Origin of the sequence: Azospirillum oleiclasticum, assembly GCF_013423485.1 — a bacterium.
GTDB classification, from domain to species: domain Bacteria; phylum Pseudomonadota; class Alphaproteobacteria; order Azospirillales; family Azospirillaceae; genus Azospirillum; species Azospirillum oleiclasticum.
Genome location: NZ_JABFFR010000032.1, coordinates 1 through 55,939, shown reverse-complemented (window position 1 = coordinate 55,939; position 55,939 = coordinate 1). Strand labels below are relative to the sequence as shown.

The following is a 55,939-nucleotide window of genomic DNA, read 5'->3' as shown; positions in this document are numbered from 1 at the left end:
GTCCGATCCGCCCGAGCAGGTGCGCGACCTGATCCTCATGTGTGACGTCGGCGACGGCCGTGGTCAGTTGCTCCCCCACGGACGAGAGGCTCACCCGCGCCGCCTCCAGGCGGGTCTCGGACCGGCCGGCGATGGTCACCTGGGTACCCTCGGTCAGGAGAAGCCGTGCCAGCTCCAATCCCATACCTGAGCTGCCCCCTACGATGAGGACCCGTTCACTCTTCGTCTCGATCCCGGTGTTCATGATGTACCTGCGGTATTCTTCAGAATGGAAGACGAGTTATTCTCTTCGGCGTCATTATTGTTTTTCTGGCCTGTTGCGAGAAACGGGAATATACGATTATCATCATCGGCATTTCCGATGATTGAATACGGGCGGATCGGACCCGCTATTGGTCCGTGCATGACGCAGGCTTGGCAGGTCGCTCGTACAGCGCCGCGACGCCGACCAGTGCGGCATTCTTCTCACGGCAAAACCAACCCATATCCGGCAGCAGGACGACCGGCGTCACCACCGTCACCGGATCGGAGCCTGGGGCGGTTCAGTCAGCCGGGGATGTCGAATACCGGGAATGCATGCCAGCGAACGCGCGTTTCCCCGGCAGGTTGTCAGCGGAGCCGGCCCGGCCGTCACTGCCGGCGCAGGCTCATGCTGTAGCGGAAGGCCGCACCGGGAAAGCTGTTCACCGCCACCTCCACCAGGGCGCCGGCGTCGGTGAAGTAGCGCCGGGTGATCACCAGCGTCGGCGAGCCGCGCGCCACATGCAGGCGCGAGGCGACGTTGGCGCTGGCCGGGGCCGCCTCCACATCCTGCATCACCTCGGCGATGCGCAGGCCGTAGCGCTGCTCCAGCGTCGCATAGAAGGCGTAGCGCACCTCGTCCAGGTCGCGGACCACCTCGGGGAAGGCGCCGTCGATGTAGACCTCGACGTAGCAGAAGGGGGATTCCGTCTCCAGCGCCCGGCGCAGCGCGGCGATGCGGAACCACTGGGTGTCGGCGCGGCAGCCGAGCCGGGCGGCGAGATCGCCCTCCACCACGATGCGGTCGACCGACAGGATCTCCAGCCGGGTGGTGGTGGCGTATTGCAGCAGCTCGTCCAGCGAGCTGATGGAGTTGACGAAGCGCCCGTCCGCCCGTTTCGCCGCCAGCACGGAGCCGGAGCCCTGGCGGCGCAGGATGATGCCCATCTCCTGCAGCCGTCGCAGTGCCTCGCGCACCGTGTGGCGGCTGACGCCGAAGCGGGCGCACAGCTCGTGCTCGGTGGGCAGCCGGTCGCCGATCTCGTAGGCGTCGCCGTCGATCTCGGCGAGCAGCGCCCGCACCACTTCTTCGTAGCGCGTCGGCTCCCGGTCCGTCTCAGTCTTGTCCGCTGGCCTGTCCATGGGCTTGTCCATGGGGCGGACGATGGCCGATGCGGGCTCGCCGTGCAACTACAGCAGCGCCAGCGACAGGGCCGGGAAGGCGTTGAGAATGACGAGCGCCAGCAGCCGCGCGCCGTAGAAGGGCAGCACGCCGCGCACCATCTCGTGCAGCGGCAGCTTGGTGATGCGGCTCATCACGAACAGGTTCAGCCCGACCGGCGGGGTCAGGGTGGCGACCTCGACCAGCGCCGTCATGATGACCGCGAAGTGGATGGGGTTGACGCCCACCGCCGACGCCATCGGGAACAGGATGGGGGCCAGCAGCACGATCATCGAAACGCCGTCCAGGAACATGCCGATGACGATCAGGCAGAGGTTGACCACCAGCAGGAACTCGAAGGGGGAGACCTGCGCCGCCGTCAGCATGCCGGTCAGCTCCGCCGCGATGCCCAGCCGGGTCAGCACCGCGGTCAGCAGGCCGGAGCCCAGCAGCACGCCGTAGATCATCACCGTCTGCATCACCGATTCGCGCGCCGTGTCCCACACGGCGGCGAGGTTGGCGGTGCGGTAGACCAGCAGCACCAGCACCATGGCGTAGGCGGCGGCGAGTGCCGACACCTCGGTCGGGGTGAACCAGCCCATGTAGATGGTGCCGATGATCAGCACCGGCATCAGCAGCGCGCCGGCGGCCCCCGGCAGCTTCTGCCCAAAGCCCTTCCAGTCCGGCCGGTGGCCGATGCCGCCGTAGCCGTTGATGCGGCTGACCACCAGCGTGGTGACGCCGAGCAGCGCCGCCTCGAACAGGCCGGGCACGATGCCGGCGATGAACAGGTCGGTGATCGGCAGCCCGACGATGGAGCCGATCAGGATGAAGGTCAGCGACGGCGGGATCATCAGCCCCAGCGTGCCGCACACCGCCACCACCGAGGCGGCGAAGCGCGTGCTGTAGCCCTCGGCCGGCAGCAGCTTCACCGCCGCCGGCCCGAGCGCCACCGCGCAGGCCACCGAGGAGCCGTTGACCGCCGCGAAGAACACGCTGGAGATGGCGAGCGCCAGCGCGATGCCGCCACGGAACCAGCGGATCACCGTGCCGACCAGCTCCAGGATGACCAGCGCCAGATTGCCCCGCGACATCAGGTTGCCGGCGAAGATGAAGAAGGGGATGCAGACCAGCGCGTACTTGTCGATGCTGTCCCATGCCATCTGCGCGATGAGCACGACCGGGATGCTGTAGTTGAAGTTCAGCAGCCCCACCGCGATGATCCCCAGCGCCAGCGCGATGTGCACGCCGGACGCGACGAGGATGAGCAGGGCCGCGACGGCGACGATGGTGGTCATGGGGCGTCCTCCCGGTTCTTCTTCTGAGCGCGCGTCAGAGCTGTTCGCCGCCGGCCGGCTGGTCGGGATCGACCCCGCGCAGCAGCATCACCGCGTTGCCGAGGAAGGCCAGGCCATAGAGCACGCCGCCCAGCGGCAGGATCAGCCGCACCAGCCACAGCGGTAGGTCGAGGTTGCTGTCGGTCAGCATGCCGATGTGGTGGAGGTGGCTCACCTCCTGCACCCCGGCGACCACCAGAAGGCCGCAGAAGAACAGGCCGATGACGCAGTTCAGCCAAGCCAGCGCCATGCGGGCGCGGCGCGGCAGCATGTCGTAGAGCAGGTCCATGCGGATGAAGTGGCCGTGCCGGGTGCCGACCCCGATCGCCAGCAGCACGCTCCACACCACCAGGAAGCGCACCAGTTCCTCCGCCCACCAGTGGCTTTCGGAGAGCAGCGAGCGGCTCGACGCCTCGTAGAACATCACCCCGATGGCGCCAACCATCAGGATCGTCGCCACGTTGAGGATGATGTGGTTCTCGATGAAGGCCCACCAGCGCGGCAGGCCATCCCGGCGCCCCGGGACCGCCGCGGCGGGGGCCGGGGCGGGGCGGGGCGGGGCCGCGTCCATCGCGTCGGTCCGTTGCATCCTGGTGTCTCCTTCCCTCTACCCCTCCGGCCTCAATCCGCCCGGTGCAGGGTGATCTCGTAGCGGTAGCGGCCGGCCGGGTGGCTGTTGACCGCCACTTCGATGACGCGGCCGTCCGGATCCAGATAATGGCGCGTGACGGTGAGGATGGTCGCCCCCGGCTCCACCGACAGGCGGGACGCGAGGTTGGCGTCCGCCGTCGTCGCCTCGATCGACTGCACCACCTCCTCCACCCGCACGCCGTAGCGGCTCTCCACCACCGCGTAGACGGCGGTGGGGAAGGTGCCGATGGCGCGGGCCACGTCGGCGTAGGCGGCGGGCAGGAAGATCTCGGTGTAGCAGAAGGGCGTGCGTTCCGGCGGCTGGCGGCGCAGCGCGCTGACCCGCACCCAGGGCACGTCGGGCGGGCTGTGCAGCAGGTCGGCTGTGCGGCCGGTGATCAGGATCGTCTCCACCGCCAGCACCTCCAGCTTGGTGTCGGCGGCGTACTGCACCAGCTCGGCGAGGCTGGAGATGGAGTTGTGGAAGCGCCCGTCCACCTTGCTCGCCGCCACCACCGAGCCGGACCCCTGGCGGCGCACGATCAGCCCCATGTCCTGGAGCCGGCGCAGCGCCTCGCGCACCGTGTAGCGGCTGGCGCGGAAGCGCAGGCACAGCTCCTGCTCGGTCGGCAGCCGCTCGCCCACCGCCAGCCGGCCACCGACGATGTCGGCGCGCAACGCCTCCAGGATCTCCTGGAAGCGCGGGCCGTCGCTGGTGGGGCTGGTGGACGGTCCGGGCACTCCCATCAGACCGCCCCCCGCTCCCGCAGCTCGGCCAGCCGCTCCGGCCCGATGCCGATGCGCTCCAGCACCGCCTCGGTGTCGGCGCCCATCAGCGGCGCGGCGCGGGTGGGAAGCGTCTCGCCGCCGATGCGCACGGGGCCGGTCAGCATGCGCACCACCGTCTCCCCGTCGGGGCCGGTGAAGTCGGCGACGCGGTCGCTGTCGCGCACGAAGGGGTTCTCCAGCGCTTGGGCGATGTCGAGGACGGGGGCCGCAGGCACCGCGCCGGCGAACAGCTCCAGCCACTCCGCGGTGGTCCGCTCCATCAGCACGCCGTCCAACAGCTCCGTCATCTCCGCGCGGTTGGCGAGGCGGGCCTTGAAGCTGGCGAAGCGCGGGTCGCTGCCCCACTCCGGCCGGCCGATGCGCTCGCACAGCACCGGCCAGAACTTCTCCTTGTTGCACATGATGAACATCCAGCCGTCCGCGGTGCGGAAAAGCTGCGAGGGCGTCAGCGACGGGTGGGCCGAGCGCGGCTCCCGCCCCTGGCGGTGGCCGGCGTTCAGGTACCAGGCGGCCAGATAGTTCAGGTTGTGGAGTGCCGTGTCGAACAGGCTGACGTCCACGTCCGAGCCCTTGCCCGATGAGCGGGCACCCACCACCGCGGAGACCAGCCCGAAGGCGGTCATCAGACCGGTCATCATGTCCACCACCGACAGGCCGAAGCGGGCGGGGGGGCCGTCCGGCTCGCCGGTCACCGACAGGTAGCCGGCCTCCGCCTGCATCAGATAGTCGTAGCCGGGCCACGCCTTGCGCGGCCCCTCCCGCCCGTAGGCGGACAGGTGGGCGCAGACGATGCGCGGGTTGACCGCCTTCAGATGCTCGTAGGTCAGCCCCAGCTTCTCCGGCAGGTCGCCGCGCAGGTTGTCCAGCACCGCGTCGGCGTTGCGGACCAGATCGTGCAGGACCGCCTTGCCTTCCGGGTGCTTCAGGTTGAGGGTGATGCTGCGCTTGTTGCGGTTGAAGGCCTGGTAGAACTGGCTGTTGCCGGGGCCGAGGTAATAGGGGCCGACATGGCGGCCGATCTCGCCGCCGTCGGCCGGGTTCTCGATCTTGATGACCTCGGCCCCGAGGTCGGCGAGCAGCATGGTCCCGAAGGGACCGGCGCCGTACTGCTCCACGGCGACGATGGTGACTCCCGCAAGGGGCAGCATGGCGTGGATCCCCTAAATCGGATTCCGTTCGATCAGCCGCTTGGCGATGACGAGGCGCTGGATCTCGTTGGTGCCCTCGCCGATGCACAGCAGGGGGGCGTCGCGGTAGAGCCGCTCGACCACGAACTCCTTGGAGTAGCCGTAGCCGCCGTGGATGCGCAGCGATTCCGTGGCGTTCTCCAGCGCCGCCTCGGTGGCGAACAGCTTGGCCATGCCGGCCTCGAAGTCGCAGCGCTCGCCGCGGTCGAGTGCCGCCGCGGCCTTCTCGACCAGCAGCCGGGCGGCCTCCGTGCGGGTGACCATGTCGGCGAGCTTGAGGGCGACCGCCTGGTGCTGGTGGATGGGCTTGCCGAAGGTGTGGCGCTGCTGGCTGTATTTGACCGCCTCGTCGAGTGCCGCCTGGGCCACGCCGACGCCGCGGGCGGCGACGTTCAGGCGGCCCAGCTCCAAGCCGGAGATGGCGCAGGCCATGCCCTGGCCCTCCGCCCCGATGCGGTTCGCGGCGGGGATGCGGTAGTCCTCGAAGACCAGCTCGGCCGAATCGATGCCCTTGTAGCCCAGCTTCTCCAGCTTGCGGCTGACCGTGAAGCCCGGCCCCTTCTCGGCCAGGAACATGGTCATCCCCTTGTGGCGGGGCTGGGCGGTGAGGTCGGTCTTCACCAGCAGCGCGAAGCAGCTTCCGTGGATGCCGTTGGAGATCCAGGTCTTGGAGCCGTTGATGACGTAGTCGTCGCCGTCGCGCTTGGCCAGCGTCCGGATGGCCTGGAGGTCGGTGCCGCAGTCGGGTTCGGTGAGCGCCAGCCCGCCGCGCAGCTCGCCGGTGGCGAAGCGCGGCAGGAAGGCCTGCTTCTGCGCCTCCGTCCCGTTCTTGGTCAGGATGAAGGCCATGATCAGGTGGGAGTTGATGATCCCGCTGATCGACATCCACACACCGGCGATGCGCTCGATCACCTTGGCGTAGGTGGAGGGGCGCAGCCCCAGCCCGCCATACTCCTCCGGGATGGTGGCACCGAACAGCCCCAGCTCCTTCATCCGCTCGACGATCTCGGCGGGGTATTCGTCGTCATGCTCCAGCTTCAGCGCGACGGGGCGGACGTGGCGCTCCAGGAAACGCTCGACGCTGTCGAGGACCAGCCGCTCCTGCTCGGCCCGGTCGGCGTCGGTCATGGTGGTGTCGGTCATGGTGCTTTCCCTCGCGTCTCGTCAGCGTCCGGTGCCGGACAGAACGGCCAGAGCGTCGGCCGCGCGGCCGGCGCCGTCCAGCCCCAACACCGCGTCCTGGATGCGGTCGGCGGCGCGGTCGTGCAGGGTCATGGCGGCGTTGCCGCGGTACTTCTCCACGATGTCGGCGTTGCTCAGCGGCCGGTCGGCGGCACCGCGGTTGATGTGCTCGCGGTGGCGCAGGGTGCGGCCGTCCTCCGTCGTCACGATCAGCTCGCCCGAATAGGCGTGCGGGAAGGCCGAATCCGGGTCGGCGCGGTAGGAGACCTTGGCGGCCAGCGCCAGGATCGCCGGGTCGCCCAGCGCCTCGGTCTCCAGCTCCGCCAGCGTCACCCGGCCGCGGATCAGCCCGGCCGCCACCAGGAAGGGCACGCTGAACTGCGCGTCGTAGCTGTTGGCGGGCCGCTTCTTGTTGGCCTCCGGCTCGCAGACGGTCTTGATCACCTGCTCCGGCACCAGCGCGGTGATGGAGCGGATGCGCGCCGGGTCCAGCCCGTCGCGGCGCAGAGCCAGCCCGGCGTCGATGCAGGCGTGGGTGAAATGGCAGGCGGGGTAGGGCTTGATCGCGGTCGCCATCAGCTCCCACGCCTCGCCCAGCCCGGCGGTGGCGAGCGCGGTTTCCGCGCGTCCCGCCTCGACGCCGAGATAGGCGCGGTAGAGACCGAAGCGCCCGTCATACGGGTTGGTGATGCCGACGAAGCCCTCCCGCGCCAGCGCCGCCGCGGTGATGCCGGCGGCGGCCGCCCAGCCCGGATGCAGCCGCTTGTTCCAGGCGCCGTCCTCCAGGAACTCCAGGCTGCCGGACGCCATGGACAGCGCAACACCCTGCGCGTGGCCCATCTGTCGCGGCGTCAGCCCGAACAGCCGGCCGGCGGCGAGCGCGCAGGCGAAGACGCCGATCATGCCGGTGGGGTGGAAGCCCACCTGATGGAAGCCGCCATGCGCCACCGCGCCCAGCCGCGCCGCCACCTCGACGCCCAGGATATAGGCGCTGACCAGCTCCCGGCCCGAGGCGCCGGTCATCCAGCCCGCCGACATCACCGCCGGCAGCACCGCCGCGGTCGGGTGGATGACGCCGGGGATGTGGGTGTCGTCGAAATCCAGCCCGTGGCAGAGCAGCCCGTTGACGGTCGCCGCGTCGCGCGCCGGCAGCGCCGCCGGCATGCCGATCACCGGCACCGGCCCCTCGCCCGCCAGCCCGCGCAGCGCCGTCAGCGTCTTGTGCGCGAAGTCGTAGCGGGTGGAGGCCAGCGCGATGCCGACCGCGTCCAGCATGTGATGGGGGGCGCGGGTGCGCACCGTCTCCGGGATGGCGTCGTCGGGGGTGTCGGCGACGAAGCGGGACAACGCCTCGGCGATGGACGGGGCCTCGGCGATGGACGGGCTGCCGGCGGTCATGGGGTCTCTCCTCCCGATTTCGTTCAGTCTTCCAGCCCGTGGCCGCGCTTGGGCACCAGGCTGTTGCGCACGAAGGTCATGAAGACCGTGCCGTCGGCCTTGTAGCCCTCGGTCCGGGTGGTCACGATCCCCTGGGTCGGGCGCGACTTGGACGGACGGATCTCCAGCACTTCGGTGCGGGCGTAGATGGTGTCGCCGGGGTGCACGGGTGCCGTCAGCTTGATGTCGGACCAGCCGAGGTTGGCGATGGCCTTGGCGCTGACGTCGTCCACCGTCATGCCCACCACCATGGCCAGCGTCAGGCCGCTGTTGACCAGCGGCTTGCCGAACTCCGACCGCGCGGCCAGGGCATGGTCGCAATGCATCGGGTGGCGGTTCATGGTGAGCAGGCTGAACTGTATGTTGTCCGCCTCGGTGATGGTGCGGCCGGGACGGTGTTCGTACACGTCGCCGACCACGAAATCCTCGAGGTAGCGGCCGTAGCTGGCGATGATCGTCCGCGGCTCCGGTGAGGGGGGCATGGGGGCTCCCTGATGCGCGTTGGTGCGGGGTCCGGCACTGGGCCAGGATTTTGGATGAACATGCTCCGCGCTTGCGCTAGCATGTTGTACGGACAAATAACACGACCAACCCGGCGAGGGAAGCGCTTTGATACCAAACAATCCGATTGCCCAGCCGAATGGCGCCCCGACCGACGGCGTCCGCCCGCTGCGCCGCTCCTACCTGTTCGTCCCCGGCAGCCGCCCCGACCGTTTCGCCAAGGCGATGGAGGCGGGCTCCGACGCGGTGATCATCGACCTGGAGGACGCGGTCGCCCCCGGCGAGAAGGACCGTGCGCGGACGGCCGTGCGCGATTTCCTGCGCCAGCGCGCGCCCGGCGGGCCGGAGCTGTTCGTGCGCGTCAACGCCGTGCGCAGCCGCACCGGGCTGGCCGATCTGCTGGCGCTGACCGAGGGGGCGGCGAGCCTGGGCTGCGCCGGCTTCCTGCTGCCCAAGGCCGACGCCGCGTCGGACCTCCGGCTCGCCGCGGGTCTGCTGGACGAGCAGGGCCTGGCGGGCGAACTCGGCGCCCTGATCGAGAGCGCGGAGGGGCTGGAGAATGTGATGGAGATCGCCGCCGGCTCCGGCCCGCGCCTGTCCTTCCTGATGTTCGGCGGGGCCGACCTGTCGGCGGAGCTGCGGGTCAATCTGGCGTGGGAGCCGCTGGTGCACGCCCGCGCCCGCATCGTCCACGCCGCCGCCCGCTTCGCGCTGGACGCCGTGGACATGCCCTGGATCTTCCTGGACGACGAGGAGGGCTACCGGCAGGAGCTGGTGCGCAGCGTGGCGCTGGGCTTCACCGCGCGCGCCGCGATCCATCCCAAGCAGGTGGCCGCCATCCACGAATCCCTGATGCCGCCGGCCGAGGCGGTGGCGCGGGCCGAGCGGGTGCTGGCGGCCTTCGAGGCGGCCGGCGGCGGCGTCTGCACGCTGGACGGCAAGCTGGTGGAGAAGCCGGTGGTGCTGACCTGCCGCCGCATCCTCGCCATCGCCCGGCGCTCGCAAGGCGGGGAGGGGCGGCGGTGACCACACAGCCGGCCGGCGCGCCCACCGGAGGCCACGTGCCCTTCGGGCTGCTGCTGGCGGAGGTGACGGTCGTCCAGATCCTCGCCACGCTGGCGGTGCTGACGCTCGCCACCATCGCCCCCGCCGCGGCCCGCTCGCTGGGCATCGGGGCGGAGGCGGTGGGCTACCAGATCAGCCTGATCTACGCGGCGGCGGCCACCATGTCCGGCATCGCCGGCCCGGCGGTGCGGCGCTGGGGGGCGGGGACGGTGGGCATGGCGGCCATGGTCTGCGGGCTGGCCGGCAGCCTGGGCCTCGCCCTGGGCTCGCTGTGGACGGTGGTGCTGGCCTCGCTCGCCTTCGGCATCGGCTACGGGCTGGTCAACCCGGCCTCCTCCCACCTGCTGAACCGCTTCACCCCGCCGGCGCGGCGCAACCTCGTCTTCTCCGCCAAGCAGACGGGGGTGCCGCTGGGTGGCATGGTGGCGGGCATGCTGCTGCCGGTGGTCAGCGACGCCTTCGGCTGGCGGGCCGCGGCGCTGGCCGTGGCCCTGCTGTTCGTGCTGACCCTGGCCGTCTTCGGCCCGCACCGGCGGCGCTGGGACGACGACCGCGTGCCGGGGCTGCCGCTGCGCGGCACGCTGTTCGACGGGCTGCGGCTGATGTGGGGCGTGCCAGCGCTGCGCGGGGTGGCGGTGATGGCCTTCTGCTTCGCCGGGCTGCAACTCTGCCTGATGACCTTCACCGTCACCATGCTGGTGCACGACCTGCACTGGACGCTGGTGCAGGCGGGCGGCGCCATCGCCATGGTGCAGGCGTCGGGGGCGGTGGCGCGCCTCGGCTGGGGCGTGCTGGCCGACCGCATCGGCGGTGGTGCGCCGGTGCTGGCCGGGCTCGGCGTGCTGGCGGCGGTCTGCGCCGTCGCCACTGCGTGGCTGGGGCCGGGCTGGCCGCCGGCGCTGGTGATCGCGCTGCTGTCGGTGTTCGGCGCCGCCTCCATCGGCTGGAACGGCGTGTTCCTGGCGGAGGTGGCGCGGGTGGCGCCGCCGGGCGCGGTCAGCGCCGCCACCGGCGGGGTGATGATGGTGACCTTCGCCGGGGTGGTGGTGGGGCCGGCGCTCTTCGCGCTCGCCTTCGACCAGATCGGCGGCTACGGCGCCACCTTCGCCGCGCTGGCGGTGTTTCCGCTGATCGGCGGCCTGGCGATCCTCCGGACGCTCCGCACCAAGCCGGTGTAGAGTTGTCCGTACAATAAAGCTGGCATGACGAACCATTCCCGCGTATGTTCGGCCGGATCAGTTTGCTCGCCAAGCAAACCACCACCGACAAAGGGGGGAGGAGGATGTTCAAGAGCTTCACGCGCTGCGCGGTGGCGCTGGGTCTCGCGGCCGGTGTGGCGCTGTCCGGGGCGGCGCCCGCCCAGGCGCAGGGGGCGGCCCAGGCGCCCATCGAGATGGTGCTGACCAACGAGATCGCCACCAGCCACTGGGGCACCAAGCTGATGGAGGAGTATGCCGGCCTCATCAACCAGCGCACCCAGGGCCGCATCAAGGCGCGGGTCTTCCCCTCCGGCACGCTCTACAAGGACAAGGACGCGGTGGCCGCGCTCGGCTCCGGCTCGGTGCACATGGTGTGGCCGGTCAGCGTCCAGCTCGAGAGCATCGCGCCCGCCTATGGTGTGGTGAACCTGCCCTTCGCCGTTACCGACGAGGCGATGCAGCGCGGCGACACCTCGGAGAAGCTGGCCGCCATGCTGTCCGCCCTGGTGCAGGACAAGGGCATCCGCATCATGGGGCTGATGCGCACCGCCGACCTGATGTTCCTGTTCAAGGACAAGGAGATCGACGCCGTCAACGACCTGAAGGGCGCGAAGGTGCGGCTGACCGGCGGGCGGGTGCTGCAATCGCTGATGCGCGATCTCGGCGCCAACCCGATCTCCATGCCGGCCTCGGAAATGGCGGCGGCGCTGATGCAGGGTGCGATCGACGGCATCTACACGTCCGCCGGCGGCTGGGAGATGGTCGGCACCAACGCCGCCAGGACCGCGTCCATCGTGCCGGGCATGAACCTGCTGACCTATTCCGTCTGCGTGGACGACAAGTGGCTGAAGGGGCTGCCCGCCGACCTGCGCAAGGTCGTCGAGGACACCACCGCCGAGGTCATCGCCAGCCAGTGGAAGCGCGCCATCACCAGCGACCAGGAGACCATGGACCGGCTGATCGCCACCGGCGGCAAGCTGGTGGTCGTGCCGCAGGACCAGCGCGCGAAATTCCTGGAGATCGGCGCCAAGGTCAGCGAGGAGTACACCCGCCGCTTCCCCGAGGTGTGGAAGCAGTTCCAGTCCATCGTCCAGACCAAGGGCTGACATCATGACCACTGCCGCGCCGACCGCCGTTCCGCGCACGCTGACCCTCAAGCAAGCCCTGGCCGAGGTGGTGGAGGTCGGCGGCCGTGTGGTCGTGGATGTCGGCTGCGGCGACGGGGCGCTGGTCCGCCATCTCGCCGGCCTCGGCGCCACCGTCACCGGCATCGAGATCAGCGACGGCCAGCTGGCCCGCGCCCGCGCGGCCGAGCCGGTGGACGGCGCCGGCTACGCGGTCGGCAGCGGCGAGGCGCTGCCCATGGCCGACGGCTCGACGGATGTGGTCGTCTACTCCAACAGCTTCCATCACCTGCCGCTTGCGGTGATGGCCCCGTCCCTGGCCGAGGCCGCGCGGGTGCTGAAGCCCGGCGGCCGGCTGGTGGTGGTGGAGCCGGTCGCCGACGGCGCCTATTTCGCCGTCACCCGTCGGCTGGACGACGAGACCGTGGTGCGCGCCGCCGCCCACGACACGCTGCGCCGCCCGCCACCGGAGCTGGAGCCGGTGGACGAGACCGTCTACCACACGGTCATGCGCTACCGCGACGCCGACCATCTGCTGACCCACATGGTCGCCGTGGACCCCGACCGTCGCGCCCGCCTGCCCGCCGTGGAAGCGGAGATGCGGGACGGCTTCGCCGCCGCCGCGCGCTGGACGGACGGCATGGCGGAGTTCGACCAGCCCATGCGGCGGATGGTGTTCGTCCGGCGCTGAGCGCGCGATCGTACCGGCCTACCGCCGCCGGCACAGGATGTTGAAGACGATGTTGGACTCGATGGTCTCGGGGAAGCGGTAGGGGCGTCGCGTGCGGCCCTGGCACCAGTCCTCGCTCAGCGGATTGATCAGCTCGATCTCGTAGCCGAGGGCTTCGAACGCCCGCCGGACCTGCGCCTGGTCAGAGCCATGGAGCTTGAGATCCTCGTTGTTCATCTCGCAGATGACATACTCCACGCGTCCGCTCGTCAGCAGTGACTTGGCACCCAGCATGACGTAGGGCTCGAACCCCTCGACGTCGATCTTGAGGAGCCTGATACTGTCGATCCCGTGCTGGTCGGCGACCTCGTCGAGCGACACCACCGGCACGCTGCTGTGCTCCACCCCCTCGCTCGGTGCGAGCTTGCCGTCGCTGTGCAGCAGCCGCGACTTGCTGTGGTCGGGGCGCGGCATGAGGATCGACGTCCCCGACCGGTCGGAGACGCCGACGTTGAAACAGGTGATGTTGTGCGGTGTGTTGGCCGCGACGTTGGCGGTCAGGATGTCGAAGGCGACCGGGTTCGGCTCGAACGCGAAAACGCGGCAGGCCCCCGGCGCGATCGCGTTGCTGAGCACCGAGAAATACCCGACATTGGCCCCCACGTCGAACACGGTGTCACCCGGCCGCAGGATCTCCATGACGGTCATCGACGTCGCCGGCTCGTACAGAAGCCCCTGCTGCAGCGTCCCATGAACGGGCTCGTGCAGGCTGAAGCTGTAGATCTTCCCGTCGTGGGGAAACTTGAAGTTACGGAGCATCCGGGCGGTTTCCGGTCGATGGGCAGGGCCGCGATCATAGCCATGACGGGCAGCCCCGGAAAGCCGACGAACGGCCGGCCCCCGATTTTTCCCCAGGCGCGGCGCACCGGCCTCAATAATTCCACTCGAACTTCAGCCCCACCCGTGGCGAGGCGTTCGAGCCGACGTCGGCTTCGGCCTGGATGTTGTCGGTGATGTCCACCTCGACCTTGGCGCGGCTCTGGGCAGTGCCGCCGATGCCCTGCTCGACGCCGACATAGACGTTGTCGGAGACGTAGCGCCCGGCCTCCACAGCACCGCCGCGGCCGTTCTCGCCCTGGTTGAACTCGAGACGGTCCACACCGAGCCCGCGGCGTACGCGTTCCAGCAAGCCGCCGCCGTTGCCGCCGAGCCCGGCCAGCTGCGCCGCGGACTGGGCAAGCTGCACCGCCTCGCCGGCCCCCAGCTTGTTGGCCGACTTGCCGAACAGCACGCGGGCGAGCACCTCGTCCTGCGGCAGTCCTTGCGGCGAGGCCAGCTCCAGCTTCGGGTTGGTGGCGGTGCCGGTGACCAGCACCTGCGCGGTCACGCCGTTGGCGCTGGCCTCCGCCACCACGTCCAGCCGCGGGTCGGGCGGGATGGTGCCGTCGAAATCGACGTTCACGCGGGTGAAGGTGAAGGTCTGCCCAATCAGGCTCAGCTCGCCCTCCAGGCTGCGCAGCCGTCCGGAAATACGCGGCGCCGCCGCGGTGCCGCCGACCTTGAGCTGCCCGCCCAGCTCGAGGTCGAGCCCGCGGCCCCGGACGAAGATCTGGTTCGGCGCGTTGATGGTGATGTCCAGCGCGATGTTCGGGCCGGCGGCGGGCGGCGGGGTGGGTGCTGCCGCTGCGGCCGGTGTCGCGCCGGGCTTGCGCGGCGGCACCGGGGTGGGGGTGCCACGGCCGCGGCGGTTGCCGCCGACCTCCACCACGTCCAGGGCGACGACATTGGGCGGCAAGCGGTTGGGGACCTGCACCTCCGCCCGCTCCACCTTCACCGGTCCGGAAAGGCGCGAGTCGTCGAGGGCGCCGGTCAGTGCCAGGTCGGCGTCGAACAGCGCGGTGACGATGTCGGTCTGCAGCAGCCGGGCGTCGTTGGCGGTGACGCGCAGATCGAGCGCGCGGCCGTCGGTCGCCGCCGGGCGGATGCTGCCGCTGGCGCGCAGCGTGCCGCCGTTGGGCGTGCGGCCGGTGAAGGACTGGATGGTGAAGACATCGCCGTCGCCGACGATCCGGGCGGCGATGTCGGTGACCACCGCCCCGGTCGCCCGCCCTTCGTAGCGCCCGCCGGCCAGCGTGACGGTGCCGCCGAGGCGCGGGTTGCCCACCGTGCCGCCGGCCTTCACGTCCAGCCGCAGCGTGCCCTGAACCCGGTCGCCGGAGCCGGCCAGCAGGTCGTTGAGCAGCGACAGGTTGACGGTGCCGTCCGCCGACGCCTCCAGCCCGCCGTTCGGCGGCACCGACACCGCCATCGTGTCGGGGGCGAGCACCAGCGGCGCCCGCGCGGCGAACGTCATCGTCGCCTGCCCGCCGCGGGTGCCCAGCGTGCCGTCCACCGACACCCGCCGGTCGCGCCACTGCGCGTTCACGGTGGCGTCCAGGCCCGGCACGCCGTTGCTCGTGGTCTGCTGCGCCTTCACGTCGCTGGCGCGCAGAGTCAGCTCGGCGCGCGGGTCGCGCAGGGTGCCGCCCAGCGTCGCGGTGGCGTTCAGCGCCCCCGCCAGCCGCAGTGACGGGTCGGCCAGCCGGGCGAGCGCCAACGGGAGTTGGTCGATGCTCAACTTGCCGTTCAGCCCGCCATCGGTGAGACCGCCGTCCACCGACAATCGCGCACCGCCGCTGACCAGCCGCAAGTCCGCCACCCCGTAGCGCTGCGGCCCGACGGTCAGCGTCGCCGGCCCGGCCAGCCGGAAGGACTCGCCCTGGAAGGATCCCTGGAGCCGCTCGACGCGCACGCGGGTGAGGTCGCCGTCGCCGGCCACGCTGCCGGCGAGGTCGAGGCTCGGCGCCCGCTCCCCGGCCCCATTGACCGCGGCGGTGAAGCCGGCCCGGGCAAGGCTCCCCTCCGCCGTGGCGGTCGCCGAGGTGATGGCGGTGCCGGAGGCCGAGCCGTCCTGAAGCTCCAGCCGCGCCTTGCCCGACGGGTTGCCGAGCGCGTCGGCGACCTGGGCGTTGGCGGTCAGGCGCCGCGCCTCGAACAGCGGCGCGCCGTCGCCCTCCACCCGCAGGCCGTTGGCACTCGCGGTCAGGGTGGCTCCCTGCCGGCCGTCGCGCCCGTCGAGCGCCACGGTGAAGGAGGCGTCGCCGCGCAGCGGCACGCCGGCCAGCTCCGAGAAGGCCGCCAGCGCGGGCAGCCGCCCCTCCAACCGCCCGTCCGCCAGCAGCGTGTCGAGCGCCACGGTCACCGCGCCGCCGATGCGGTTCTCACCCGTTGCGACGGCAAGGTCGCTGACGCGCAACGTCTGGCCGTCCAGCGCGTAGGTGGCGCCGGCGGTGAGCGGCTGCCCGTTCAGCCCGGCGCGCGCCGTCACCCGGCCCTGCGGTGCCGTCGGCAGGCCGGTCGCGGTGGCGGTCACCTGCGCCTCGCCGATCCGCCGGCCGCCGACCACCAGGTCGCGACCGTCCAGCCGGGCCTCCACCGCGGGGGCCTCCGGGGTGCCGGTCACGTCGGCCCGCAGGGTGATGCCGCCCTGCATGGGCGTGCCTGCCGCCTCTCCGATCGGGCGCAGCTCCGGCACCGCGACCGTCGCTTGGGCCTGCACCCGGCCATTGACCAGCGAGGCGGTGGCGTTGAGCGAGGCGTTCGCCCCCTCCACCCGCAGCTCCGGCATGGTCGCGGCGCCGTCGGGCGCCAGCGCCGCGCGGGCGCGCAGGGTGGGGGAGGGGCCGAGGGCCGCGTCGGCCGGGGTGCCGGTGGCGAGCTGGCGCAGCGCGCCGTCGAGCGTCAGGGCAAGGGCGCCATCGGCGCCGCGCGTCACCCTGCCATCGATGGTGCCGGCCCCGGCCAGCGGTTGCCCGGCCAGGGCGGCGAGGCGGGACAGGTCGTCGGCGGTCAGCGTCAGCCCGATGTCGGCCGTCTGTCCCCAGCCGCCGACCGTGCCTTGCGCCTTCGCCGTGGCGGGTGGGGTCGCGAGTTCCAGCCCCTCCAGCCGGACGTCGCCGGTGGCGGTGTTCACCAGCGCCCGCGCGTCCAGCGCCAGCCGCGGCCCGGTCAGCGGGTCGAGCGCCGGGTCGCCGAGCGACAGCCCCTCGACCGCCGCGTTCACCGCCACCGCCAGGGCGTCCAGCGGTCCACGCGCGGTGCCGGCAATGCGGCCCTCCCGCCAGGAGGCGCCGGGCAGCAGACCGCGCAGCGCCGACGCGCCGCCGGCCGTCACCTCATAGGCGAGGTCCATCCGGTTCGCCGCCGTATCGACCGTGCCGCTGAGCGCCACCGTCGCCGCGGCGGTGGTCAGCGTCGCCGGGCGCAGATTGACCGCACCGTTGCCGCCGATCAGGATTTCCGCCTTGAGCGACGGGGCGTCGCCGAGCAGCGGCGCCAGTTCCGGCCCGAGCAGCCGGGCGGCGTCGGCCCCGGCGGCCAGCGTGATCGCGTGCCCTTCCGCCACCGCCGTGACGGTGGCGTCGGCGGTCGCCCGCGCCACCCCTTCGGCCGTGGCGACCAGCCGCCCCGTCCAGTCGTCCAGCGTGCCCTGTCCGTCCAGCGTGACGGAGACCGGGGGCAGGCCGGGGATGCCGGCGGCCTGGGCGATCACGCCACCCGCCGGCTCCGACGCCTTCAGCGCCAGCCGCAACGTCCGCTCGGACGGATCGAAGGCGGCGTCGAGCGTCACCTGGCCCGGCCGGTCGTCGATGCGGCCGACGTCGATCCGCGCCTCGGCTGCATCGGCCCCGGCCGCCAGCCGGCCGGAACCCTCCACCCGCAGCACCGCGCGCTGCCCGGCCAGCGGCTCCTCCAGGATGAGGCGGTCGACCGCCAGCCGCTTCACCGCGATGCCGACCGGCAGGTCGGGGACGGGGCCGCCGCCGGACGCCGGCTCCTCCGGCGGGGCGGGCTGGGTGGTGATGGGGGCGCGGGCGACGGTGACGCTGCCGGCCGACAGCTCCTCCACGCTCACCCGTCGGGTGAGCAACGCCGACAGCGCGAGCTCCAGCCGGACCCGTTCCAACGTCAGCCACACCCCCTGGCTGTCGGCCACCGTGATCCGATCGATGTCGAGGTCGGACGGGATGCTGCCCGTCAGCCCCTCGACGGTCAGTGTCATGTCCGGCGATGCCGCGGCGCCCTCGATGGTCGCGGACAGCCACCGGAGCCCACCGTCGCTGCGCAGCCACACGAAGCCACCCACGGCGCCCGCCGCCAGCAGCAGGACCAGACCCAGAAGACCGAACAGGGTGTAACGCAGAACCTTCAACCACCGCACTCCCACCGCGGGGGCACGCACCCCCCTTGTCCAACGGTCAAGACCTAACGGTAGGCGCGCAATTCTGTTCTGCAAGCTTTCGTGCGGGCGCGCGGCTGGCGGGACAGCGCCGCCGCGCGTTCAGCCATCCTCCCGCAGGGCCGCGATCACCTGGGCCAGCACGGCCTCCGCCTGGTCGTTGGCGGGCTGGCAGGTGCCGGCGGCCTGATGGCCGCCGCCGCCATGCTCCAGCATCAGCGCGCCGATGTTGGCCTTGGACGAGCGGTTGATGATGGATTTGCCGACCGCCAGCACGGTGTTCTGCTGCTTCAGCCCCCACATCACATGGATCGACACGTTGCAGGATGGGTGCAGCGCGTAGATCATGAAGCGGTTGCCGGGCCAGATCGTCTCCTCCTTGCGGAGGTCGAGCACGCAGACGTTGCCGTGCAGGGTCGAGCAGCGGTCGATCTGCTCGATGAAACGGCCCTCATAGTCGAAATACAGGTCCACCCGTTCCTTCACGTCGGGCAGCGCCAGGATCTGCTCGATCGAGTGGTTCCGGCAGTAGTCGATGAGATCCATCATCAACTGGTAGTTCGACACCCGGAATTCCCGGAAGCGCCCCAGCCCGGTGCGGGCGTCCATCAGGAAGTTCAGCAGGGTCCAGTCGCGCGGGGCGAGGATGTCGGCCTTGCCGTACTGGGCCGAATCGGCCTGATCGACGGCGCGCATCATCTCGTCGGAGACGGTGGGGAAGCGTTCCTTCCCCCCATAGTAATCATAGACGACGCGGGCCGCCGAGGGCGCCTTGGGATCGATGATGTGGTTGTCGCGCTTGCCGACCCGGATCGTCTCCGACAGATGGTGGTCGAAGACGAGGTGGGCGCCCTCGACATAGGGCAGGTTGGTGGTGATGTCGTGTGGCGTGATCTCGATCTTGCCGTCCTGCATGTCCTTGGGATGGACGAACTTGATGTCGTCCAGGATGTCCAGCTCCTTCAGCAGGACGGCGCAGACCAGCCCGTCGAAGTCGGAGCGGGTGACCAGACGGAAACGCTGATGTTCGGACATGCCACGAAGCCCCGGAGTTGAATCGATCCGACGGAAGCCTAATCAGCGGGCGTGCGCGGCGCAACAGCGGTCACTCCGCCTTGCGCCCCGGTGGCGGCCTCATCGCCGGATGTTATGAGATTGCGAATGATTCGCGACTGATGTTAGCTTTCCGCCGGGGTGGGGGAGTGAAGAGCGGCGGGCATGACGGAGGCGATGCCGAACGGGCTGGTGGCCGCGTTCCAGGCGCATTACGACGAGTTGCTGCGGTTCCTGGCCCGTCGGCTCGGCACGGCGGAACGGGCGGCCGACGTAGCCCAGGACACCTATCTTCGGCTGACCACGGCGAACAAGGGCGGGGACGAGGTGCGCGACGCCCGCGCCTTCGTGTTCCGGGTTGCCGGCAATCTCGCCATCGACGAGCGCCGGCGCGACGGCCGCAGGGCGGATGTGCAGGCCACGGCCGAGGCCGGGTCGGCGGTGCCCGATCCGGCACCCTCGGCCGAGGCGGGGCTGTTGCAGCGCGAGCGCCTGCGCCTGCTCGATTCCGCGCTGGAGGAACTGCCGGCCAACGTGCGCTCCGCCCTGCTGCTGAGCCGGGTGGACGGGCTGACGCACGTGGCCATCGCCCGGCGGCTCGGCGTGTCGGAAAGCATGGTGGCGAAATACATCGCCCAGGCACTGCGTCATTGCCGGCGACGTCTCGGCGCGGCGGGCGAGGGGGGCCGGGGAGCCGCCGCTGGTCCGGCCGGCCGCGGTCGTCTATGACAACGGGAATGACCGGCTGGCGGCGGTGTGAGCGGATGCGACGACGGGACGACGGCGACGCCGGGGATGGCATGGATTTGGCCGACGAGGCCCTGGACTGGCTGGTGCGGCTGACCTCCGGCCGGGCGGACGCGGCCTTGCGCGCGCGCTACGCCGCATGGCGCTCAACCAGCCCCGAGCACGAGCAGGCGGCGCGGGAGGCCGAGGCCTTGTGGGGCGATGTCGGCCGGACCCAGACCGCGGCCCGGCGCCGCATGGCCGCACCGGCGCGGCGGCGGCTGGTTCCGGCGGTGGCCGCGGTGGCCGCGGCGCTGGTCCTGGCGGTGCTGTCCTGGGGCGGCCCCACGCTTCTGCTCGACCGGTGGCGGGCCGACCATACGACCGCGGTGGGCGAGCGGCGGGAGGTGACGCTGCCCGACGGATCGCGGGTCACCCTGAACACCGGTTCGGCCGTGCTGCTCCGCTTCACCGCGGAGGAGCGGCGGGTCACGCTCGCCGATGGCGAGGCGCTGTTCGAGGTGTCGGCCGATCCGGCACGGCCCTTCGTGGTGGAGGCCGGTGGCGGCACCGCGCGGGCGGTCGGCACCGTCTACGCCGTGCGGCTCGACGGCGCGCGCGCCACGGTCACCGTGGCGCACGGTGTCGTCGAGGTGACGCCCGCCGGCGGCGGCCCGGTGCGGCTGACCGCGGGGCAGCGCCTCGTCTATGGCGGTGGGGAGCCGGGCCGGCCACAGCCGCAGTCTGTCGACGCGGAGGCGGAAACGGCCTGGCGCCGCGGCAAGCTGATCTTCCGCAACCGCCCCCTGGCCGATGTGGTGGCGGAGGTCGACCGCTACCGCCATGGCCGCACGCTGGTGCTGGGCGACACTCTGGGCCGCCTGCCGGTGACCGGGGTGTTCGGGATCGGCGACGAGACGGAACTGCTGGATGTCCTGCGCCAGGGATTCGGCGTCGATGCCGTCCGCCTTCCCTGGCTGACCATCATCCGCTGAGGAAAATGCCCGGTGGCGAAAATTCCCGCTGCAAGGTGAGGGTAGCCCGGTCGTCGTAGGGCTGAATGCGACTGCGTGTCATTGACGCCATGTCGCCGCCACCCGACGCGCACAGGGATACGCCGCCCATGGTCACCGTTCCATCCTTCACCCGTTTCCACCGCGCGGCGTTGGCCGCCGCCCTTGTCGCCCTCTCCGCCGTCGCTCCCACCCCGGTCGCGGCGCAGCCGGTCCCCGTCCAGGCCCGCATCGCGTTCGATCTTCCCGCCCAGAGCCTGGACACCGCGCTCACCGCCCTGGCCGACCGGGCGGGGTTGCGGCTGATGATGCGGTCGCAGGATGTGGCGGGGCGGATGGCGCCCGCGCTGTCCGGCACGCTGACGCCCGACGAGGCGCTGTCCAGACTGCTGGCCGGGTCCGGCTTCGTCCACCGCTACATCAACGCCACCACGGTGACCCTGGCGCCGGCACCATCGTCGTCGGGCGCGGTCACGCTCGACCCGGTGACGGTGGAGGGGGCTTCCGGCCGCGGCGTCCAGGGGCCGCTGGCAACCCGCGCGACCAGCGGCTCCAAGACCGACACGCCGCTCCTGGAGACGCCGCAGTCCGTCTCGGTCGTCACCCGCGAGGAGATGGCGGCGCGCGGCGTCGCCACCATCAAGGACGCGGTCGGCTATTCCGCCGGCGTCACCCCCAGCGCCTCGACCGATTTCCGGGAGGATCTGATCACCTTCCGCGGCTACCCCTTCGACTGGGCCTCGGCGTTCCTGGACGGCCTGCAGATGCCGTCCTCGACCTACGCCAACAGCACTGTCGAGCCGTACGGGCTGGAGCGGCTGGAGGTGATGAAGGGACCGGCCTCCATGCTCTACGGCCAGACCTCCACCGGCGGCATCATCAACATGCGGTCCAAGCGGCCGACCACCACACCGGTGAACGAGGTGGAGGCGAAGCTCGGCAACCACGAGCGCTACCAGGGCGCCTTCGACGTGGGGGGCGCCGCCGCGGCGGACGGTGCCGTCGCCGTCCGGATGGTGGGGCTGTTGCGGCGCAGCGCCAGCGAGGTGGAGTTCGTCCGCGACGACCGGGTCTTCCTGGCACCGTCCCTGGCCTGGCGGCCGACCGACCGCACCACGCTGACGCTGATGGCGAGCTACCAGCGCGACGATCTCGGTGACAGCGGCGGCACCCAGGCCTTCCTGCCGGCGTCCGGCATCGCCCTGCCCAACCCGAACGGCCGGATCGGACGGAGCACCAACGGCGGCGAGCCGGATTTCGACTATTATCGGAAGACGCAGGCCTCGATCGGCTACGACCTGGAGCACGACATCGACGACACCTGGAGCGTGCAGCAGACGCTGCGCTTCCGCCGCGTCGATCTGGACTACCAGACCGCCTACGGAATCGGGCTCGATCCGGCCGATTCCACGCAGCGCACCTTGCGGCGCAGTGCCTTCGGGTCCTTCGGCAGCGCCCGCGCGCTGGGCATCGACAGCCGGGCGCAGGCCCGATGGGGGACCGGGGCCACGACGCACGTCACGCTGTTCGGGGTGGATTACCGCCGCACCGTGGTGGAGGAGCGCAACTATTTCGGCCCCGGCCCGTCCATCGACATCTTCGCGCCGGTCTATGGCGCGGCCATCGCGCTGCCCGCCCGCCCCTACGCCGACCAGACGGTGGAGTCGCGGCAGATCGGCCTGTACGCGCAGGATCAGGCGACGATCGCGGAGCGCTGGGTGCTGACGCTGGGGGCGCGCTGGGACCGCGCCGAGACCGACGTGAGCGAGCGGACGAGCGGCACCGCCTTTTCCCGCACCGACCACCGGCTGACCGGGCGTGCCGGGTTGACTTACCTGTTCGACAACGGCGTGGCGCCTTACGCCTCGGCCGCCACCTCCTTCACCCCGACGATCGAGCCGAACCTGTACGGCGCCCCCTACGAGCCGCGCACCGGCCGGCAGTACGAGATCGGCGTCAAGGTGCAGCCGCCTGGCGGCTCCAGCCTGTTCACCGCCGCGGTCTTCGACCTCGTGCAGCAGAATGTGCTGACCTCCGATCCCGATCAGGTCAACCACCCCTTCGGCCAGATACAGACCGGCGAATTCCGCTCCCGCGGGCTGGAGCTGGAAGCCAAGGTGACGCTGGTCGACGGGCTGACGGCGACCGGCGCCTACACTTTCCTCGACGCCGAATACACCAAGAGCAACACCGACAACCTGGGCAACGCACCGAAGGGCATTCCCAAGCACAGCGCGTCCCTGTGGCTCGACTACGCCTTTCCCGAAGGTGTGGCGGAGGGGGTGTCGCTGGGCGGCGGCGCGCGTTACGTCGGCGAACGGCCCAACACCGACTCCTCGACGGGCCGCTTCATGATGCCGGCCTTCACCGTGCTGGACGCGGCCCTGCGCTACGACACCGGGGGCTACCAGCTCGCGCTCAACGTCACCAACCTGACCGACAAGACCATCTACGACTGCTGGGGCAACCGCTGCTGGTATGGGCAGGGCCGCACCGTCGTCGCCACGGTGAAGCACCGGTGGTGAGGGCGGCGGTGACGGCGGTGCCGGGCATCAGCCCCAGGGGCCGCCCCGGGGACCGCCCCGGGGATCGTGTGGCCCGCCGTTGCCGAGCCAGGGGTTGACGGTCGCCTGCTGCGGGTGGTTCCAACCGGCCATGGCGCGCAGGCGCGCCACCCGCTCCTCGGTCGCCGGGTGGGTGGAGAACAGGGTGGCGAGGCTGCGGCCGTGCAGCGGGTTGGCGATGAACAGATGCGCGGTCGCCGGGTGCGCCTCCGCCGCCGGGTTGGGGATGCGGCGGGCGGCGGCGTGGATGCTCTCCAGCGCGTCGGCCAGCCAGGTGGGGCGCCCGCAGATCTCGGCGCCGATGCGGTCGGCCTCGTACTCGCGGGTGCGGCTGATCGCCATCTGCACGACCATCGCGGCCATCGGCGCCAGGATCGCCAGCAGGATGGTGCCGACAAAGCCCAGCGGGCTGCCGCCGCGGCCGTCGTCGGAGGAGCTGGTGCCGCCGAAGAACAGGCCGAAATTGGCGAGCATGGAGATGGCGCCGGCGATGGTGGCGGTCACCGTCATGATCAGCGTGTCGCGGTTCTTCACATGCGCCAGCTCGTGCGCCATGACGCCGGCCACCTCCTCCGGGCTCAGCCGGTCCAGAAGGCCGGTGGTGGCGGCGACGGCGGCGTGCTCCGGGTCGCGGCCGGTGGCGAAGGCGTTGGGCTGGTCGTTGTGGATGATGTAGACGCGCGGCATCGGCAGGCCGGCGCGCTGCGCCAAGCGCTGCACCATGGCGTAGTAATCGGGGGCGCTGTGGGCGTCCACCTCCTGCGCGTTGTACATGCGCAGCACCATGTCGCCCGAGTTCCACCAGGTGAAGACGTTCATGCCGACCGCCACGACCAGGGCGATCAGCATGCCGGCCTTGCCACCGATGGCGAAGCCGAGCACGGCGAACAGTGCGGTGAGGCCGGCGAGGAGGATGGTCGTCTTCAGATAGCTGGTCATGGCGTCCAAGGAATCCGTTTGCGCGGTGCGTCACCGGTGATATGGGCTTGCCACGCGCCGGCGTTCAAGGACTTGGACCGGCAGCGCCCAACCGCCACATGACGACGATGACCGACGACGACACGACGAAGCCCGCCCCGGCGGCACCCGACGACAGCCCGGCCGGCGCCGGCACTGTCGACTCCGACGCGTCCCCCACCTCCGAACCGGCGAAGGGGCCGGAGCAGAAGCCCGGCGAGATCGGCGGACCGCAGGGGCCGGAGCCGACGCGCTACGGTGATTGGGAATTCAAGGGGCGCTGTACCGACTTTTGAGATTGGTTGTCTGTCATAGGACAGCCGGCCGGTTGCGACCGCGATCATGAATGCATGCGTTTGTATTCAGGATATAAAGCCTATAAATTCTTGAAACGTTCCTGATTCAGGACTATCTTATCCGCGTGTTCCGGGGAGCCGCCCCGTTGCCGTGGAGAGAAAAACCGTGCGCCCGCCGTTTCGCCTGTTGCTGGCCCTTGCCGCTCTGCTGGTGGGCCTGTCGTTGGCGCCGGCCGGACAGGATGCCGGGGCGGCCGACCGGGGGACGTCGATCGTGGGCCCCATCGCCGCGGACGTGCTGCGCGTGGTGGACGGCGACACGCTGACCGTGCGCGCCCACATCTGGATCGGGCATGAGGTCGAGACCTCCGTCCGCCTGACCGGCATCGACACCCCCGAACTGCGCGCCCGTTGCCCCGAGGAACGGGAGAAGGCGCGGGAGGCGCGCGCGTTCCTGCTCCGCCTCGTCGGCGAGGACCCGGTGATGCTGATGGACATCCAGTCCGACAAGTATGGTGGCCGGGTGCTCGCCCGCGTCCGCAACGCCGCCGGCGCCGACCTCGCCCAATCCCTGATCCGTGCCGGCCTCGCCCGCCCCTACAAGGGCGACCGCCGCGGCGTCTGGTGCGCGGGGTAGGGGATGGCGCGATTGCGGCTCGCACGCCGTCCATGTAGCATCGTAACTACAAGGCGGACGCGGGGCCGCCTCCGGATGGCGGTTCCGGCTGCGTGGGAGGTGTGGGCATGGGCCGGACGATGTCCAGTCGGGAATTCAACCAGAACCCCAGCGAAGCGAAGCGGGCGGCGGCCGATGGCCCGGTGATCGTGACCGACCGCGGCGAGCCGGCTTTCGTCCTGCTCCGCTACGACGAGTACCGCCGCCTGTCCGGCGACGCGGGCGGGTCGCTGCTGGAGTTGTTGCGGCAGGACGAGGCCGGGGCGGATTTCGATTTCGAGCCGCCGCGGCTCGACGACGATCTGGTGCGGCCGGCGGGCGCCGGTTGATGTACCTGCTCGACACCATGGTCCTGTCGGAGCTGCGCCGTCCCGACCGGGCCGATCCGGGATTGGCGGGTTGGGCCGCCGGTGCCGCACCGGCCGATGAGTTCGTCTCCGCCATCACCCTGTTCGAGATCGAGCTCGGCGCCGCCCTGCTGGGTCGCAAGGACCCGACCCGGGAAGCCGTGCTGCGCGCCTGGATCGACCGCCAACTGCTTCCCGCCTTCGATGGCCGCATCCTTGCCGTGGATGCGGGGGTGGCGCGCCGGTGCGCCGGGCTGCATGTTCCGCTGCCGCGTCCACAACGCGACAGTCTGATCGCCGCGACCGCGCTGGTTCATGGGCTGGTGCTGGTGACGCGGAACCAGAGCGATTTCGCGCCGATGGGTGTGCGTCTGCTCAATCCTTGGAGCGGCCGGTAGCCCCCGCCGCGTGTCGCAACCCCGACAGCCCACCCCCCATTGTCGCATAGCCGACAGGGCTGACAAACTGGCAAGTCATTGAAAAAGCACCGTTAGTGTCATTGGCCCGCGGCTTGCTTCTTAGCTTGTCAAGCGACAGAAGGAGTGGGCCATGGGCAACGTGATCGCGCTGGACGGCATCCTGGGTCTGGGTGAGTTGAAAACGGCCGTGGACGCGCCGCAGTCGGCGGCGTCGGGTTGCAGCTCGTCCTCCTGCGGGTCGTCCGACGGCCCCGCCGACATGGCGCCGGACGTGTGGGAGAAGGTCAAGAACCATCCCTGCTACAGCGAGGAGGCGCACCACTATTTCGCCCGCATGCATGTGGCGGTGGCGCCGGCCTGCAACATCCAGTGCAACTACTGCAATCGGAAATACGATTGCTCCAACGAGAGCCGGCCCGGCGTGGTGTCGGAGAAGCTGACCCCCGACCAGGCGCTGCGCAAGGTGCTGGCGGTGGCGCAGGAGATCCCGCAGCTCTCCGTCATCGGCATCGCCGGTCCCGGCGACAGCCTCGCCGCCGGCGGCAAGAACAGCTTCGCCACCTTCGAGGCGCTGGCCAAGCACGCCCCCGACCTCAAGCTCTGCATCTCCACCAACGGACTGGCGCTGCCCGACCATGTCGAGCGGCTGAAGAACTACAACGTCGACCATGTGACCATCACCATCAACATGGTCGATCCCGAGGTTGGCGAGCGCATCTACCCCTGGATCTTCTACGACCACCGGCGCTGGACCGGCCGCGACGCCGCCAAGATCCTGCACGAGCGGCAGATGCTGGGGCTGGAGATGCTGACCTCGGCCGGCATCCTGGCCAAGATCAACTCGGTGATGATCCCCGGCATCAACGACGAGCATCTGAAGGACGTCAACAAGGCGGTGAAGTCCCGCGGCGCCTTCCTGCACAACATCATGCCGCTGATCTCCGACCCCGCGCACGGCACGCATTTCGGCCTGACCGGCCAGCGCGGGCCCACCGCGCAGGAGCTGAAGCTCCTGCAGGACGAGTGCGAGGGTGGGGCCAAGCTGATGCGCCACTGCCGCCAGTGCCGCGCCGACGCCGTGGGCCTGCTGGGCGAGGACCGCGGCGCCGAGTTCACCACCGAGAAGATCGAGGCGCTGGAGCTGAAGTTCGACGACAGCGTCCGCCGCGAATACCGCGAGCATGTGGAGAGCGAGCGCGCCGAGCGCCACCGCTCCAAGGCCGCGGCCCAGGCCGAGGTGCAGGAGGTGGTGGGCGACGATGTGGCCCCCATCCTGATCGCCGTCGCCACCAAGGGCGGCGAGCGCATCAACGAGCATTTCGGCCACGCCAAGGAGTTCCAGATCTACGAGGTCGGCGTGCACGGCGCCAAGTTCGTCGGCCACCGCCGCGTCGAGGAGTATTGCGAGGGCGGCGAGGGCAACGACGACGCGCTGGACGTGGTGCTGGCCGCCATCAACGACTGCGCCGCGGTCTTCGTCGCCAAGATCGGCGGCTGCCCGAAGAAGTCGCTGGAGGCCGCCGGCATCGAGCCGGTGGACCGCTTCGCCTTCGAGTACATCGAAGAGTCCGCCTTGACCTACTTCAAGGACTACGCCGAACGCCTGGCTCAAGGTACGGCGACGTCCCGCAGCGGGCACGACGCGGTGATCCGTCCCGCGATGCGCGCCTGAGCCGCCGGCCACCCCATTCCCCCCGCGGGCGGCGCGCCGAATCGCTGCCCGCTCAACACCCGAAGGAGCGTACCCATGGCTTACAAGATCAAGGCTTCCGACTGCACCGCCTGCGGCGCCTGCGAGGCCGAGTGCCCGAACATCGCCATCAGCTTCAAGAAGGGCACCTACGTCATCGATCCGGCCAAGTGCACGGAGTGCGAGGGCCACTTCAAGTCGCCGCAGTGCGCCGCCGTCTGCCCGGCCGACTGCTGCGTCCCGGCCTGACGCCCGCCCGTCCCGGCCCGCGACCCTGCGTCGCAGGGCCGGGAGGGGGAGATCGCACCGATGATGATGCGATGAAGCGCCGACACTGACACGGGGGACCGGATCGTGCTGCTGGCGGAGGTCGATGAAAGCTGGCTGAACCGCCGCTACTACGGCGGCGACCTGCCGGCGGAGGCTGAGCGGTCCCTGCATCTGGCGGCGGCCAGCTTCGGCAACGACATCGAGGCGCTGTGTCATCTGGCGCGCGCCGACGAGCTGGCGCCCGGCCACCGGCTGGTCGATCTCGGCCATTACAAGTTCCATTTCTACAAGCACAACCTGCCGGCCGCGCTGGACTATGGCGAGCGCCTGGTCCGCCACGCGCTGACCGGGCTCGGCGTCAACCACGGCGACTGGAGCGCTGTGACCCCGGCGCACGCCGATTTTACCGCGCTGGACCACGCGCCCCGCTTCTTCCTCTTCGCGCTGCTGGCCGTCGGCTATCTGCAACTGCGCCTCGGCCGGGTGGAGGAGGCGCGGGAGGCCCTGGGCACCGTGCGCGCCCTGGACCCGGCCGACCGCTTCGGGGCCAAGCGGCTGCTCGACCTTGCCGACCGCCGGGCCGACCTCCAGGACGCGGAGGACGAGCCATGAGCGAGGACATCGACGCCACCGACTGGCTGGGCCGCCCGGTCTCCTGCGACGGCTGCGCCTTCCGCGACCGGCTGTCCGACGGCCGCTGCGAGCCGTTGCGCGCCTGCGTGCACGACCGCTACGCCCGGCGCATCGTCCGCTTCTTCGACTGGAACGCCGATCTGGCCGCCGAGCATCTGGACCATCCCTATTTCGAGGTGCGCGCCATCGCCGCGCGCTTCGCCCCGATCTTCCTGATCCCCCGCCTGATGGAGGACCCGGACGAGACGGTGCGCGCCTCCGTCGCCCGGCGCCTGCCGCGCCGGCTGCTGCTGAAGATGCGCACCGACCCGGACCGCGAGGTGCGCATCGCCGTGGCGGCGCGGCTCGAGGAGGCGGACCTCGCCCCGCTCATGCGCGATCCCGACTATTCCGTGCGGCTGCGCGTGGCGCGCCGGGCGCCGGCCGGCATGCTGCCCGCCATGATGCACGACGAGGACGGCGAGGTGCGGCTGGAGGTCGCCCGGCGCATCGGCATCGAGTGGCTGATGAGCATGGCCTGGGACGACAGCCCCCGCGTCCGGCTGGAGGTGGCTCAGCGCCTGCCGGAGGAGAAGCTGGCGCCGCTGGCCGACGATCCCGACTGGTGCGTGCGCTTCGTCGTCGCCAGCCGCATCGACCCCGACCAGCTCGACCCCCTCATCACCGACCCGGTGGACGAGGTGCGCAACACCGCCGTCGCCCGCCGCCACGCCGCCCGCCAGCCCTCCCACCAGGAGTGACCAGCCCATGTCCGCCCGAAGCTGGAACCGCGACCCCAAGGACAGCGTCGAGCTGGCCGGCCCGCCGGTGTTCGAGGAGGGACAGAAGGTCCGCTCGCTCCGCGACGTGCGCAACGACGGCACCTACCCCGGCCGACCGGTGGGCGACATCATGATCAACGTCGGCGACGTGGGGTATGTGAAGTCGATCGGCACCTATCTGCAGATGTATTACATCTACGCCGTCGATTTTTACGAGCGGCGCATCATCCTCGGCATGCGGGCCAAGGAGATGGAACTGGTCGATGGCCGCTGCAACGACCCCAAGTGACCCCTCGCCCCAAGTTCCCCCCGACAAGGAGCATCCGCCATGACCGACGCGCCCGTCCCGGCGACCGAGCCCGCCGCCCCGGCCAAGCCGGCCTTCAATCCCCCGCGCGAGCCGCATTACGCCTGGGGGGAGCGGGTGTCGGCGGTGGAGGATCTGCACAACGACGGCAGCCATCCGCATGTGCCGCCGAACGCCCTGCTGATCCCCGCCGGCACCCCCGGCATGGTGGTGCGCGTCGGCCACGCGCCGGACACCAACAGCCCGGTCTATCTGGTGGAGTTTCCCGGCGGCGTGCTGGTCGGCTGTTTCGAGGCGGAGATCCGCCCGGTCGGCGGCCCGCGCCGCGGTGTGCCGGGCGTGATGGAGTGAGCGGCCGCATCGCGGCGGGAGACCGCGCGCCATGATCAACCTCGACCACAACGCCACCACGCCGCTGCTGCCCGAGGTGAGGGACGCCATGCTCCCCTGCCTGTGGGAGGTGCAGGGCAACCCGTCCAGCCCCCATTCCGCCGGCACCCGCGCCAAGCAGATGGTTGGGGAGGCGCGGACGGCGGTGGCGGCGCTGGTCGGGGGCAAGGCGCCGGAGATCGTCTTCACCGCCAGCGCCACCGAGGCCAACCATCTGGCCGTGCTGGGCGCCCTGCGTGCGGTGGTGGTGGCGGAACCGGGCCGGCGCGGCTTTGTCACCAGCGCGGTCGAGCATCCCTCCACCCTCCTGCTGGCCGAGGATCTGGCCGCCCAGGGCTGGCCGGTCACCGTCCTGCCGGTGGACGGGGAAGGGCGGTTGTCGCTGGATGACCTCGCCGCCGCGGTGGGGCCGGGCACCGCGCTGGTGTCGCTCTTGTGGGCCAACAACGAGACCGGCGTGCTGATGCCGGTCGCCGGAGCCGCCGCGCTGGCCCACGCCGCCGGGGCGCTGTTCCACACCGACGCGGTGCAGGCGGCGGGGCGGGTGCCGGTGTCGGCCGCCGCGGTGGACGCCGACCTGCTGACGCTGTCGGCCCACAAGATGCACGGGCCGAAGGGGGCCGGCGCGTTGTGGGTCCGCAAGGGCACGGCCCTGCACCCGCTGATCCACGGCCATCAGGAACGCAAGCGGCGCGGCGGCACCGAGAATGTGCCGGCCATCGTCGGCTTCGGCGTGGCGGCCCGGCTTGCCGCCGAGGGCGTGGCCGCCGGCATCGGGGCCGACATGGCGCGGCTGCGCGACCGGCTGGAGCAGGGCGTGCTCGCCCGCTGCCCCGGGGCCCAGGTCAATGGCGGTGGGGCTGAGCGCCTGCCCAACACGTCGAACATCCGCTTCACCGACGCCGCCGGCCGGCCGGTGGAGGCGGAGGCGCTGCTGCTGCGGCTCGACCGCGCCGGCATCCAGGTTTCCATGGGCGCCGCCTGCGCGTCGGGCGGCAACGCCGCCAGCCATGTGCTGACCGCCATGGGGCTGTCACCCGACGAGGCGGCGGCCAGTCTCCGTTTCTCGCTCGGGCGCCTGACCACCGACTCCGAGGTGGACGCCGTGCTCACCGAGCTTCCCCCGCTCTTCGCCCGTCTCGCGGCGTGAGCCAACAACGACAACCAAGCAGGAGTGCCCGTTTCATGAAGGTGATGATCCGCAAGGTGCCCGACGGCCACACGATCTACGTCGCCAAGAAGGATCTGGAGGAGAAGATCGTCGAGGCGGAGAAGCCGGGCCTGTGGGGCGGCTGGATCAAGGTGGCGAACGGCTGGACCTTGTCCTTGCCGGATCTGCCGGAGGACACCCGCCTGCCGCTCACCGTCGAGGCCAAGAAGCTGGGCGGGGAGTGAGCGGCATGGCGCTGACTCCGGAGCGGATCGACGCCATCGCGGGCGAAGCGGGCCGCCTGCTCGGCGAGGGGCAGCGGCTGGACGCCGTCGTCCGCGCCGTCAAGGCCGCCAACCCCGGCCTCTATGTGGCGGGCACCCAGACCTCCGTCATGGCCGAGGAGCCCTTCCGGGAGGAGGAGCGCTTCAGCCTCTTCCTCGTGGACGGCTCCCAGCATTGCTGGGTGCTCACCCGGAAGCCGGAGGCCGCGGCCGGCATCCTGATCGCCGAACGGGACGAGGATCTCTAGATGACCGAGGCGGACAGCGCAGCGGATGAGGAGGAAGGCTCCTACATCGGTCTTGTGGACCCCGACATCTCGGCGGCGGAGGTGGAGGTGCTCGCCCGCGTCCTCACTTCCGGTCCGCTGTCGGACGGCCGCATGGTGGAGCCGTTCGAGCGCGCCTTCGCGGATTATGTCGGCCGGGCGCACGCGGTGGCGGTGTCGTCGGGCAGCCTGGGCCTGCTTCTGGCCCTGAAGGCACAGGGCATCGGGCCGGGCGACGACGTCGTCTGCTCCCCCTTCGGCTGGCACCAGGTGCAGCACGCGGTGGCATTGGCCGGTGCCAACCCGGTCTTCTGCGACATCGACTACTGGCAGCACACCATCAACCCGGAGAAGGCGGCGGCGCGCCTGACCCCCGCCACCAAGGCCATCGTCGCCGGCAACGTCAACGGCCACCCCGCCCATTGGGACGAGCTGGACGCGCTCGCCCGCGAGAAGGGGCTGATCCTGATCGAGGATTCGACGGAGGCCATCGGCTCCACCTACAAGGGCCGGATGGTCGGCGGTTTCGGCGCCTGCTCGGTCTTCGACTTTTCCGAGCCCGGCGTGCTGCTGGCGGGCGGCGGCGGCATGGTGGTGACCGACGACCGCGAGCTCGCCCACCGCCTGCGCTACCTGCGCCGGCGCGAGCCGGAGCACCGCAACACCGTCGTCATCACCCGCACCGTGCCCTGGCAGGCGGCCATGGGCAACCTGAACGCGGCGCTGGGGCTGGTGCAGCTCAAGCGGCTGCCGGAGATCCTGGCGAAGCGCCGGCAGGTGATCGCCTGGTACGACGCGGCCATGGCCTCCTTCGAAGGCATCAAGCCGCCCTACCGCGGCCCCGGCGCCACCGAGGTGAACCCCATGGTCTACGCCGTGCATCTGGGCACCCGCTTCACCGCGTCGGGCCGCAAGGCGATCATCGAGGATCTGGAGGCGCAGGGGGTGGAGGCGTCCGACTACGGACAGCCGCTCTACAGCCAGCAATTCTACCAGGAGCGCGGCGCCAGCCGGGCCGATTGCCCGGTCTGCCAGAAGACGGCCGACCGCGTGCTCGCCCTGCCGCTGCACCACAAGGTTACGGACGACGAGATCCAGTTCATCGTCGACACGCTGAAGGACGCCACGGTGAACACCGGGGCGGGTGCGGCGATCTATCTTTAGGAAGAGGAATGCAACCGGCGCGTGGACCCTTTAGGGTCGGAACGCCGGGCGGAATCAGCCGCCCGGCGAACCAGAGGAGGAAGGCATGCACAGTGCCGTCTTCCTTCTACGCGTCGAGCTGCGGTTTTGGCGGATTCACATCCGTCTGACCGTGTCCCGGCCGTAGGAGGCCGCCGCCGGGTGCGTCGACACCCGGCGGCGATCCTCCAAGAATAGTGCGGGGCGCGGTTTTTCGCAACGACAGCCGAGGGTGCCCCCATGAGCGAGACCGTCACCAAGCCCGACACCGACAGCCTGATCCGCGCCGTGGCCGAGGGGCTGAGGGCCCGCAACGTGGTGCCCTACATCGGCCCCGGCGCCTTCGCGTCGCTGGCCGACGGGACATGCCCGATCCCGCGCAATTCGGCGGAGCTGGTGCAGCGGCTGAACGCCAAGGTGGCCGCACCCGGCCGCATCCGCTCCAACCTGACCGCGGTTGCCCAGTTCATCGAGACGCGCCGCCACCGCAAGACGCTCGACACCATCATGACCGAGATCTTCCGGCGCGAGGTGCCCTCCACCCCCGTGCACCGCTTCGTCGCCAGCCTGCCCACCCCGCCGCTGGTGGTGGACGTGTGGTACGACGACCTGCTGGAGAAGCTGCTGGCCACCGACACCAGCCGCACCTGGGGCCAGATCCAGGGCATCTCCCACCCGCAGAGCAGCGGCGAATGGGTGCGGCATTACGCGCCCGACGGCAGCGCGGTGGGAGCGGAGGCGGCGGAGGCCTGGCAGACAATCCTCTACAAGCCGTCGGGCGGCGCCTCGCCGGCCGCCAATTTCCTGGTGTCGGACAGCGACTATGTGGAGATCCTGACGGAGATCGACATCCAGACACCGATCCCGCCAGTGGTGAAGGACCGCCGCGCCGGCCGTAACTTCCTGTTCCTGGGCTGCCGCTTCGACCACGAGATCCAGCGCACCTTCGCCCGCCAGATCGCCAAGCGCTCCGCCGACGCCCATTGGGCGGTGATCGTCGAGGAGCCCAGCCGCAACGAGCAGCGCTTCCTCGACCAGCACGGCATCACCCGCATCGAGCTGCCGCTGGACGAGGCGGTGGAACGGCTGACCGCGGCGCTGGCCGGCTGATCGCGTCCGGGCCGCCTCGTCGGGCGCGGCCCGGTCCGGCGGGCGATTGTCGTCTTGCCCGCACGGCCTGTCGGGTTTGTCGCCTTCACCCCATCCCCGCCGGGCTCCGCCCCCGAGCGTGCATTGTCCAGCGGGGACGCGGGTGGGTCGCGGCGTATGCGTCCAATGCGCGCAGGCACCGACGCCCTCACCCGGAGATCCGCCATTTCCTACCGCAACCGGGTCGGAAATGGCGACGTGGCGACCCAGGCTGTCGCATAGCGGACCTCGGCAAAAAATCCGTTCCCCCGGCGCAAGAAATCGGCCGCTGGCAGGAATGGAACTTGCTTTCGGCGTGGTCGTCCGCGCCGGACACGGTCAGGCGCGGCAAACCTACGGCCAGACTGTCCCAATATATGTCGCAACGGCGTGTTGCGACCGGCTTGGTGCACGAATGGTCTGGTCTTGATCATCCACACACTCCGCTGGGTCGGAGAAAGGAGCACGCTATGGCGAATGTGACTTTCCGGTCGCCGTCGATCGCCAAGGACATCACCCTGTACGCGGTCGCCGGTGACCGCGGCACCATCCTGTCCCTTGCCAAGGCTCACCGCATTCCGATCCCGTTCGATTGCGGGGACGGCAATTGCGGGTCCTGTGTGATCGAGGTGCAGACCCTCACCAACAAGGCCCCCTACGGCATCGCCCTCACCGAAAAGGAGAAGGAGATGCTGCGCCAGCTCGGCAAGATCACCCCGCAGGAGGTCGAGAACGCCGAGACCAACGACACGCCGCCGCGCTTCCGGCTGGCCTGCCAGTGCTTCGTGCGCGACGAGGACATCCTCATCACCTTCGCCGGTGACGAGACCCTGCCGAAGGCCAAGCCGGCGCTATCGACGGCGGTCAAGGATTACAAGGGCGGGCTGGAGATCGCCACGGTCGAGGAGTTCCTCGGCTACGCGGTGAAGGTCGAGGAGGACGCCGCGATCCATTTCGACGAGCTGGCGGCCGAGATGGCGAAGGTCGGCAATACCGAGGTGGCGGAGCTGTTCAGCCAGCTTGCGGGCTATTCGCGCTTGCATCTGGAGGAGGCGCGCAAGCGCGCCGGGGACGGCGTCGACAGCCTGGTGCTGCCGGGTGATCATGTATGGCCGACGCTGGAAACGCCGGAACGCACCGCCCTGTGGGCGGGCGACCCGTCGCTGTCGCGTCTCGACGCGCTGCGGGCGGCGCTGCAAGGCGAGAAGCTGGGCTTCGAGTTCTACTACACCGTCCAGGGCCACACGAAGAACCCGGAGATCGCGGCGCTGGCGAAGGAGTTCGTCAAGGAGGAGGCGGAGCACGTCGCCATCCTCGAGCGCTGGATCGAGCGTGAGACGGCCAACCGCAAGGCCGCGGCGTCGGCCTGAGGCACCGGTGCCGGGCGCGCGGTGCGCCCGGCACCTCTCCCTATCCCACCCGTTCCCCGTTGCGGAACGCGACCATGCTGCCGGCCTCCATGACCGTCCAGGTCTCGTTGCGGGTCAGAGGGCGGGTGGCGATGACGGTGACGACGTCGTCGGGCGTGGTCTCCTGGGCGAAGTCCACCGTCATGTCCTCGTCGATGAGCTGGGCGGCGCCGAAGGGCGCCCGCCGGGTCAGCCAGGCGAGGTTGGTGGAGCAGCGGCACCACAGGGTGCGCCCGTCCGACAGCAGCAGGTTGAACACGCCGAGCGCGCCCATCTCCTCCGCCAGATCGCGCACCAGCGCGGTCAGCGCCGCGTCGCGCCGGGGCGGGTCCGGGTAGCGCATGCGGATCTGCTCCATCATCCAGCAGAAGGCGTGCTCGCTGTCGGTCGTGCCGACTGGCTGGAAATAGCTGACCGGGCGCTTCTTGATGCCCTTGAGCTGGCCGTTGTGGGCGAAGGTCCAGACGCGGCCCCACAGCTCGCGGGTGAAGGGGTGGGTGTTCTCCAGCGACACCTGCCCGCGGTTGGCGCGGCGGATGTGGGAGATGACGGTGCGGCTCTTGATCGGGTAGCGGCGCAGGAGCTGCGCGATCTCCGACTGGCAGCTCGGGTGCGGGTCGTGGAAGGTGCGGCAGCCCTTGCCCTCGTAGAAGGCGATCCCCCAGCCGTCGCGGTGCGGCCCGGTGCCGCCGCCGCGCTTCATCAGCCCGGCGAAGCTGAAGCAGATGTCCGTGGGCACGTTGGCGCTCATGCCCAACAGTTCGCACATGACGAATTCAGACCCCGTGTCGTCTCACTTTCCGACACCCTACGCTGTCCAGGCTCCCGCGTCACGCTCCCGTGGTGCCTGGGGGCGTGGGGCAGGGCGGCATGTCCGGGCGGGCGCAGCCTTCCGTCTTGCCCTCCGGCAGCGTCTTGAGCCCGATCCAGCCGTGCACGCGCTCCGGCTCGAAGCCGCAGTCGCGGCGGTCGCCGACCTGCATCAGCGGGCGGCGGATCAGCAGGGGTGACTCCAGCATCAGGGCCAGGGCCGCGGCCTCGTCCAGATCCTCCGGCACCACGGCTCCCGATTTCACCGCGGGGGCGGAGCGGTTGAACCAGTCGGCAACCGGGCGGTCGCCGAAGTATGGGCGCAGCGTCTCCACGGTCCAGGGCTCGGCCAGCAGGCTGCGGGCGTGCACGGTGTGGCCGGCCTCCTCCAGCAGGTGCTTCTGGCGGGCGTTGCCGGCGCAGCCCGGCTTTTCGAAGAAGATCACGTCGGCCATGCGGCGGGGCTCCCGGTCAGGGTGCGGTTGCGTGGGGGGAACGGGCGAGCAGGGCGTCGGTCTGCGCGCGGATCTCGTCCTGCACCGTCGGATCCAGCTTGCGCAGCCAGCGCGGCGGGATGTTCTCCACCCCGTAGGTGGCGCCGGCCAGCATGCCGGCGATGGCCCCGGTGGTGTCGGCGTCGCCGCCCTGGTTCACCGTCTCCACCACGCAGGCTTCGATCGAATCGGTCTGGAAGTAATAGTGGAAGACGGTCTGGATGGTATCGACGATGAAGGCGGTGGACAGGTTGCGGTAGGGCTGGAACTTGAAGGCGCGGTGCTTGGCCACCAGCGCGTTCGCCTCTTCCCGCACGTCCTTGATGCCGCCGCCCAGGATCAGCCGCTGCACCATGCGGCCCAGCGCCAGCACCGCGGCGTCGGACAGATGGTTGTTGTGGGTGATGTGGGCCTGCTCCAGGCTCCAAAGCTCCATGGCCGCCTCGTCGCCCAGCGTGGCGAGTGGCACGGGCAGCATGCGCATGGCGGCACCGTTGCCGGCCAGATGCTCGCCCGGCGGTTCCGAGACCGTGCCGTGCATGATGTAGCGGCGGATGCCGCGGCGTGTGGTGTCGCCCACGTCAATCGGCACGCCCTTCAGCCAGATGGCGAACTCGTCGGCCGCCCGGCGCACGTCCCACTCCGGCCCCGACAGGATGGCGCGGCCGAGGTGGATCGCCATTTCGGTGTCGTCGGTCACGTGCCCCGCCGGCAGCTTCAGCCAGCCGCCGCCCTTGATGTGCTTGTGCACGCCGTATTGGTGCGCGATCTCGCCCTTGGTCAGGAACTCCACCGTGGCGCCCAGCGCGTCGCCGCAGGCAAGGCCGAGATAGGCGCCGAGCGCGCGGCTGCGTATGCTGGGATCGATCATGGAGCGCCATTCTCAGAGCAGGGAGACGGTCACGCGGTAGTCGCCGCCGACCACCAAGTATTCCCCTTCACCGTTGAATGGGTACCGAGGCAGAATGTCGCGGAAGAAGATAATTTTAACAAGCGGAACTTGTGCTTCAAGGATGTAATCCCCGAACTGGCAGGCGATGTGCCGGTCGATGGAGAAGGAGCAGAGGTTGTTCAGGTGCATGACCGCCGTCCGCCGGTCCGGCCGCGACACCACATGGTGCTCGTCGAAGGCGTTGACGCCACGGTAGAGCCGCAGGTGCCGGGCGCCCTTCAGCCCCGCCATCGGCCCCCATCCGCGCCCGATCCACCACTGGGTGAACTCGTAGAGCAGGTCAAGCTGGACGTGGATGTCGTTGTTGTGGAAGCGGGTGGACAGCTTCTGCTCGGCGTAGCGGGTCCAGGCGTCGGATGCGAATTTGCGGATCGGCTCGCGGTGCCAGGTGGGCAGCAGGCCGAAGCGGCTCTCCACCCAGCCCTTCAGCACCGCGCCCTCGGCGTTGTTGCTGTCGAACATCCAGCCCTTCAGCAGGCGCAGGTAGCTGGCCCGGAAGCGCCGCTTGCCGTCCGCCCCTTCCGATCCGGAGAAGTCGGGGTTCAGACCGAAGGTGAAGGCCATGTAGTGCTGGAAAACGTCGGCCGCGGTGTCGGGGTCGGAGGTGCGGTCCAGCGCCTCGAACAACGCCGGGTTCTGGGGGCGGACGCCGTGGATGCGCAACGGCCGCGGGTCGTCGTTGAAGGCGGCGGAATCCAGCTCCAGCGAGGGCACGCCCACCATGTTGTGCCGATGGGCGCGCATCGACAGCGGCGAATCCCGATCGACCGCACGCGCCTGCACCCCGGAGGCCCGATCATCCTCCACGCCACCCGTCGCCATGCCCTGCGTTTCCCCCCACACGGACGCGCTATGCATAGCGGGATCCGGGCGGCACTGCCGCGGGCGGATCGTCGCAGAGCGACCGGCTCCGCCGGAGGTCATAGAGCGCATGAAAATCAGGATAAGATCGTTGCAATGTCGTTGTGACTTTCGCGCGGCTCCTATCCCCTACAGCAAGTATTGCTTTGATTCCCTTTGAAAGCGTCAAAGAAGGGCCTCATATTCCCTATAAGGGTTGCCGGGTGCCACGGAAGGGGAATGGGTGGTGGCCGCAGGTTTTGTCAGTTGGCCGACTTTCTGGCCGGGTGCGTCGGCGAAGCCGGAAGCGAAGCACCCGGCGCAGCGCGTCGCGCCCTGCCGGCCGGCGCCGGTGCGCGCGGTTCCCGCCCGGCCGCTGCGTGGCCTGCGCGAGGCGCGCGACGCGGTGGCCGTCGTCTCCCTGCTGCGCGAGCCGATGACGATCGCGAAGGCGGAGATCCTGGTGGACCGTCTCGTCCACCACCGCACCCGCATGCTGCTGCGGGCCGATGCGAACCCGCTGCTCACGCTGGTCGGCGCGGTGCCGAACCGCTTCGGCGACGCCATGATGCGCTATGTGGCGCCGGTGCTGGTGGACGTGGTGTTGCCCGGCGCCCGCGACTATCTGATGGGCCGGCTGGTTGACGGCCGCCGCCCGGACGCGGCCGATGCCGCGAACGGCGAGGCGATGCCCGGCGCGGTGGAGGTGGCGGACGCCATGCGCCGCATCGTCCGCGCGCTGAAGGGTGCCGGGCGCGGCCATCTGGCGACCGTCGCCGACGCTTGCGAGGCGGAGAGCCGCCGGCTGACGGAGCAGCACTACCGCGACACCCGCCCCACCGGCCCGGCCAGCCTGCACGATCTGGCGCACGCGCTGCTGCGGGTGGAGGTGCTGACCCTGGTGCTGGACGCGCTGGGCTCCACCGCCGGGCTGGACGAGGGGCGCTACCAGTCGCGCCGGCTGGCGCGGCTGGCGCTGCGCCGCGCCACCGAGGCGCTGGAGGGCTTCGTCGCCGACCGCGGGCTGAAGGCGCTGCACGCCAGCCTGTCGGTGCTGGCGGCGGTGGACGCGCTGATCGTGGTGGTGCTGCGCATCCTCGACGCCCGCCAGGAAACGCGGGAGGAGGCCAGCCCCTTCGTGGAGCCGGCCGACCGCGTCGACATGGGCAAATACGTGCAGGCGGCCGGGCGGCTGTCCAGCGCGCTGCTGGACATGGTCGGCCGCGCCGCGGTGACGCCGAAGCTGGACGACCTGTTCTTCGAGGCGCTGGTGCGCCAGATCGCGTGGCTGCACCGCTTCTGCGCCCATCTCGGCCACGAGGACAAGCCGCCGGCGCTCACCGACCTGCAGCACCGGCTGGTCGACCGCTCCGCCCGGCTGGCCGGCTACGCCGGCGACGCGCTGATCGACACCATCATGCAGCGCCGCGCCGAGCCCCACGAGGTCGACACCCTCGTCCGCCGCACCGAGGCCATCGCCGAACTGCTCCTCGACATGGACCGCCCCGACGAGCTGGAGGCGCTGGCTCTGCGCATCGTGGTGGTGCGCGAGGCGCTGGGCGAGGTGCTGGGGGGGCGGTCAGGCCTGCGGGAACAGCCTGGGGAACAGCGGTTCCACGGTGTGCACCGGGAAGCGTAGGGACACGGGGCCCTTCGGGCTGTCCGATCCCAGGATGCCATCGGCCAGCAATTCGGACAGCAGGACACGGGCGGTCCGCTCCCGCAGGCCTGTCACGCGCGGGGCATCGCCACGCGCCATCTCGCCGCGCAGCAGGACCTCGTCCAGAAGATGGACCGCTTCCGGGCGGAAGCGCCTTTCCATCCCCGCATAGTCGCGCAGGCGCAGGGCGAGCCGGTCCAGGTCGAACAGGCCGGTCATGAAGCGGACCTGATCGACCGCGACCCTGAGGAACCAGGTCGTGAATTCGGTCAGCGCGCGAAGCGACAGGTTGCCCCGGCCATCCAGGGAGCCCTGCCGCGGCATGTCCGCGTGATCCATCATGCGTTTGTACTCGCCCCGGCTTTCCAGGCCACGGGCAAGCCCGCGCGAGACCGACCACAGCCCATGCGCGCCGACACCCGCGGCAAGGCCCATGGCGTGGCTCATGAGGCGGCTCACGCGGCCGTTCCCGTCGGGAAAGGGGTGGATGTAGTTCAGGCGGTGATGGGCCGTGGCGATCGCCAGTATGCGGGCACCGCGCCCCATGCCGGCGAACCGGAAGCGCCGTTCGAAATGCTCCATGAAGGCGGCGACCCGGTCGCTCGACGGCGGCTGGTGGCGACCGACGGCGACATCATGCGCCGGTGCGCTGCGGAAGCACCCTGCGGCCATGACGAAGGCACGGTCCCCGTCCCCCAGGCTCAGCATCGCGGCCGGGGCATCCCGGTAGAATTCGCGGTGCAGCCAGCGCAGGAAGTCGACGGATGCGGGTTCCGGAAGTTGGCCCTCGGCGTGGAGCGCATCGATCAGCCGCTGGACGCGGACATGGGCGGCGGCCTCCCGCTGGAGATTGCGGCGCCCCTCCTCCTCGTCCAGATCGTCGTTCAGGGCGCGTTCGATGTCGCGCGGGCGCGTGTTGTGCCCCTCGATGAGGTTGCTGTAGTAGCAGTTCATGATGCGCACGAGCTCGGCGAGGTTCGCCGCCGTGCGTGGGTGGAGCCTCGCTCCCAGTAGGGCGGTCGACGCGGACAGCTCGGCCACCAGATCCGTCAACTCCTCGCCCGCCTCCTCGATGCGGCAGGGTTCGACCCGTCCCGGCGTCTCCAAGGCAAAGGGCATCGGTTGCCGATCCTGAAGCGTTGTTAACAGCTTGGACTGTATGGGAGAAGCCGGGTGGAAGGAAGCGCTTCCGCCGATGCGGGCCGCCGCTTCCCGAACTCGCGCAAGCCATTGGAAGCCCGCCACTTCCCGTGCCATCACCGGGCATCGGCTGCCGATCGGCAACGCGACACTGGGGAAGCCCCCTACCGCCGCCCGAACAGCCGCTCGATGTCGCCCAGCTTCAGTTCCACCCAGGTCGGGCGGCCGTGGTTGCACTGGCCGCTGTGGGGGGTGGCCTCCATCTGGCGGAGCAGGGCGTTCATCTCGTCGGTGTTGAGGGGGCGTCCGGCGCGGACCGAGCCGTGGCAGGCCATGGTGCCGCAGACCGCCTCCAGCCGCTCCTTCAGCGACAGGGCGTCGCCCAGCTCGGCCAGCTCCTCGGCGAGGTCGCGGACGAGGCCCTTGACGTCGGACTGGCCGAGCAGGGCCGGCACCTCGCGCACCACCACGCAGCCCTGGCCGAAGGGCTCCACCACCAGCCCCAGCTCGGCCAGCTCGGCGGCGCGCGCGGTCAGGCGGGCGGCGGACGGTTCGTCCAGCTCCACCACCTCGGGGATCAGCAGCGCCTGCCGACGCACGCCGCCCTCCAGCAGCGCGGCCTTCATGCGCTCGTAGACCAGCCGCTCATGGGCGGCGTGCTGGTCGACGATGACGATGCCCTCCGCCGTCTGCGCCACGATGTAGGTGTTGTGGAGCTGGGCGCGCGCGGCCCCCAGCGGATGCGCGCCCAGCGCCGCGTCCGGGTCCGCCGCGGTGGCGAAAGGGGCCGCCGCGTCGGCGGTGCGGGCGGCGGGGGGCGGGGCGAAGCCGGTCAGCGGCGCCTGCCAGGCCATGGCCCGCTCGGCCAGGCCCTGCGGCACGGCGGATGAGGTGGGCGGGCCGCCCCAGAAGCCCGTCTGGCCGCCGCGGTGGGGCAGGGGGGAGGGCGCCCCCTCCGGCCTGAACGCGCCCAGCGTGGCGGTGCCGACGGTGGTGGAGGCACGGTGCCCGGCCCCGGCCAGCGCGTGCTTGAGCGCGCCGACGATCAGCCCGCGCACGAGGCCCTGGTCGCGGAAGCGCACCTCGGCCTTGGCGGGGTGGACGTTCACGTCCACCTCCTGCGGGTCGATGTCGAGGAACAGCGCCAGCATCGGGTGACGGTCGCGCGGCAGGAAGTCGGCGTAGGCGGCGCGCACCGCGCCGACCAGCAGCTTGTCGCGCACCGGGCGGCCGTTGACGAACAGGTGCTGGTTGCGGGCGGTGGGGCGGTGCAGGGTGGGCAGCCCGATCCAGCCGGCCAGCCGCACCGCCTCCCGCGCCGCGTCCACCGGCACCGCGTTGTCCTGGAATTCCCGCCCCATCAGCCCGCCGAGACGGCTGAGCCGGGCGTCGAGCAGGTCGCCCTGGGCGGCTGACAGGCGCAGCGTGGTGCGCGCGTCGTCGGCCAGCGTGAAGGCGACGGCGGGGTGCGCCATGGCGAGCCGTTCCACGCAGTCGGCGATGTGCTCGAACTCGGTGCGCGGCTGCTTGAGGAACTTCAGGCGGGCGGGGACGGCGGCGAACAGGTCGCGCACCTCCACCCGCGTGCCGCGGGCGATGGCGGCCGGCTGCGGCGTGCCCTTGCGGCCGGCATCCACCAGGATGGCCCAGCCGCTGTCGGCCCCGGCCGGGCGGCTGGCGATGGTCAGCCGGCTGACCGCGCCGATGGAGGGCAGCGCCTCCCCCCGGAAGCCCAGCGTACGGATGTCCAGCAGGTCGTCGGAGGCTAGCTTGGAGGTGGCGTGGCGTTCCACGGCCAGCTCCAGCTCGGCCGGGGTCATGCCGCAGCCGTCGTCGGTGATGGCGATCAGCGAACGGCCGCCGTCGCGCACCACCACGTCGATGCGGGTGGCGCCGGCGTCCAGCGCGTTCTCCACCAGCTCCTTCACGGCGGCGGCGGGACGCTCCACCACCTCGCCGGCGGCGATGCGGTTGACCAGGGTTTCGGGCAGAAGGCGGATCGGCATGGCCCAAATATAGTGGGCTGGCGCCGATCACGCCACAACGAGACGGGTCGCTACGGAACCGATCACGCCGACAGCGCGGCCGGCAACACCGACGACAGGCTGCGGCGGTGGGCGCGGATGGCGGCCTCCGCCGCCTCGCCGCTGGAGCGGAAGGGTCCGAGCAGGCCGGAGGCGCGGTGGTGGTCGCCGGAGCGGCAGGCCTCGGCCAGCGCGCGGCTGACCGCCATCAGATCCGACAGGCCCAGATTGCCGGCCAGCGACACCATGGCGTGCGCGTCCTCGCCGACGCGGGTCCAGTCCGGCCGGTCGGTGTCGGCCGAGCGCAGGCGATCGGGCAGCGCCTCCAGGAACAGGTCCAGCAGATGGGCGGTCTCGGTGCGGCCCATATCCGCCTCGAGCTGGGCGAGCACGGGGTTCTCGGGCTGGTCGGCGGCCGGGCGGCCGGCGGCGTTGCCCAGCCAGTGCTGCACGGTGGCCAGCAGCTCCTCCCGCTCCACCGGCTTGGCGATGTGGCCATTCATGCCGACGGCGCGGCAGCGCTCCACATCGTCGGGGAGCACGGTGGCGGTCAGCGCCAGGATCGGCGTGCGGGCGGTCGGGCCGGGCAGGGCGCGGATGGCGGCGGCGGCGGTGAAACCGTCCATCACCGGCATCCGCAAATCCATCAGGACGAGGTCGTAGGCGCGGTCGGCGACGGCGGCCAGCGCCTGCTCGCCGTCGCCGGCGATGTCCACCCGGTGGCCGGCGTTGCGCAGCATGCGGCCGATCAGCTCCTGGTTCATGTCCACATCCTCCACCAGCAGGATGCGGCCGGTGAGGCGCTCGGCCAGCGGCGGCAGGCGCGTCCGCTCGGTCCCGGCCATGGCGGTCAGCCCGGCGACGGGGAAGGTGATGGTGACGTGGAAGGTGCTGCCCAGGCCGGGCTCGCTCTGGAAGCCGATGGACCCGCCCATCGCCTCCACCAGATGCTTGGAGATGGCGAGCCCCAGCCCGGTGCCACCGAAACGGCGGTCGGCCTGGCTGAATTTCTTGAACAGCAGGTGGTGCTTGTCGGCGGGGATGCCGACGCCGGTGTCGGTGACCACCAGCTTCATGGTGGCGCTGGCCGGGCTGACGCCGGTCACCGCCACCGACAGGGTGACGCTGCCGTGGCTGGTGAACTTCACGGCGTTGGACAGCAGGTTCAGCAGCACCTGCCGCAGCCGGTCGGCGTCGCCCACCACGCGTGCCGGCACGCCGGGACCGATGTTGGCGAACAGCGCGATGCGCTTTTCCCGCGCCGCCGGCTGCAGCACGGAGATGACGTGCTCGATCTCTTCGTGCAGGTCGAAGGGGGCGGCGTCGATCTCGATCTTGCCGGCCTCGAACTTCGACAGGTCGAGCACATCGTTGATGATGGCCAGCAGCGAGCGGCAGGCGATGCGCAGCTTGCGGGTGTATTGCCGCTGCTCGGCGGTGCTGGCGAGATCCTCCAGGAAAGTGGCGTAGCCGACGATGCCGTTCATCGGCGTGCGGATCTCGTGGCTCATGGCGGCCAGGAAATCGGCCTTGGCGCTGGCCGCCTCCTCCGCCTGCCGGCGGGCGGTGTCCAGGCTGGTCAGCAGCACCCGGTAGTCGGTGATGTCGCGCGAGGTGCCGAGCAGCCCGGTGACCGCGCCGGTGTCGTCGATCAGCGGCACCAGCACCGTGTTCAGGGTGCGCAGGGTGCCCGCCGCTTCCACCATCTCCTCGTAGGACACGGGCTCGCGCAGCGCGATGCTGCGCCGGCCGGCGTCGGCCACCGCGGCGGCGCGGTCGGCCGGCAGCACCTCGGCCGGATCACAGCCGGCGATCTCCGCCGACACCAGGCCCAGCGCACGCTCCGCCGCCGGGTTGAGCGAGCGCATGGCGAACCGGCCGGTTTCGCCGACGTCGATCACGAACTGGCAATCGTTGGCCTGGGTGAACAGCGCGCGGTGGTACGCCTCGCTGACCGCCAGGGCGCGTTCGGATCGGGCGCGCCGCACCTGCTGGCGCAACAGCGTGCCCACCATGGCGCATCCCATCACGGAGATCGCCAGCACCGGCAGGGAGACCTCCGCGGAGATGAAGGATTGACCCTTCCACAGCGCCCAAAGGCTGCCGGTGGCCAGACCGGCCAGCGTGGTCAGGCCGCCGGCAAGCCCGAGCTGTACGGCGCGCAGGGACCAGTCCATCCGCCGGGCCGCTGCCGCGCAGAGCAGGGCGGCCGGCACCAGGGACAGCGTGGCGATCACCGCCCCGACCACGATCGGCCCCCCGACCGCGGCGCGCGCGAAGCTGGTGGCGATCCCGGTCAGCACCGCCGGGGCCGGGCCGCCGAACAGGGCGGCCAGCGTGATCATGACGCTGCGCCCGTCCACCAGAACCCCGGAGGGCAGAACGACGGCCTGCAGCACGGCGCAGGTTCCTCCGGCCCCGAAGAGCAGCCCCAGCGCGGCCTGACGCACCCATCCCGGCGCCCTGGCCAGGCGGTCCTGCACGACCCCGTAGCCGATCACCACGATGGCGAACAGCCCCAGATGTTGCAGCAGGTCGAGGATCAAGCGTTCCATGTCGGCCGACGGGGGTTCCGGTACCCTTGCGCCGCTGATGTGCGGGGTACCCACGAAGATGTACGATATCACAGTGCCCGTGCGATCCCGGCAAGTGCTGAATGAGCGCCGTACCGGGCGGGCCGCTCGCCGGCCGACGATCCCGTCCGGAGCGTGGGCGCCGCGCAACGGTCTGGCCTTGCGGGCGGTGCTGCGGCTATGCATGTGGTGGAAGCCACCATCCAGCGTCGTGCCGATGACTGCCGAGCCGCCGATCACCGGGATCCGCCCGATCCTCGCCGTCGTCCAGCCGGACGGCGAGCGGCTGATCGTGGCGCGCCTGACCAATCTCGGCGGATCCAGCCAATCCAACCGTTTCGTGCTGCGCCGCGGCGATCTGCGCCCGCCCTGGCCGCAGCCCGACAAGGGCTATTTCGGCTACGCCGAGGTCGCCCGCGCGCTCGACGCCAACGGCTGGCGCGGCTGCCGGATCGAGGCGATGCCGTCGGCCGACCCCGAGGAGCGGCGCACCCGGCAACTGGCCCGGCGGAAGCTGCACATACAGTGCGTGGATGCGGCGATCCGCCGCGTGGCGTCACCGCCGGAGTGACCAGCGCGGCCGGCGGTTCTTTTCCGGCAGCACCCCCCGCCCCATATCCGTGCGCACATTTCAGATGGAGACCGTGATGACCAGCAAGGCCGCCACCGCCGACCAGCCGACCCTGGGGCCGCTTCCCGCCTGGGATCTGGGCGACCTCTACCCCGGCATGGAGTCGGCCGAGCTGAAGGCGGATCTGGACCGTGCGGAGCGTGCCGCGAAGGCCTTCCACCAGGGCCACGCCGGGCGGCTCGACGCGCTGCTGCAGGGCGATGGCGGCGACGCGTTGGCCGCCGCCATCGCCGAATACGAGCGCATCGACGAGGTGCTGTCGCGCGTCATGTCCTATGCCGGGCTGGTCTATTCCGGCAACATGGCGGACCCGGCCATCGGCAAGTTCTACCAGGGCGCGCAGGAGCGGGTGAACGCCATCTCCACCCACCTCGTCTTCTTCACGCTGGAGATCAACCGGCTGGACGAGCGCGCGCTTCAGGACGGCATCGGTCGCAGCAAGGCCCTGGAGCGCTACGCGCCCTGGCTGCGCGACGTGCGGCTGTTCCGCGAGCACCAGCTCTCCGACGAGGTGGAGCGGCTGCTGCACGAGAAGCATGTGGTCGGGCGCTCCGCCTGGAACCGCCTGTTCGACGAGACCATCGCCGGGCTGCGCTTCCCCGTCGGCGGCCAGGACCTGACCTGTGCGGAGGCGTTGAACAAGCTGTCCGACCGCGACGGCGCGGTGCGGCGGGAGGCGGCGCAGACCATCGGCCGCGTGCTGGGCGACAATGTCCGGCTCTTCGCGCTGGTCACCAACACGCTGGCCAAGGACAAGGAGATCGAGGACAGCTGGCGCAACTACCCCACGCCGGTGTCGGCGCGCAACCTGTCCAACCGCGTCGAAGACGGGGTGGTGCGGGCGCTGCACGAGGCGGTGCGCGATGCCTATCCAACCCTGTCCCACCGCTATTACCGGCTGAAGGCCGGCTGGTTCGGCCAGGACCACCTTGATTACTGGGACCGCAACGCGCCGTTGCCCGACGACGCCGACCGCAGCATTCCGTGGGCGGAGGCGCGCGACATCGTGCTCGGCGCCTACGGCCGCTTCTCCGGCGAGCTGGCGGATCTCGGCCGCCGCTTCTTCGACAACGCCTGGATCGACGCGGCGGTGCGGCCGGGCAAGGCGCCGGGCGCCTTCGCGCACCCCACCGTGCCCAGCGCACACCCCTATCTGCTGGTCAACTACCAGGGCAAGACCCGCGACGTGATGACGCTGGCGCACGAGCTGGGGCATGGCGTGCACCAGATCCTGGCCGGCCGGCAGGGGCACCTGCTGTCCGACACGCCGCTGACGCTGGCCGAGACGGCCTCGGTCTTCGGGGAGATGCTGACCTTCCAGTCGCTGCTGGCGGCGGAGACGGACCCGAAGCGGCGCCGGATCATGCTGGCCTCCAAGGTGGAGGACATGCTGAACACCGTGGTGCGCCAGATCGCCTTCTTCGATTTCGAGACGCGCATCCACACCGAGCGCCGCGAGGGCGAGCTGACGCCCGAACGTCTGGGCGAGATCTGGATGGCGGTGCAGACGGAAAGCCTGGGGCCGGCGCTGCGCTTCGACGCGGACTACCGGCATTTCTGGTCCTACATCCCGCACTTCATCCATTCGCCCTTCTACGTCTACGCCTACGCCTTCGGCGACTGCCTGGTGAACTCCCTCTACGCGGTCTACCAGGATTCCGAACGCGGCTTCGCGGAGAAATACCTGCGCATGCTGGCCGCCGGCGGCACCCTGCGCCACAAGGAGCTGCTGGCCCCCTTCGGGCTGGACGCCGGCGACCCCGCCTTCTGGCAGAAGGGGTTGCGGGTGATCGGCGGCTTCATCGACGAGCTGGAGGCCACCGGTTGACGGCGGTCAAGTGAGCGCGGCGCGGCCGTGGTTATGGTGGGTCCCGACCCTGAACCGGAGGCCATCATGACCATGACCGAACCCGCGCTTGCCTGGGACTCCTCGCTGGAGGTCGGCAACGCCGTCATCGACCGCGACCACAAGGAGACGGTGGAGCTTCTGGCCGCGCTGATCGACGCGCCGGACACCGACTTCCCCACGCTGTTCACCGGCTTCGCGGCGCATCTGCGCGCCCACCTCGCCAACGAGGAGGCGCTGATGCGCGAATACGGCTTCCCCGCCTACGCCATCCACCGGCACGAGCACGAGCGGGTGCGCACCGAGCTGGAGGGCATCGAGCGGCGGCTGGCCGCCGGCAACCTGATGCTGGCCCGCGGCTACGCCACCGAGATCGTGCCGGACTGGTTCCTCGCCCACAAGGACACCATGGACGCCGCCACCGCGGCCTGGATTCGCCAGCAGGGCGGGTGAGCGGCTCGAATTCGCAATGCGGCGGGGCCGTGATGCAGAATGCGAACCAGATTGCATGTATGGGTATTGGACGGCGGCCGGGCGACGCGATTGCTGACCGTTTCCCCGCGCCGCACCACGGATCAGGCCAGTGGAACGCCTTTTGCAATCATTCGCCCAACTCACCATGGGGGAATGCCATGAGGCTCCAGAACCTGTCGATCTCGGCGAAGATCCTGTCGATCGTCGCGCTGCTTTCCATCCTGACCATCGGCACCAATCTTGTCGCCTTGAACCGCATGGGAAGCATCGATGCGGTCTACAGCGAATTGATCGACAACGATGTGGAGGCCATGGTCGGTCTTGCCCGCACCAATCGTTTTGCCGTCCAGATCGGCCGGCAGACCTACAAGCTGATCGCCCAGACCGACGACCGGCGCATGGCCGACGCGGTGGCCGCTGTGGATCAGTATTTCGCGCAGGCGGAGAAACAGATCGCCGAGGTCCGGAGCCTGATCCCGGAAGAGGCGCGGTCCCTCGACGGCCTTGCGGGCGAATTCGCGTCCCTGAAGCGTTACTATGATGAACTCAAGCCGCTGGCGCTCGGCAACCGCAACGACGAGGCGCTCCGGATCCTCAACGACCGGTTCGACCCGGCGATGGACAGGCTGCGGGACGACGCCATCCGGCTGACCGACCAGGTCAAGGCCACCGTGGCCAAGCATTCGGCCGATTCGACCGCCGCCTATACCGCGTCCTGGTGGTTTGTCCTTTCGGTCAGCGTGGGCGGGGTGCTGCTGGTCGGCGGTCTTGCGGTGTTCATCGCCCTGTCCGGCATCGCACGGCCGATCGGGCGCATCGTCGCCGCCATGGGTTCCGTGGCCGACGGCAAGCTCGATACCGAGGTTCCCGGCCTGGGCCGCAAGGACGAGGTGGGTTCGCTGGCCGACGCGCTGGAGACCTTCAAGGAGAAGGGTCAGGAGACCCTCCGCCTGCAGGCGGAGGTCGCCGAGAAGGAACGGCTCGCCACCGAGGAGCGCCGGGCGGCGATGCACCGCATGGCCGATCAGTTCGAGGCGAGCGTGAGTTCCGCGGTGTCGATGGTGGCGTCCGCCGCGACCCAGCTCCAGTCGAGCGCGCAGAGCCTGTCGGCCATCGCGGAGGAGAGCCGGGCGCAGGCGACCACCGTGGCGTCCGCCACCGAGCAGACCTCGGCCAACGTGCAGACCGTCGCCGCCTCGGCGGAGGAGATGACCAGCTCGATCGGCGAGATCACCCGGCGCGTCGGCCAGTCCGCCGACATCGCCCGGGTCGCGACGGCCAAGGCGGAGGCGACCAACGCCACCATCCAGACGCTGGCCGAGCAGGCCAAGGCGATCGGCGACGTGGTGCGGCTGATCAGCGACATCGCATCGCAGACCAACCTGCTGGCGCTCAACGCCACCATCGAGGCGGCCCGGGCCGGGGAGGCGGGCAAGGGCTTCGCCGTCGTGGCCTCCGAGGTGAAGACGCTGGCGACCCAGACCGCCCGGGCCACCGACGAGATCGCCACGCGCATCACGGCGATCCAGCAGGCGACCAACGGTGCGGTGGACGCGACGACGGAGATCGCCCGCATCATCGGCGAGATCAACGAGATCTCCACCACCATCGCCGCGGCGGTCGAGGAGCAGGACGCCGCCACCCGCGAGATCGCGCGCAACGTGCAGCAGGCGGCGCAGGGCACGCAGGAGATCGCCGACACCATCACCGGCGTGCAGCGCGCGGCATCGGAGACCGGCACCTCCGCCACCCACGTGCTGAGCGCTTCGAGCGAGCTGTCGCGGGAGTCCGAGCGGCTGAGCGGCGAGGTCGAGCGCTTCATCCGGCAGGTGCGCGCCGGCTGACCGGAGCCCCGAAGGGCGGGGCGGGCGGCTGAGATACGGCGGGGCGGCGGGTGTGACAACCCGCCGCCCCGCTGCCATCCGCCCCATGGAGGGCCGGAACAGTTCCATCGACTGATTTTTGAAGCATTCCACAATCAATCCGGAACCGATTCTTTTGTATGCCCGGTAACTTTTTGTAATCGATTGGTGATCATTGTTGCCACCTTCCGCAAAAAGAAACGGAGGGTGTGATGGGGCTGAAGAACATCAGGGTTACGAACAAAATCTTGATGGTCGTGGTATCGCTGGCGCTTCTGACCATTGCGACCAACCTGATGGCGCTTCATCGCATGAGCGCCAGCGACACTGTGTACAGCGAGCTGATCGCAACGGACACGCACGAGGCGATCGAGCTGGCACGCGTCGCCCGTCAGCTCGGCGTGGTTGGGCGCGACGTCTACAAGATGGTCACCCAGGCCGATCCCGAGATCAAGGAGGGCCTGGATCGCGACATCAAGGGCAGCTTCGACGACATCGAGACCATTGTCCGGCAGCTCCAGGGGCTGGCGCCGGAATGGGACGCCGACGTCGCCGCCCTCGGCCAGCGTATCGCCGCCTTCCGCAGCGAGCTGACGGCGATCCGCTCCCTGTCCTTCGCCTACCAGACGGACAAGGCGCTGCTTCTGTTGCACACCCGTTTCGATGCGGAGTTCGACCATCTGCGGCAGGACGCCGTCCAGCTGGTGGACCGCGTGAGGGCGTCGGTCGGGCGGCAGGCGGACGAGGCGACGGCCGCCTACACCACCGCCTGGTGGACGACGCTGCTGGTCAGCGGCGGCGGGATCATGGCGATCGGCGGCTTCGCGGCCTTCATCGCGCTCGCCGGCATCGCGCGGCCGATCGCGCGGATCGCGACGGCGATGCGGTCGGTGGCCGACGGCGATCTGGACACCGCGGTTCCCGACCTCGGCCGCCGGGACGAGGTCGGCGCGCTCGCCGCGGCGCTGGCGGTCTTCAAGGAAAAGGGCCTGGAGACCCGCCGCCTGCAGGCCGAGGTGGCGGAGACCGAGCGCCGTTCCGCCGAGGAGCGCCGGGCTGCCCTGCACCGGATGGCCGACCAGTTCGAGGCGAGCGTCAGCTCCGCGGTGTCGATGGTGGCCTCGGCCGCCGGCGAGTTGCAGGCGAGCGCCCGCAGCCTGTCCGCCAACGCCGAGCAGGGGTTGGCGCAGGCCTCCAACGTGGCGTCCGCCACCGAGCAGACGGCGGCCAACGTGCAGACCGTGGCGGCCTCGGCGGAGGAGATGACCAGCTCGATCGGCGAGATCAGCCGCCGTGTCAGCCAGTCCGCCGACATCGCGCGGGCCGCCACGACGAAGGCGGAGGCGACCAACGCCACGATCCAGACGCTGGCCGAGCAGGCCAGGGCGATCGGCGACGTGGTGAACCTCATCAACTCCATCGCCGGCCAGACCAACCTGCTGGCACTGAACGCGACGATCGAGGCGGCGCGCGCCGGGGAGGCCGGCAAGGGCTTCGCGGTGGTGGCCAGCGAGGTGAAGACGCTGGCCACCCAGACGGCCAAGGCGACGGAGGAGATCTCCACCCGCATCGCGGCGATCCAGCAGGCGACCGGCGGGGCGGTGGACGCGACCACCGAGATCGCCGGCATCATCGGCGAGATCAACGAGATCGCCGCCACCATCGCGGCGGCGGTCGAGCAGCAGAGCGCCGCCACCCGCGAGATCGCCCGCAACGTGCAGCAGGCGGCGCAGGGCACCCGGGAGATCGCGCTGACCATCAGCGAGGTGCAGCGTGCCGCGTCGGAGACCGGTTCTTCGGCCACCCATGTGCTCGGCGCATCGGACGAGCTGTCGCGGGAGTCCGAGCGGCTGAGCGGCGAGGTCGAGCGCTTCATCCGGCAGGTGCGCGCCGGTTGACGGGCCAAGGGGAGGGCCAGGGGCGGGAGCCGGCGCCCGCCCCCTGGCCGGATGGGCCGCCACCCACCATCTTGTGCGCATGGCGAACACGGAACGGAATTCTTTGGGCGGCCGGCTCGCGCGGTATGCGCGGGTCGGCACCGCCGTCGGGGGGCTTGCGGCCCGCTTCGCGGGCGAACGCGTCCTCGGCATGACGCTGGAACGGGACAAGCACGCGGCGGAGCTGCGTGTGGCGCTGGGCGGGCTGAAGGGACCGCTTATGAAGGTGGCGCAGCTCCTCTCCACCATCCCCGACGCGCTGCCGCAGGAGTATGTGGCGGAGCTGCAGCAGCTCCAGTCCGACGCGCCGGCGATGGGCTGGCCCTTCGTGAAGCGACGCATGGCGGCTGAGCTGGGTCCCGCCTGGCACAAGCGCTTCCGCGGCTTCGAACAGACGGCCGCCGCCGCCGCCTCGCTGGGGCAGGTGCACCGGGCGGAAGGACCGGACGGCCGCCGGCTCGCCTGCAAGCTGCAATACCCCGACATGGCCTCGGCAGTGGAGGCCGACCTGCGCCAGCTGGCGCTGATCTTTGCCATCTTCGAGCGCTACGACAGCGCCATCTCCACCCGCCAGATCCAGGCCGAGATCGCCGCCCGCCTGCGCGAGGAGCTGGACTACGAGCGCGAGGCGAAGCACGCCCGCCTCTACCGCGCGATGCTCGCCGACACGGCCGGTGTGCATGTGCCCGACGTGGTCGGCGACCTTTCCACCCGCCGCCTGCTGACCATGGAGTGGGTGGACGGGCGTCGCATCCTCGACTTCGTGGCCGAACATCCCGACGCGCGCAACGATCTCGCCATGAACATGTTCCGGGCGTGGTACGTGCCCTTCTACGCCTACGGGGTCATCCACGGCGACCCGCATCTGGGCAACTACACCGTCCGTCCCGACCGCTCCATCAACCTGCTGGATTTCGGCTGCATCCGGGTGTTCCGGCCGAGCTTCGTGAAGGGCGTGACCGACCTCTACAACGCGCTGAGGACCGGCGACGACGAGCTGGCCGTGGAGTCCTACCGCATCTGGGGCTTCGCCAACCCGACGAAGGAGCTGGTGGATGTGCTGAACATCTGGGCGCGCTTCGTCTACGCGCCGCTGATGGAGGACCGTGACCGCCGCATCCAGGACAGCGACACCGGCCTCTACGGCCGCGAGACGGCCGAGAAGGTGCACGCCGAACTGCGCCGCGTGGGCGGCGTGGAGATCCCGCGGGAGTTCGTGTTCATGGACCGGGCCGCCATCGGGCTGGGCTCGGTGTTCCTGCACCTGAAGGCGGAGGTGAACTGGTACCGCCTGTTCCAGGAGCTGATCGCCGGCTTCGACGTGGACGCGCTCGCGGCGCGTCAGGCCACGGCACTGGAAGCCCAGGGGCTGCCGCTGCCGGAGTGACCGGCCGGCAGCCGCGCCTCAGTGCTGGCTGAGCCCCTGCATGTCCTGGAGCCGCAGGGCGGCGAAGGCGGTTTCCCGGTCGGCGAAGCGGCCGAGGAAGCTGCCGTCGGCGGCGTGCACGGCGAACGGCTTGCGGCCGCGGCGCGACACCCGCTTCACATAGGCGTGGTCGAGGATGCCGAAATTGGCGAAATCGAGCCCGGGCGCGCCGGGCGGTCTGTTCAGGCGCTTTGCCATCCGATCCTCCATCGGCGAAGCGGGTCCGTTCTGCGGCGCAATATACGCACGCAAATCTGAAGAGTCTGTGACCCTCGTCACCCGGGTCACGTTTTTTCCGTGGCGTGGCAATGAAACGCACGCGCCTATCGAACGGGTTCCAGCGTACCGCGGGGTTACCCACCCTGCGGCGTCGGTCGGTCCGGACGGACGCCCTAGACTGCGCCGCCGGCGACCCCGCGGCCGGACGGCCGCACGGGGATCGGATGGGCGTGCATGACGGGTGCGGATACGCAGGAGGACGGCGGGCTTTGATACGGGTCGCAGGGATGGCCGTGGCCGCCCTGCTCGTCGTGATGGCGACGGTGCAGGGTGCTGCGGCGCAGCAGAGGCGCGTGGCGCTGGTGATCGGCAACGGCACGTACGCCGCCGGCGGGCACGCCCCGTCGGCGGAGGCGAACGCGCGCGTCATGGGCGAGGCGCTGCGCGCCGCGGGTTTCGAGGTGACGGTGGCGACCGACCTGACCCGCGCCGCCATGACCGGCACCATCGGCCGCTTCCAGGAGAAGCTGGCCGCCGCGGAGCTGGGATTCGTCTATTACAGCGGGCTGATGCTGGCGATGGACGGGCGCAGCGTCATGGTGCCCGTGGATGCCCGACTGGCCTCGGAATTCGACGTGGTGTTCGAGACGGTGCCGCTGGAGGCCACGCTGGAGCGGGTGCGTCAGGTGGTCGGCCGCGCCGTCGTGGTGATCGACCCGATCGTGCCCAACCCCTTCGTCGAGCGGCTGGCGGCGGTCACCGGCGCGGCCGGGCGGTCGCTGCGGCCGATGGCGGACGCCCCGGCGGCGGCGGGCGGCCTGCTTCTCGCCTACAGCCACCAGCCCGGCCGCACCCCCGTGCTGGTCGGCGGCAGCGGCCCCGGTGCCTACGCCGCGGCGTTGGCCGAAGCCATCCGGCGGCCGGGGACCGAATTGCGGGAGGCGCTGGCGACGGCCGAGGGCCATGTGTCTCAGCAGTCGGGCGGGCGGCAGCTCCCCTGGGTGCGCGACGGGCTGGAGGAGGCGGTGACGCTGGGGCCGGCGGCCCCGCCCGTGGCGGCGGCGCTGGCGGAAGCCGCCGTGGATCCGATGGCGGAGAACCAGATGGTGGTGCGCGACACCAACATGCGCGCCGGGCCGGGCATGGAGGCGTCGGTGCTGCGCGCGGTGCGCCGCGGCACCACCGTGGCGGTGACCGGGCGGGTGCGCGGCTCCTCCTGGCTGCGGGTGACGGTCGAGGGCCAGACCGGCTACATCGTCGCCCGCAACCTCGCCTCCCCCGACGCGGTGCCGCCGGTCGACGAGGCGCCGGTGGCCGCGACACCGGACGCGCGGCCGGAACCCGCCGCCGAACTCGCACCGGGGGTGTACGCGCTCTCCCGGCCGGCCACCCTGTTCGCACAGCCGGTGCTGGGCGCGCGCGGTCTGCGGGAGCTCGAGGCCGGGCAACTGGTGACGGTCACCGGCACCGTGCCCGGCACCAACTGGGTGCAGGCCCGCGACCGCTTCGGGCAGGAGGGCTATGTCGGCGCCGGGGCGCTGACCTCCATCTGGGGCGCGGTCGGGGAGAGTCGGTCGGACGGCGGGGTACCGGCGGCCGGCGGCGGGCTGTCGGCCGGGGACGGCCGCGCCGTGTCGGTGCAGCCGCTGCCGGAACCGCCGCCTGCGACCGTCGCCGCGGCGCCGTCCGCGGCCGGTGCCGCCGTGCGCGACGCGGTGGAGACCGCGCG

The 55,939-nt window shown here is 70.7% G+C and carries 52 protein-coding genes (1 of these 52 cut by a window edge); 31 read left to right on the top strand and 21 right to left on the bottom strand.

Annotation, left to right across the window (positions count from 1 at the left end; translation table 11 throughout):
• From HL658_RS27110 to HL658_RS27070, 9 genes are all read right to left on the bottom strand, one after another.
• A protein-coding gene (locus HL658_RS27110; protein ID WP_180285496.1) for an SDR family oxidoreductase crosses the window boundary here: on the bottom strand, nt 1-244 show its start. The gene continues 500 nt to the left of window position 1, outside the view; only the first 244 of its 744 coding nucleotides appear in the window; it begins with the start codon at nt 242-244; its stop codon lies off the left edge, out of view.
• A 386-nt stretch (nt 245-630) separates the two neighbouring features.
• Nucleotides 631-1,383 (bottom strand): GntR family transcriptional regulator, encoded by a 753-nt coding sequence (locus tag HL658_RS27105; RefSeq protein ID WP_246337929.1) that lies wholly within the window; start codon nt 1,381-1,383, stop codon nt 631-633.
• A 48-nt stretch (nt 1,384-1,431) separates the two neighbouring features.
• Entirely contained in the window at nt 1,432-2,700 is a 1,269-nt protein-coding gene (locus HL658_RS27100; protein WP_180285494.1) for a TRAP transporter large permease, read from the bottom strand.
• 34 nt (nt 2,701-2,734) lie between these two features.
• Nucleotides 2,735-3,328, bottom strand: coding sequence for a TRAP transporter small permease (locus HL658_RS27095; RefSeq protein WP_180285493.1), 594 nt, complete (start codon nt 3,326-3,328; stop codon nt 2,735-2,737).
• A gap of 32 nt (nt 3,329-3,360) precedes the next feature.
• Nucleotides 3,361-4,116 carry a GntR family transcriptional regulator gene (locus tag HL658_RS27090; protein ID WP_180285492.1) on the bottom strand — a complete coding sequence of 252 codons (756 nt, stop codon included), beginning with the start codon at nt 4,114-4,116 and terminating at the stop codon, nt 3,361-3,363.
• A complete protein-coding gene (locus HL658_RS27085; RefSeq protein WP_180285491.1) occupies nt 4,116-5,306 on the bottom strand; it encodes a CaiB/BaiF CoA transferase family protein in 1,191 nt (396 codons plus the stop codon). The genes HL658_RS27090 and HL658_RS27085 overlap by 1 nt, the downstream gene beginning before the upstream one ends.
• Nucleotides 5,307-5,318: 12 nt before the next feature.
• On the bottom strand, nt 5,319-6,488 hold the full coding sequence (locus HL658_RS27080) for an acyl-CoA dehydrogenase family protein (protein WP_180285490.1): 1,170 nt from the start codon (nt 6,486-6,488) through the stop codon (nt 5,319-5,321).
• A gap of 21 nt (nt 6,489-6,509) precedes the next feature.
• Complete coding sequence (locus HL658_RS27075; RefSeq protein ID WP_180285489.1) at nt 6,510-7,925, bottom strand: MmgE/PrpD family protein; 1,416 nt, start codon at nt 7,923-7,925, stop codon at nt 6,510-6,512.
• A gap of 23 nt (nt 7,926-7,948) precedes the next feature.
• Complete coding sequence (locus tag HL658_RS27070) at nt 7,949-8,446, bottom strand: MaoC family dehydratase (RefSeq protein WP_180285488.1); 498 nt, start codon at nt 8,444-8,446, stop codon at nt 7,949-7,951.
• Between the two features lie 127 nt (nt 8,447-8,573).
• Here HL658_RS27070 and HL658_RS27065 point away from each other — a divergent pair, with 127 nt between their 5' ends.
• The 4 genes from HL658_RS27065 (at nt 8,574) to HL658_RS27050 (ending at nt 12,544) form a co-directional block, all read left to right on the top strand.
• Nucleotides 8,574-9,491: an HpcH/HpaI aldolase/citrate lyase family protein gene (locus HL658_RS27065; RefSeq protein WP_196242377.1), complete on the top strand. Its 918-nt coding sequence runs from the start codon at nt 8,574-8,576 to the stop codon at nt 9,489-9,491.
• Nucleotides 9,488-10,708: an MFS transporter gene (locus HL658_RS27060; RefSeq protein ID WP_180285487.1), complete on the top strand. Its 1,221-nt coding sequence runs from the start codon at nt 9,488-9,490 to the stop codon at nt 10,706-10,708. The genes HL658_RS27065 and HL658_RS27060 overlap by 4 nt, the downstream gene beginning before the upstream one ends.
• A 104-nt stretch (nt 10,709-10,812) precedes the next feature.
• Nucleotides 10,813-11,835 carry a TRAP transporter substrate-binding protein DctP gene (dctP, locus tag HL658_RS27055; protein ID WP_180285486.1) on the top strand — a complete coding sequence of 341 codons (1,023 nt, stop codon included), beginning with the start codon at nt 10,813-10,815 and terminating at the stop codon, nt 11,833-11,835.
• A gap of 4 nt (nt 11,836-11,839) precedes the next feature.
• A complete protein-coding gene (locus HL658_RS27050; protein WP_180285485.1) occupies nt 11,840-12,544 on the top strand; it encodes a class I SAM-dependent methyltransferase in 705 nt (234 codons plus the stop codon).
• 18 nt (nt 12,545-12,562) lie between these two features.
• On the opposite strand, the gene HL658_RS27045 is transcribed toward HL658_RS27050, so the two are convergent.
• From HL658_RS27045 to HL658_RS27035, 3 genes are all read right to left on the bottom strand, one after another.
• Nucleotides 12,563-13,342 (bottom strand): FkbM family methyltransferase, encoded by a 780-nt coding sequence (locus HL658_RS27045; RefSeq protein WP_180285484.1) that lies wholly within the window; start codon nt 13,340-13,342, stop codon nt 12,563-12,565.
• Nucleotides 13,343-13,454: 112 nt separating this feature from the next.
• Complete coding sequence (locus tag HL658_RS27040) at nt 13,455-17,783, bottom strand: translocation/assembly module TamB domain-containing protein (protein ID WP_425485384.1); 4,329 nt, start codon at nt 17,781-17,783, stop codon at nt 13,455-13,457.
• A 120-nt stretch (nt 17,784-17,903) separates the two neighbouring features.
• Complete coding sequence (locus HL658_RS27035; protein ID WP_180285482.1) at nt 17,904-18,836, bottom strand: exopolyphosphatase; 933 nt, start codon at nt 18,834-18,836, stop codon at nt 17,904-17,906.
• 183 nt (nt 18,837-19,019) lie between these two features.
• Between HL658_RS27035 and HL658_RS27030 the strand changes: the two genes are divergently transcribed.
• The 3 genes from HL658_RS27030 (at nt 19,020) to HL658_RS27020 (ending at nt 23,118) form a co-directional block, all read left to right on the top strand.
• Nucleotides 19,020-19,583 carry a sigma-70 family RNA polymerase sigma factor gene (locus HL658_RS27030; RefSeq protein WP_180285481.1) on the top strand — a complete coding sequence of 188 codons (564 nt, stop codon included), beginning with the start codon at nt 19,020-19,022 and terminating at the stop codon, nt 19,581-19,583.
• Nucleotides 19,584-19,618: 35 nt separating this feature from the next.
• Nucleotides 19,619-20,575 carry a FecR family protein gene (locus HL658_RS27025; RefSeq protein ID WP_180285480.1) on the top strand — a complete coding sequence of 319 codons (957 nt, stop codon included), beginning with the start codon at nt 19,619-19,621 and terminating at the stop codon, nt 20,573-20,575.
• A 128-nt stretch (nt 20,576-20,703) separates the two neighbouring features.
• Nucleotides 20,704-23,118 (top strand): TonB-dependent siderophore receptor, encoded by a 2,415-nt coding sequence (locus HL658_RS27020; protein ID WP_180285479.1) that lies wholly within the window; start codon nt 20,704-20,706, stop codon nt 23,116-23,118.
• 27 nt (nt 23,119-23,145) lie between these two features.
• Here HL658_RS27020 and htpX read toward each other — a convergent pair whose 3' ends face one another.
• Nucleotides 23,146-24,096: a zinc metalloprotease HtpX gene (gene htpX, locus HL658_RS27015; RefSeq protein ID WP_180285478.1), complete on the bottom strand. Its 951-nt coding sequence runs from the start codon at nt 24,094-24,096 to the stop codon at nt 23,146-23,148.
• 98 nt (nt 24,097-24,194) lie between these two features.
• Here htpX and HL658_RS27010 point away from each other — a divergent pair, with 98 nt between their 5' ends.
• From HL658_RS27010 to HL658_RS37870, 16 genes are all read left to right on the top strand, one after another.
• Nucleotides 24,195-24,410, top strand: a complete 216-nt coding sequence (locus HL658_RS27010; protein WP_425485379.1) for a succinate dehydrogenase assembly factor 4 — start codon at nt 24,195-24,197, stop codon at nt 24,408-24,410.
• Nucleotides 24,411-24,576: 166 nt separating this feature from the next.
• Nucleotides 24,577-25,047: a thermonuclease family protein gene (locus HL658_RS27005; protein WP_343055357.1), complete on the top strand. Its 471-nt coding sequence runs from the start codon at nt 24,577-24,579 to the stop codon at nt 25,045-25,047.
• 107 nt (nt 25,048-25,154) lie between these two features.
• Nucleotides 25,155-25,415, top strand: coding sequence for a type II toxin-antitoxin system Phd/YefM family antitoxin (locus HL658_RS27000; protein ID WP_180285476.1), 261 nt, complete (start codon nt 25,155-25,157; stop codon nt 25,413-25,415).
• Nucleotides 25,415-25,831, top strand: a complete 417-nt coding sequence (locus HL658_RS26995) for a type II toxin-antitoxin system VapC family toxin (RefSeq protein WP_180285475.1) — start codon at nt 25,415-25,417, stop codon at nt 25,829-25,831. Before HL658_RS27000 ends, HL658_RS26995 begins: the two co-directional genes overlap by 1 nt.
• A 151-nt stretch (nt 25,832-25,982) precedes the next feature.
• Nucleotides 25,983-27,524 carry a nitrogenase cofactor biosynthesis protein NifB gene (gene nifB / locus HL658_RS26990; RefSeq protein ID WP_180285474.1) on the top strand — a complete coding sequence of 514 codons (1,542 nt, stop codon included), beginning with the start codon at nt 25,983-25,985 and terminating at the stop codon, nt 27,522-27,524.
• A 75-nt stretch (nt 27,525-27,599) separates the two neighbouring features.
• Nucleotides 27,600-27,791, top strand: coding sequence for a 4Fe-4S dicluster domain-containing protein (locus tag HL658_RS26985; protein ID WP_180285473.1), 192 nt, complete (start codon nt 27,600-27,602; stop codon nt 27,789-27,791).
• Between the two features lie 105 nt (nt 27,792-27,896).
• A complete protein-coding gene (locus tag HL658_RS26980; RefSeq protein WP_343055356.1) occupies nt 27,897-28,424 on the top strand; it encodes a tetratricopeptide repeat protein in 528 nt (175 codons plus the stop codon).
• Nucleotides 28,421-29,185: a 4Fe4S-binding leucine-rich repeat protein gene (locus HL658_RS26975; RefSeq protein ID WP_180285472.1), complete on the top strand. Its 765-nt coding sequence runs from the start codon at nt 28,421-28,423 to the stop codon at nt 29,183-29,185. The genes HL658_RS26980 and HL658_RS26975 overlap by 4 nt, the downstream gene beginning before the upstream one ends.
• A gap of 7 nt (nt 29,186-29,192) precedes the next feature.
• On the top strand, nt 29,193-29,495 hold the full coding sequence (locus tag HL658_RS26970; RefSeq protein WP_180285471.1) for a nitrogen fixation protein NifZ: 303 nt from the start codon (nt 29,193-29,195) through the stop codon (nt 29,493-29,495).
• 39 nt (nt 29,496-29,534) lie between these two features.
• Nucleotides 29,535-29,864, top strand: coding sequence for a nitrogen fixation protein NifZ (locus HL658_RS26965; protein ID WP_180285470.1), 330 nt, complete (start codon nt 29,535-29,537; stop codon nt 29,862-29,864).
• A gap of 31 nt (nt 29,865-29,895) precedes the next feature.
• Nucleotides 29,896-31,053, top strand: coding sequence for a cysteine desulfurase family protein (locus tag HL658_RS26960; protein ID WP_180285469.1), 1,158 nt, complete (start codon nt 29,896-29,898; stop codon nt 31,051-31,053).
• 35 nt (nt 31,054-31,088) lie between these two features.
• Nucleotides 31,089-31,298, top strand: coding sequence for a putative nitrogen fixation protein NifT (gene nifT / locus HL658_RS26955; RefSeq protein ID WP_180285468.1), 210 nt, complete (start codon nt 31,089-31,091; stop codon nt 31,296-31,298).
• 5 nt (nt 31,299-31,303) lie between these two features.
• Nucleotides 31,304-31,585 carry a hypothetical protein gene (locus HL658_RS26950; protein ID WP_180285467.1) on the top strand — a complete coding sequence of 94 codons (282 nt, stop codon included), beginning with the start codon at nt 31,304-31,306 and terminating at the stop codon, nt 31,583-31,585.
• Entirely contained in the window at nt 31,586-32,767 is a 1,182-nt protein-coding gene (locus tag HL658_RS26945; RefSeq protein WP_180285466.1) for a DegT/DnrJ/EryC1/StrS family aminotransferase, read from the top strand.
• Nucleotides 32,768-33,025: 258 nt separating this feature from the next.
• Nucleotides 33,026-33,895 carry an SIR2 family NAD-dependent protein deacylase gene (locus tag HL658_RS26940; RefSeq protein ID WP_180285465.1) on the top strand — a complete coding sequence of 290 codons (870 nt, stop codon included), beginning with the start codon at nt 33,026-33,028 and terminating at the stop codon, nt 33,893-33,895.
• A gap of 488 nt (nt 33,896-34,383) precedes the next feature.
• Nucleotides 34,384-35,283 (top strand): ferritin family protein, encoded by a 900-nt coding sequence (locus HL658_RS37870; protein WP_180285464.1) that lies wholly within the window; start codon nt 34,384-34,386, stop codon nt 35,281-35,283.
• 40 nt (nt 35,284-35,323) lie between these two features.
• Here the strand turns inward: HL658_RS37870 and HL658_RS26930 are convergent, their stop codons facing one another.
• The 4 genes from HL658_RS26930 to HL658_RS26915 all read right to left on the bottom strand — a co-directional run bounded on the left by HL658_RS26930 (nt 35,324) and on the right by HL658_RS26915 (nt 38,400).
• Complete coding sequence (locus tag HL658_RS26930; RefSeq protein WP_180285463.1) at nt 35,324-36,091, bottom strand: class II glutamine amidotransferase; 768 nt, start codon at nt 36,089-36,091, stop codon at nt 35,324-35,326.
• Nucleotides 36,092-36,152: 61 nt separating this feature from the next.
• Entirely contained in the window at nt 36,153-36,587 is a 435-nt protein-coding gene (locus tag HL658_RS26925) for an ArsC/Spx/MgsR family protein (protein ID WP_180285462.1), read from the bottom strand.
• Nucleotides 36,588-36,603: 16 nt separating this feature from the next.
• Nucleotides 36,604-37,497, bottom strand: a complete 894-nt coding sequence (gene draG / locus HL658_RS26920; protein WP_180285461.1) for an ADP-ribosyl-[dinitrogen reductase] hydrolase — start codon at nt 37,495-37,497, stop codon at nt 36,604-36,606.
• A 12-nt stretch (nt 37,498-37,509) separates the two neighbouring features.
• Complete coding sequence (locus HL658_RS26915) at nt 37,510-38,400, bottom strand: NAD(+)--dinitrogen-reductase ADP-D-ribosyltransferase (RefSeq protein ID WP_180285460.1); 891 nt, start codon at nt 38,398-38,400, stop codon at nt 37,510-37,512.
• Nucleotides 38,401-38,665: 265 nt separating this feature from the next.
• Here HL658_RS26915 and HL658_RS26910 point away from each other — a divergent pair, with 265 nt between their 5' ends.
• Complete coding sequence (locus HL658_RS26910; RefSeq protein WP_180285459.1) at nt 38,666-40,057, top strand: hypothetical protein; 1,392 nt, start codon at nt 38,666-38,668, stop codon at nt 40,055-40,057.
• Here HL658_RS26910 and HL658_RS26905 read toward each other — a convergent pair.
• From HL658_RS26905 to HL658_RS26895, 3 genes are all read right to left on the bottom strand, one after another.
• Complete coding sequence (locus tag HL658_RS26905; RefSeq protein ID WP_180285458.1) at nt 39,998-41,197, bottom strand: Fic family protein; 1,200 nt, start codon at nt 41,195-41,197, stop codon at nt 39,998-40,000. The two genes, HL658_RS26910 and HL658_RS26905, sit on opposite strands and share 60 nt — an antisense overlap.
• Before the next feature lie 185 nt (nt 41,198-41,382).
• Entirely contained in the window at nt 41,383-43,224 is a 1,842-nt protein-coding gene (gene mutL, locus HL658_RS26900) for a DNA mismatch repair endonuclease MutL (RefSeq protein ID WP_180285457.1), read from the bottom strand.
• Between the two features lie 62 nt (nt 43,225-43,286).
• Nucleotides 43,287-45,797, bottom strand: a complete 2,511-nt coding sequence (locus HL658_RS26895) for a hybrid sensor histidine kinase/response regulator (protein WP_180287683.1) — start codon at nt 45,795-45,797, stop codon at nt 43,287-43,289.
• Between the two features lie 235 nt (nt 45,798-46,032).
• Here HL658_RS26895 and HL658_RS26890 point away from each other — a divergent pair, with 235 nt between their 5' ends.
• From HL658_RS26890 to HL658_RS26865, 6 genes are all read left to right on the top strand, one after another.
• Nucleotides 46,033-46,386 carry a hypothetical protein gene (locus HL658_RS26890; protein WP_180285455.1) on the top strand — a complete coding sequence of 118 codons (354 nt, stop codon included), beginning with the start codon at nt 46,033-46,035 and terminating at the stop codon, nt 46,384-46,386.
• 76 nt (nt 46,387-46,462) lie between these two features.
• Nucleotides 46,463-48,274, top strand: coding sequence for a M3 family oligoendopeptidase (locus HL658_RS26885; protein ID WP_180285453.1), 1,812 nt, complete (start codon nt 46,463-46,465; stop codon nt 48,272-48,274).
• 66 nt (nt 48,275-48,340) lie between these two features.
• Nucleotides 48,341-48,745, top strand: a complete 405-nt coding sequence (locus HL658_RS26880; RefSeq protein ID WP_180285452.1) for a bacteriohemerythrin — start codon at nt 48,341-48,343, stop codon at nt 48,743-48,745.
• A gap of 179 nt (nt 48,746-48,924) precedes the next feature.
• On the top strand, nt 48,925-50,610 hold the full coding sequence (locus tag HL658_RS26875; protein ID WP_180285451.1) for a methyl-accepting chemotaxis protein: 1,686 nt from the start codon (nt 48,925-48,927) through the stop codon (nt 50,608-50,610).
• A gap of 269 nt (nt 50,611-50,879) precedes the next feature.
• The gene (locus HL658_RS26870; RefSeq protein WP_246337927.1) at nt 50,880-52,526 is read left to right on the top strand and encodes a methyl-accepting chemotaxis protein; all 1,647 of its coding nucleotides are present in this window, start codon (nt 50,880-50,882) and stop codon (nt 52,524-52,526) included.
• 79 nt (nt 52,527-52,605) lie between these two features.
• Entirely contained in the window at nt 52,606-53,952 is a 1,347-nt protein-coding gene (locus HL658_RS26865; protein ID WP_180285449.1) for an ABC1 kinase family protein, read from the top strand.
• 18 nt (nt 53,953-53,970) lie between these two features.
• Here HL658_RS26865 and HL658_RS26860 read toward each other — a convergent pair whose 3' ends face one another.
• Nucleotides 53,971-54,189, bottom strand: coding sequence for a hypothetical protein (locus HL658_RS26860; RefSeq protein ID WP_180285448.1), 219 nt, complete (start codon nt 54,187-54,189; stop codon nt 53,971-53,973).
• 308 nt (nt 54,190-54,497) lie between these two features.
• On the opposite strand from HL658_RS26860, the gene HL658_RS26855 reads away from it, so the two are divergent.
• Nucleotides 54,498-55,939, top strand: a 1,442-nt coding sequence (locus HL658_RS26855; RefSeq protein WP_180287682.1) for an SH3 domain-containing protein, incomplete at its 3' end; no start/stop codon positions are given.

Bases quoted from the DNA above. Each gene is read 5' to 3' on its own strand.
- HL658_RS27085 (WP_180285491.1), bottom strand. From the start codon at position 5,306: ATGCTGCCCCTTGCGGGAGTCACCATCGTCGCCGTGGAGCAGTACGGC.
- HL658_RS27090 (WP_180285492.1), bottom strand. From the start codon at position 4,116: ATGGGAGTGCCCGGACCGTCCACCAGCCCCACCAGCGACGGCCCGCGC.
- HL658_RS27050 (WP_180285485.1), top strand. From the start codon at position 11,840: ATGACCACTGCCGCGCCGACCGCCGTTCCGCGCACGCTGACCCTCAAG.
- HL658_RS26970 (WP_180285471.1), top strand. From the start codon at position 29,193: ATGTCCGCCCGAAGCTGGAACCGCGACCCCAAGGACAGCGTCGAGCTG.
- HL658_RS27020 (WP_180285479.1), top strand. From the start codon at position 20,704: ATGGTCACCGTTCCATCCTTCACCCGTTTCCACCGCGCGGCGTTGGCC.
- HL658_RS27095 (WP_180285493.1), bottom strand. From the start codon at position 3,328: ATGCAACGGACCGACGCGATGGACGCGGCCCCGCCCCGCCCCGCCCCG.
- HL658_RS37870 (WP_180285464.1), top strand. From the start codon at position 34,384: ATGGCGAATGTGACTTTCCGGTCGCCGTCGATCGCCAAGGACATCACC.
- mutL (WP_180285457.1), bottom strand. From the start codon at position 43,224: ATGCCGATCCGCCTTCTGCCCGAAACCCTGGTCAACCGCATCGCCGCC.
- HL658_RS26950 (WP_180285467.1), top strand. From the start codon at position 31,304: ATGGCGCTGACTCCGGAGCGGATCGACGCCATCGCGGGCGAAGCGGGC.
- HL658_RS26995 (WP_180285475.1), top strand. From the start codon at position 25,415: ATGTACCTGCTCGACACCATGGTCCTGTCGGAGCTGCGCCGTCCCGAC.
- HL658_RS27075 (WP_180285489.1), bottom strand. From the start codon at position 7,925: ATGACCGCCGGCAGCCCGTCCATCGCCGAGGCCCCGTCCATCGCCGAG.
- HL658_RS26885 (WP_180285453.1), top strand. From the start codon at position 46,463: ATGACCAGCAAGGCCGCCACCGCCGACCAGCCGACCCTGGGGCCGCTT.
- nifT (WP_180285468.1), top strand. From the start codon at position 31,089: ATGAAGGTGATGATCCGCAAGGTGCCCGACGGCCACACGATCTACGTC.
- HL658_RS26870 (WP_246337927.1), top strand. From the start codon at position 50,880: ATGGTCGTGGTATCGCTGGCGCTTCTGACCATTGCGACCAACCTGATG.
- HL658_RS26940 (WP_180285465.1), top strand. From the start codon at position 33,026: ATGAGCGAGACCGTCACCAAGCCCGACACCGACAGCCTGATCCGCGCC.
- HL658_RS27035 (WP_180285482.1), bottom strand. From the start codon at position 18,836: ATGTCCGAACATCAGCGTTTCCGTCTGGTCACCCGCTCCGACTTCGAC.
- HL658_RS26925 (WP_180285462.1), bottom strand. From the start codon at position 36,587: ATGGCCGACGTGATCTTCTTCGAAAAGCCGGGCTGCGCCGGCAACGCC.
- HL658_RS26945 (WP_180285466.1), top strand. From the start codon at position 31,586: ATGACCGAGGCGGACAGCGCAGCGGATGAGGAGGAAGGCTCCTACATC.
- HL658_RS27025 (WP_180285480.1), top strand. From the start codon at position 19,619: ATGCGACGACGGGACGACGGCGACGCCGGGGATGGCATGGATTTGGCC.
- HL658_RS27080 (WP_180285490.1), bottom strand. From the start codon at position 6,488: ATGACCGACACCACCATGACCGACGCCGACCGGGCCGAGCAGGAGCGG.
- draG (WP_180285461.1), bottom strand. From the start codon at position 37,497: ATGATCGATCCCAGCATACGCAGCCGCGCGCTCGGCGCCTATCTCGGC.
- HL658_RS27030 (WP_180285481.1), top strand. From the start codon at position 19,020: ATGACGGAGGCGATGCCGAACGGGCTGGTGGCCGCGTTCCAGGCGCAT.
- HL658_RS26880 (WP_180285452.1), top strand. From the start codon at position 48,341: ATGACCATGACCGAACCCGCGCTTGCCTGGGACTCCTCGCTGGAGGTC.
- HL658_RS26965 (WP_180285470.1), top strand. From the start codon at position 29,535: ATGACCGACGCGCCCGTCCCGGCGACCGAGCCCGCCGCCCCGGCCAAG.
- htpX (WP_180285478.1), bottom strand. From the start codon at position 24,096: ATGACCAGCTATCTGAAGACGACCATCCTCCTCGCCGGCCTCACCGCA.
- HL658_RS27045 (WP_180285484.1), bottom strand. From the start codon at position 13,342: ATGCTCCGTAACTTCAAGTTTCCCCACGACGGGAAGATCTACAGCTTC.
- HL658_RS27010 (WP_425485379.1), top strand. From the start codon at position 24,195: ATGACGACGATGACCGACGACGACACGACGAAGCCCGCCCCGGCGGCA.
- HL658_RS26930 (WP_180285463.1), bottom strand. From the start codon at position 36,091: ATGTGCGAACTGTTGGGCATGAGCGCCAACGTGCCCACGGACATCTGC.
- nifB (WP_180285474.1), top strand. From the start codon at position 25,983: ATGGGCAACGTGATCGCGCTGGACGGCATCCTGGGTCTGGGTGAGTTG.
- HL658_RS27105 (WP_246337929.1), bottom strand. From the start codon at position 1,383: ATGGACAGGCCAGCGGACAAGACTGAGACGGACCGGGAGCCGACGCGC.
- HL658_RS26985 (WP_180285473.1), top strand. From the start codon at position 27,600: ATGGCTTACAAGATCAAGGCTTCCGACTGCACCGCCTGCGGCGCCTGC.
- HL658_RS26865 (WP_180285449.1), top strand. From the start codon at position 52,606: ATGGCGAACACGGAACGGAATTCTTTGGGCGGCCGGCTCGCGCGGTAT.
- HL658_RS26875 (WP_180285451.1), top strand. From the start codon at position 48,925: ATGAGGCTCCAGAACCTGTCGATCTCGGCGAAGATCCTGTCGATCGTC.
- HL658_RS27000 (WP_180285476.1), top strand. From the start codon at position 25,155: ATGGGCCGGACGATGTCCAGTCGGGAATTCAACCAGAACCCCAGCGAA.
- HL658_RS26895 (WP_180287683.1), bottom strand. From the start codon at position 45,797: ATGGAACGCTTGATCCTCGACCTGCTGCAACATCTGGGGCTGTTCGCC.
- HL658_RS26860 (WP_180285448.1), bottom strand. From the start codon at position 54,189: ATGGCAAAGCGCCTGAACAGACCGCCCGGCGCGCCCGGGCTCGATTTC.
- HL658_RS27070 (WP_180285488.1), bottom strand. From the start codon at position 8,446: ATGCCCCCCTCACCGGAGCCGCGGACGATCATCGCCAGCTACGGCCGC.
- HL658_RS26960 (WP_180285469.1), top strand. From the start codon at position 29,896: ATGATCAACCTCGACCACAACGCCACCACGCCGCTGCTGCCCGAGGTG.
- HL658_RS26905 (WP_180285458.1), bottom strand. From the start codon at position 41,197: ATGCCCTTTGCCTTGGAGACGCCGGGACGGGTCGAACCCTGCCGCATC.
- HL658_RS27100 (WP_180285494.1), bottom strand. From the start codon at position 2,700: ATGACCACCATCGTCGCCGTCGCGGCCCTGCTCATCCTCGTCGCGTCC.
- HL658_RS26975 (WP_180285472.1), top strand. From the start codon at position 28,421: ATGAGCGAGGACATCGACGCCACCGACTGGCTGGGCCGCCCGGTCTCC.
- HL658_RS26890 (WP_180285455.1), top strand. From the start codon at position 46,033: ATGACTGCCGAGCCGCCGATCACCGGGATCCGCCCGATCCTCGCCGTC.
- dctP (WP_180285486.1), top strand. From the start codon at position 10,813: ATGTTCAAGAGCTTCACGCGCTGCGCGGTGGCGCTGGGTCTCGCGGCC.
- HL658_RS26915 (WP_180285460.1), bottom strand. From the start codon at position 38,400: ATGGCGACGGGTGGCGTGGAGGATGATCGGGCCTCCGGGGTGCAGGCG.